Origin of the sequence: Halorhodospira halochloris, from assembly GCF_002356555.2 — a bacterium.
Lineage (GTDB): Bacteria > Pseudomonadota > Gammaproteobacteria > Nitrococcales > Halorhodospiraceae > Halorhodospira > Halorhodospira halochloris.
On the sequence record NZ_AP017372.2, the window covers coordinates 1,438,848 to 1,496,518 of the forward strand.

Genomic DNA, 57,671 nt, shown 5'->3' on the forward strand with positions numbered 1-57,671 from the left:
CCGGCTCGCCGGTTCTCAAATCCTGCTCAATCCGCGCTGCCAGATCAGCGAGCTCCACCGCAGCGATATTCCCGGCACTGCCCTTTAGGGTATGAGCTGTGCGGCGTACCGCCTCCCAATCGGCATCACCGCTGCGCAGCGGCTCAATAAGCGTGGTTTGATACTCCGAAAGTTGCTCCTTAAATAGCTTCAATAAACGAACATAAGTAGACCGATCGCCACCGATAATCTGCAATCCGCGCGCAATATCAAATCCCGGTAATTCGCTAGGCAGCTCCCCATTACCCTCACCATAATTTTCTCGACCGGCGGCCGGGGCACCCTCCTTAACAGCTGCCGATTGCACTGCCGTATCAGGCTTAATCTGGTCACCATTACCGGCTGATTGGCCTGCATCACTTGCCGGTGGACGCAGCTCAGCCGCCAAAACGGCGTAGAGCTCAGCCTGCTCTATCGGCTTTTTAACCAGCGTCTGCATCCCGGCTGCTGCAGCCCGGCGCCGATCATCATCGAGCACCGCCGCCGATAAGGCGATGATCGGCCCGGAGTACCCCGAGTCTTGCAGCCGCTGCGCCGCCTCAAAGCCATCCATTACCGGCATCTGTAAATCCATCAAAACCAAGTCAGGTCGCTGCTCAGCTGCCGCAGCCAAGGCCTCGGATCCGTTCTCGGCCGTATGGACCCGCGCCCCTGTCTTCTCCAATAGCAGCGAGGCAACCTCCTGGTTGAGCGGATTATCCTCCACCAACAGGATCACCGCCCCGCTAAGATCGGGCACCCTCGCCTGCCCACCCGGGCTGACACGATCAGCTGTACCGCCCTGAGCCTCGAGTGAGGCATAGCCTGAGGCCTGCTGACCGCCATCGGTAATAACACCGCTCTGCTCATCGCCAAGCGGCAGCCGCAGCGTGAAGTAAAAGGTGCTACCTTCCCCAGGCCGCGAATCAACCTCCAGGTTTCCGCCCATCTTCTCCACTAAACGCCGGCAGATTACGAGCCCCAACCCGGTACCGCCGTATTGCCGGGTCGTTGATGCATCAGCTTGGGTGAAAGGCGCAAAGATGCGCTCAATATGCTGTTCACTTATCCCGATACCACTATCGCTAACCTGAAAACGGATGTCCGCGGCCTCATCGCCGTGACTGTCCCTAACAGCGTCCGTGCTGTTACTATCCCCAACAGCGAAGATACTCAGCTCAACTTTGCCGCCGCGTGGGGTGAACTTGATCGCATTACTGAGCAGATTTGTCAGCACCTGAGTGATGCGCAGCTGATCGCCCACCACTATGCGCGGCAGATCAGGCTGAATGGCATATCTCAACTCAAGCCCTTTCTCCTGAGCTGCATCCTCATGGAGCGTAGCAATCTGCTCAACCACATCATTAAGATCAAACCTTTGAGCCTCAAGCTCCAGCTGCCCGGACTCAATCTTGGAGAAATCCAGAATATCGTTAATGATGCCGAGCAGCATCCGCGATGAGCTATAAATCTTCTTTAGGTGATCTAATTGCCGCTCATTAAGATCGGTATCAAGCAGCAGCTGACACAGCCCGGTTACCGCATTCATCGGCGTGCGGATCTCGTGGCTCATGTTGGCCAGAAACTCACTCTTAGCGCGATTGGCCCGCTCCGCCTCCTCACGAGCCTGTTCAGCCTCCTCGCGTGCTTGCTCAGAATCCTTTTGCGCTCGCTTAAGCTCCCTCTGAGCCAACACCAGCCGCCTATTAGTAAACAGCAAGCCGAAGGTCAAAGTGGCAAAGACCAGCAATGCCGCGCTGATGGCAAGAATGGGAGCCCTATAGAGCTCCCAGAGCTCACCCCAACTCAGCTGCAGCGTAGTATCGTAGGGAGGCAGTTTCAGTGCGCGGGCAAGATTCTCCACCGGCTCGTAGTCCATCGGCACCGAAAAACCGGCTATCTCCGCGCTCCGGGCAGCAGGGTGATCGGCCTCAAGACGCAACAAGGCCGCTATAACCTGTCGCCCTATGCCGCTATGCTCGTGCTCGGCCTGATCCAGATAAACGAGGGGCCACTCAGGATAGAGCTGAGTTGATACGGCAAAGGGAAAACCTGCAAAATCCTGCTCGCCGATGATACGAACCTCATCGCGGCTTAGGTCACCATCTGCCCACAAGCGCTCCAGGACCCCTATCCTCACAAAACCCACATCAGCCGCGCCGCTTATCACCTCCTCAACGACCTGCTTATGCGGCATGCCGGTGAATTCTATTTCACCCTCAGCGGGGCTCGGCAGGTCCCTGGAGAGCATCTCCATGGCTTGCGCTTGGTAACCACCCAAAGAGTCCTCGTGAACAGCGGCTATCTTATGGCCGGGGATATCGCCCCAGTCTGCAAGCTGCTCATTGTCAGCTCGGGTAAAGGCAACACCACCAAAACTTCGCAGGTGCTCTCCCTGACGTTCTGTGATCAATGTCGCCAGCGCGCCGGAGAAGGCATAATCGCTGCGCAGACTGATATAGTGCAGAGGATTGGTGAGCAGGAAATCGAGCTCACCTGCAGCGAGCAGCCGCTCTATCTCAGCATAGCCGGCTATAGCCCCCTCGATGCGCACACCCTCAATCTCACCATCGAGGTATTCAATGAAAGGCTGCCACCGCTCCTCGGCCACCTCAGGGGACTCAAAGGCTAGGACACCCAAGGTCATAGTGCGCTCGGTATGGGCCGGAGCAACAAACAGGATGCCGGCAAGGACGACCATCAACCGCCCCAGCCCGACTATTTTGTGCGACATAGAGACCCAGGGTAGAATGCTGCAAAAACATTGAAACAGCTTGGATTATAGGTTGTAATTTGAATAGATATCAATACCTTCCCCTCCCCTGCCCAGCAGGCTTGTCGAATGCACAATAGAAATTACCCTGGATCAACGGAAAACGAAAGCCGCGAACTACAGCTTCAGCTGCTTAACGGCTTAGCAGAAGGGGTCGTTGGGATTGATCTGAGCGGCAATTTTTCATTTCTCAATCCGGCCGCCTGCCGAATGCTCGGTTTTGCCGATGAGCACGAGGCTATAGGGCTCCACGCCCACAGCACCACGCACTATAAAAGGGCTGATGGCTCACCCTTTCCCGAGCAGGAGTGTCCTATCTATCAGGTCCAAAGGACCGGTGAGACGCTACAAGCCTGGGATGATCTGTTTTGGCGCCAGGATGGCAGCTGTTTTCCGGTTCGCGTCTTCGCCTCGCCACTATACGGCTCCGATAATCAGCTGCACGGTATAGTCGTCTCATTCCAGGATTTGACCGAGAAGATTGAGCAAGAGCGCCGCTATCAGATCGCACAACAGGCCGGCGGCGTAGGGATCTGGGAGTATTACCCCAAGCAGGATAAGATATTCTATGATGAAGGGACCTGGCAGCTGCTTGGCTACTCGCCGCACACCCAAAATAGCTATTTTTCCTTCGCAACTTGGCGAGACCTCATCCATCCAGACGATTTAGCCCAAGCTGAACCAGTCATTAGCTCAAGCATTGCGACAGGTCAGCAATTTAGCTTAGAGCTGCGCTATTGGCACGCCCAGCAGTACTGGCATTGGGTGCAAGCCCGCGGCCAGGCTGTCGAATTCTACGCCGACAACACCCCTAAACGGCTCATGGGGGCGCATGTAGATATCCACAGATTAAAAGAGACCGAGCAAGCCCTAAGGCAACGCGAGCAGCAATTCACCGAAGCCAAGCAAATCGCTCGTCTTGGCAATTGGGTATCAGATTTTGTCACAAAACGCATAGAGTGGTCAGATGAGATTTATGACATCTTTGGCATGAGCCAGGATGAGTGGGAGGCCACCCATGAGGCCTTTATGAGCGCGGTCCATCCAGAGGACCGGGATAAGGTCCAAGCTGCCCTCGATGCATCCATCCGCGATGGTGCCAAATACGATGTCGAGCACCGCGTCTTGCGCCCGGATGGCAGTATAGCCACCGTCCAGGAGATAGGCAGGACCATCCACGATGAGCACGGTAACCCCTTGCGCATGGTCGGCACGGTTCAGGATATAACCGAAATGCGCGCGCTGCGAGACGCCAACCGCGCCAAAACTCAGTTTCTCAACGCCGTTAGCCACGACCTGCGCACACCGCTAAATGCCGTTATCGGTTTTGCCGACATACTTGAGCAAACCGATCTTGATGAGCAGCAGCGTCAATACCTGCAGCTATGCCAGAGCGGAGCTCGCCGGCTTAATGAGCTCATTGATACACTTCTTGACTTAGCCCGCCTCGAGCGCGGCAACCTTGAGCTTAGCAAGGAGACCTTCTCTCTCCACCGCTGCGTAGAGGATCTCGAGAAGCTATTGCGCCTGCAGGCAGAAGAGAAAAATCTGGATCTGACCTGCACTATCGATCCACAAATCCCCGCTTGGGTCTACGGTGACCGGGTTCGGTTTACTCAGGTATTCCAAAACCTGGTCAGTAACGCCATTAAGTTCTGCCAGGCGGGTAGCGTACAAGCGGCGGTCAAACAAGCTGAGCGCGAGTCATACGTCACGGTTACAGTGACAGACAGTGGACCCGGCATAGCCGCAGAGGATCACAAAGCGATATTTGAGGCCTTCCGCCAAGCCGGCAACGAGACCTCAAGGAGTCAGGGCAGTGGGCTAGGCTTATCCATTTGCAAGGAGCTGGTGAGCCTGATGGGCGGAGAGATTGACCTGCACAGCGAGGTCGGCGTTGGCTCGACGTTCACCTTCACCGTCTATCTGCCGCAATCACAGTCACCAACTCATCAGGCAACACACAACAAACCGCCACGCAAGGACACGGGAACGGCTTCAGCGCACGTGCTAGTAGCCGATGACGAGCCCACCAACACCCTGCTCTTGCAAGCGATGTTGGAGAGGCGGGGGTTGCGCGTGAGTATAGCCCGCGATGGTCAGCAAGCGCTTGAGTTTTGGCAGGATTATGCCCCCGACCTGCTTATATTCGACCTGCAGATGCCGGCCATAGGTGGGTTTCAGCTGATAGCTAAAATCAGAGAACGCGAACAGGCGCTTGAGCTGCCAAGAACGCCGGCCGTATTGTGTACCGCCAACTCGGCGGAAAGCATATACCGCGAGAGTTTCAACTGTGGCTACGACGAGATCCTAACCAAGCCTATCAGCCATGACTCAATCACCGCTCTGTTGCACAGAGTGCTCAGTTTAAACCACACAAACGCCCGACAGTAAGCCTCCAGTCCGGCCTAGAAGGGCTGGCTCTAAAAACACCCCCGCTAATTGGTTGCCCTGCCCGGTGCATCAGAAGCGGTAAAATGCTCCCCCAGAAACCTCCATATGGAAATCGCCATCAATGCCGTCGAAGAAAAACCGTTCCACATACAACCAAGCCCGCTCACTTACCCTGTGCGTCAAACCAACACCGGCTGAGAAATTAGCTATGTCCACCTCATCATTTGGACCGTTACCGTTCTCCTCCTCTACAGTGAAATGGTGTGCAGAAATCCCGCCGAGTACATAGAGCTGGTTCCAGGTAGTCAGATCCAAGCTAAGCCGAAACACTGTACTCCAAACACCCTCAAGCTCGACTTCTTTATCGCCGCTAGAGTCACTGCCACCGTAAGTAAAGCGCTGCTCAACACTTAGAAAGGGATCAATCAGCTGGATGCCGGCAAAAACGGTTCCGCCCTGGCTCTCATAAGTCTGGTCGTTATTTTCATCAAGATCAAAACTCCACCGACCCGCCCCAGCTCCGAAGTAGATATCGAGCTGAGCTAGTAGAGGATCCCCGGCCGTGCCGCCGTTTTGCTGACCCCACTGGGCATGGGCATTATTGATGCCAGCGAGCATAAGAGTGGCAACAACCAATAAAAGCCATAGTGACTGCGTGTGCTTATTTGATGATCGAATTTCGCCATGCGATCTGGCGGCTACATTAATAAGTGACCAGCCCATAACCACCTCGCCTGCTGCGTTGATGCTGAGTGATGCTTAACGAAAGATTTACAAACAAAACCCGCGCAACCTGTATGCGCTTTAATTGATCTTACTAGTTTGCCTGCAGAACCGGGTGAGAGCAAGGTGACTTATAAGTTATTTTATTTGATGCTACTCGCAAGCTGCTGGTACTGCACATCGGCCCATTGAACAGCATCTAGATAGAAGCCATTTAGCTGTTCTGCAGGAATGTCGAGCTGTTGTAAGCGATCCCAATTACCTTGTTCTTGAGCAAGTGCAGCCTCCAGCACCCGCCCGTATGGCCCTGAATGGTTGATCAGTGCTTGTCTAGTCTCGTCGCTGAGCGGTAACTGCTCGCAGATACTCTCCATTGTGCAATCAAATACGGCATCGAGCCCTGAAAACAGGCCCACTGTAAACGCGGTACCGCGATCCGAGCCGCCATAGCGATGTTTGGTCAATTGCTCACAGACTCGCGCCCTAATCAGCAAGGAGCGGACTCTCTCGGCAGGCTGATTATCTTCTGATACCAAAGCGAGTATCATTGCCCAGCGTGCCAGCTCTTGCCTGCCTAGATACAGAATGGCTGAGCGTATACTCTCCACTCCGCCACGTATGCCGAACAGCGGGGAGGAGATGTAGCGGAGCAGCTTGTAAGTTAGCGATAAATCCTGACTGATAATACTCTCGAGCTTACGCAGATCTATCTCAGGATCATGCAGGGCGGCGATTAAGCGCAACAACGGTACCCGCTGAGTCGTCATTGACTGGGTCGAGAACGTCGAGGGGCGAGAGAGAAAAAAGCCCTGAAAGTAGGAAAACCCTGCCTTCCTGCATAAATCCATCATCTGCTTATTCTCAACCTTCTCGGCGAGGAGCTTGGGGCCATCGGGGCGGATCAGCTTTCGTGCGTGCCGAGCGACCTCCTGATAGGACATGTTCAGCACATCAACCTTAATAATATTTACATAAGGGTAAAGCCGATGACGCTCATCAGTATCAAGAATATAGTCATCTAGGGCGATGCTATAGCCGCGTTCACAAAGATATTGGAGAGAAGTGATCAGCTCCTCGTCAGGCTCTATATCTTCAAGCAGCTCGAGTACGACCTGGTGCTTTTGAAATGGAATAAAATCCTGTACAAAGAAGTTCCGCGTGAGGTTGATATATGCTGTCTTGCCGCCGGTTATGCTCTCAAGACCAAATGACATTATGTAGTTTTCGATGACGCTAGCTGTCGCACTATCCCCATTGGCAACATTAGAAGTGCCCGACTGGCCATGACGATAGAGCAACTCGTAGCCGCACACATCTAGGTCGCGGTTATAAATTGGCTGCCTGGCAAGGTATACTGCTTCCATTTTTATCGTTCACCGGCCGAATTTGATATTTATAGGCAGGCGGCTAAATAAATTATTCAGCCGGCACAGCAATAGCCGCTACCCGCACAATGTACTCTCTTATTTCACCTAGCAACTCAGGTTAACCCACACTAACTCGGTAAGATCACATGCCCTGACGAACCAAAGCATCGAGTTTGATTATCAAAGAGTCTCTCCTCCCCCTTTGAACAGTCATCCTATCCTTCAACACGCCTCGTCAATATATCAGAACATCGCACAGAGTAGTAACAAGTCTGGCCATACAATAGCTACACCTCAGAGTCAAGGGTTCCAGATCCACAACATGACAAGGGGCGCACAAAAGTCATAGGGCCTGGGTGGCTCACTAACAGGCGCCTATATAAACTGCCCCGGAGCCTAACTGTCCCGGTGTGGAGGTCTTGGCGCCATCGATGGCGCCATGAAACCTCCAAGGATGGATTTACGGCGTCCTCCACACCGGGACAGTTAGGCTCCGGAGGGAGGGGGCTTGAGCAGGTTAGAGGCACCCTGAAGTTTGCTTTAGCCAGGCAAATCAATGTTAGACTTCCCCTGGCGAGACAGCGCATCCTCCCCCTATTGCGCCACCAAAAAATATTCCCATAATCGTATGATTTGGAACTGACAGGCGCCTTCTATGCAGCTAGATCCCCGCTCAACCAGTTTTGGTCGCCACGAGACCTTTCCGCTACGTTACGGATGGTTGCCTAAAGGCTTTGAGGCAATTGAGGAAGATCCGCAAACGCTCCACAAACCTGAGATAGCGATGATCAAGCTCGGGGTTGGCCGCAACATGGTCAACGCCATTCAATACTGGCTTCAAACCACCGGCATCATCACAATCGACGGGGGTGGCGCTCACGCTACCGAACTTGGCAAGATGATCTTCGCAGCCGATTACAACGGCGGCGACCCCTATCTCGAAGACGATGCCACGCTATGGATAGTCCACTGGCTGATCGCCTCTAATGCTACCCAGGCTACCGGCTTTTTCTGGTTCTTTAACCGCTATGCCGCCCCCCGCTTCAGCGATAAAGAGCTGCTTGAGGGATTGACCGATTTCGTCAACAATACTTTGAATCAAAAAAAGCGCTCCCAGAACACCCTAAAATCAGACATCTCTGCTATCACGCGCATGTATGCCGCAGTGCCCGGACGCACCGATGAGCACTTGGACTCTCCCCTCACCGATCTAGGCCTGATTGAAGCAGATCCTCACAGTGGCTATCGCAGCCTACGCACGAACCGACCATTTCTCCCAGTCACCGCACTGCACTTCGCCTTATCTCAGCGCTTTGCTGCCGAACCTGAGCAACCCGCGTTGCCGGTGCGTAGCTTACTTTACGGTGATGACGGCAAGGCCTCGCCGGGGGCCATATTCCGGCTAAGCGAGAGTGGCTTCATGGAGAAACTCGAACAGCTCATGGGCACCTATCCTAGCTGTTATGAGCTGCGCGATACCGCCGGCGTCAATCAACTCTATCGCGGCAGCGAACTTCCCGATCCACTAAGCATCCTGGAACATTATTACCGCAGCAGCCTATAGACTCAAAGCAAGGAGAGCGCCCCAGTGAGCACCCCGGGAAACCATATTTGGCTAAACACCGCCTATACGCGATCAATCAATTTAGCCCGCGATCGTGAGGCAGAAGAACTAGTCCGCTCCTACTTGCCAACCACCCGCGCCCTGCAATCACTCCAGCACATCGCCGCCGGACTAAACCAAGACAATATCGAAAACCGGGCGCTTGCCTTAATCGGCCCGTACGGTGCTGGCAAATCGGCATTTGGCCTATTCGTGAATGCGCTTCTCGCCGGACCCGAGCAAGAACTCCACGGCATAGCCAAGGATATCCTGCAGGAGAGCGACCCGCAGCTTGGGCAGCAGTTCGCAGCGGCCTTAAACGACGGACGCGGCTATTTAAGGGTTACCGTTAATGGCGTGCCCGATTCACTAGTCAGGCAACTGCTGCGGGCGACTAGCAGTGCCGCCGAACAAGCCGGTCTACCGTCTAGCCTATGCGGTGAACTCGCAGAGAGTGCCCAACCTGGTACGCCTATGAATGACGTCATCGGGCTTATTGAAAAGACCCAGAGTCAATGGGCTGAAAAAGGCGGTACCGGGGTCCTAATCGAGATCGATGAGTTAGGCAAATTCCTCGAATACGACTCCTACCACCCCCACAACCGCGAAATCCACCTCCTACAACTGCTCGCTGAGCATGCCCAGCAGCCGGGGCCGGCCCCGCTCCAAGTGCTAGTCATGCTCCATCAAGCATTTGAGCAATACAGTCAGCGCCTCGATAAGCAGCTGCGCGAAGAGTGGCAGAAGGTTCAAGGCCGCTTCGAAGCCATCGCCTTCCTCGAGCCAGCCGAACAATCCTTACAGGTAGTCGCTAGAGCATTTGAGCGCGACTGCACACTGCCAGCGGAGATTGACGAACAAATAGGCTCTCTCACTGAGCGCATCAATGCTGTAGATGCCCTACCAATGGGCTTAAACAGCTCCAGGGCAAAGGAGATATTCGAGCGCTGTTACCCGCTACACCCGTTGACCCTACTAATCCTGCCCATTCTCTGCCAAAAGGCAGCCCAAAATGAGCGCACCCTCTTCTCTTATCTCGGTAGCCACGAACCCCACGGATTTAGTGAACGTATTGACCAACTGCACTGGGGCGACTGGATCATGCCCTGGGAACTGTTCGACTACTTTATCCTTAACCAAGGCGGCGCCGGCACCGACCCGCTTACTCAGCAGCGTTGGGTTGAGGTAATCACCGCCCTGGAGCGCCTAGATGCCAAAGCCCAGGAGCCGCATGTTCACTTACTTAAAACCATTGGCCTACTTAACATAATAGGTGCCCAGCGTGGTTTGAAGGCCAGCCGCGGGCTGCTTGAGTTGATTTTTGGCAGCCGCGTTAAGGCTCTTATCAAACAGCTTGAGCAAGGCTCATATATCCAATACCGGCGCTTCAACCACGAATACCGAGTCTGGCAAGGTAGTGATTTTGATTTACAAAGCGCCCTCGAAGAGGCTGTTGTCGAACAAGAGCAGCGCCCCCTTGCCGAGCTTCTCAATAAGCTCGCCCCGCTTGAACCTATTATTGCTCGCCGCGTCACCATCCAATCTGGAACCCTGCGCCGTTACGTGCCGCGCTTTACCTCAGCCGAAGACTGGCCACCCAAGCCGACTAATGAGGGAGACCTGGAGCTGTGGCTATACCTTGCCCAAAACATGCAAGATAAACCGCAAATACCAGCCGAGCTTAATCAGAGCGTGGTAGCAATTTGTCAGTCCGCCGACAGGTTACGCCAAGCAGTAGCTGAGTGGACGGCTCTGCAAGAACTCCCCAAACGCCATGCTGAACTGCAGCAAGATCCGGTCGCTCTGCGCGAACACAGCAACTGGTTAAGTCAGGCTGAGATAGAGACGACGCGCCAAATCCGCTCACTACTCGAAGAGCCGCAATATTTGGATTGGTATTTCGGGTTTGAAAGCGGCAGTAATTGCAAGAATGAGCGGCAAATTCTAAGTCGGCGCGATCTGCAAAATGAATTATCGTCTTGGATGGAACAGCACTACGATAAGGCACCGCTGCTGCGCAATGAACTGATCAACCGTGATCGCCCCTCGCCGAGTGCCAACCTCGGTCGCAAGCGTTTAATCACTGCCATGCTCCAGGCCGCAGATAAAGAAGATCTAGGCATCGAGAAAACGCCGGCAGAGAAGAGCATCTACCTCTCGTTACTCAACCAATCGAATCTCCACCGCCGTGACGGCAATGGCAATTTAGGAATATTCGCACCGCAGCCGGATAATGACCCCTGCAATTTGCTCCCAACCTGGAACGCCATTACCGAGCTTTTAAGCAGCAGAGAAGGCGAACAAGTCCCTCTGCCAGATCTCTACCAGCATCTAAGCGCCGCGCCCTACGGCATAAAAGCCGGCTTATTGCCGGTAATCGTAACCGCCTACATGTTTACTCACAGCCGGCAACTGGCCCTCTACCAAGAGGGTGTCTTTTATGAAGCGCTCTCTCCTGATCAAGCTGAACTGCTATGCCGGCGCCCCGAGCTCTTTGCGCTTGAGCGCTTCGATCTGGAGGGCCTGCACGGTGAATTATTCGAGCGCTACATGCACTCAATTGTCGGCAATCTCCCGGATGATGCCACCCTGCTCGACATTATCCGCCCTCTAGTGCGCTTCATATCAAACCTGCCGGAATACACGAAAAATTCACCGGATTTATCCAAACACGCGCGCGCTGTTCGCGATTCCTGTCAGCGGGCCCGCAGCCCTGGAGCTTTACTTTTCAAGGATCTGCCACAGGCCTGCGATATGCCCTTCGAAACGCTCGAAGGAGAAGATACAGCTCAGGCTGAAGAGTTTATCTCGCGGATTATAAAAGCACTACGCGAGCTCAAGCAGGCCTATCCGCAGCTTCTGGAACGCTGGCAGAGCGAATTGGCCAATGCCCTGCTCGCTGAACAGCCAAGTGATCTGACCACATTACGCCGAACCTTAGCTGAGCGTTACCGCGGACTAGATCACTACACCCCCGATCGTATGGGGCTAGGAGCCTTTATCCGCCGGCTCACCGACCCCGCCTACGAATCAGATCAAGACTGGTTAGAAGCTGTAGCCACCCTAATCGGTAGAGCACCGCCTAACAAATGGCGAGCAGAAACTGAGCGCGAAGCCATACTCAGGCTCTATGATCTAGCTAAGCAGCTACGAGAGCTCGAAGAGCTTTATAAGTTGCAGACTGAGGCCGAGAGTGAAAACAGCGCACTGTTTAAGGCAATAAGTCAGCGCCTCAACGAAAAAAGCGCTGAGATGAACATCAGTGCCAAACAGCTTGAGCAGGCTCAAAGCGAGGCGGATAAGATAACCAAAAACCTTGAGAAGCTTGACAGAAAAGAGAGGTATGCGCTTATCATGAAACTTATGGATAAAATGACCGAGAGCGGGGAGCACGGGGGAAGTTAGATGAATAACGACGAAACATCGTCAGGCAAGCCTGTTCGTCATCTTCTAGGCCTTTCGGGCGGAAAAGATAGTTCAGCTCTAGCTATTTACCTGCGGGACCGCGTCCCCGAGATGGAGTATTTTTTTGCTGATACAGGGGCCGAGCTCCCCGAGACCCTTGAGTATATCGATATGCTTGAGGATTACTTGGGGAAGCGGATTGTTAGGTTGAACCCCAACCGAAGCTTCGAGTATTACCTGAAACTCAATGGCAATTTTTTGCCAACTGTAAAAACGCGCTGGTGCACCGCTGAACTAAAGATCAGACCTTTCGAGGAGTACGTAGGCGAAGATACCGCAATAACGTATGTGGGAATACGCGCAGATGAACCAAGAAGAATGGGCTACCTTTCCACAAAAAGCAATATCTCCGCTAGATATCCATTTATAGAAGACGGCATTGGCAAACAAGATGTTATCGATATACTCGAGTCAGCAGGATTGGGATTACCTCAATACTACGAATGGCGTAACAGGTCAGGGTGCTATTTTTGCTTCTTTCAACAAAAAGAGGAGTGGCTGGGGCTAGCCGAACGCCACCCTGACCTTTTTGAAAAAGCAAAGAGTTATGAACAGTTTCACAAAGACGCTGGACGCAGCCAAACATGGTCTCAAGGTGAGTACCTTGAAGACCTGGTAGCACGTGCGGATGAGATTAGAGAAAAAGCAAAAGAAAGAAAAGAAAACAAGAAAAAAGCAGCAAACAAAAAACTTATAGATAAGTTTTCTCAAGAAAACAACGACGAAGAAGATGATGGCTGCCTGATCTGCACATTATGAACACTAATGACCTCATACAGAAGTTGACATCAGTGCGAAGAGGACATAGCGCTCAGGGTAAAAGTATTGCTAAACCCACGCTGATGCTTGCTGCATTGGAGCTATTCATTGTACGCTCCACCAGATTAAACACATTGTCAGACTATGAGGCAGTTGTTAACAAATGGGACCATCCATTTAAAGACGCAACACTGCTATACCCTTTTGCTAGACTCAAAGAGGATGGCATCTGGGAAGTAGAATATGAGGATAAATTAACAAAAACCTCCAAGAATGATCTTTTAAGATCTGAAGTGATAAACAAAAACATCAGAGCAGGATTCACTAAAGATATTTACAAAGCGCTACAAGACAACAAGCAAGGCATAAAAGAAATAGTCTCTGCAGTCCTGTGTGAATTCTTTGACGAAGAGCAAAGATCTCTCCTCACCGAGAGCGCCTCAGCTTTCGTAGACGAAAGCAAAGAACATAAGTTAGCTCGAGAGCCTCAAATGAACAACTTTATTGCCTACTTAAACTCGCTACACAACGTCACATCTTCAGGAGCTAACGCGCTAGCTGAATCTCAAGCTCTAAACAAATATTTTCATGAAATATATGAACCGTTTCCGGTTATCAACGATATCAAAGCCTCTCTGAACAGCGAAGATGATTGTGTTGTTATAGTTACAGGCCACGCTGGTGACGGCAAATCAACGGTTGCTCTCGACATTTACAAACAGCTTCTGGAAATACCTCCTCAGGATCCATTAAATGAGCCCTTGCCAGAGAGCGTTCAATTCTATAATAACACTGCAGAAAAACTAATATCGATAATAAAGGATATGAGCGAGTTAAGCTCTGATGACAGACTAGACAGAGTCAGCAGAGCTTACCGTGAAGAAGGCTCGTGGTTGATTATCAGTAATACAGGACCATTATTAAATACTCTACGTGAGCTTGCAAGCAGCTACAGTGCCAACGAAAGAGAAATTGAAAGCAACGTGCTTGAAAATCTGCAAAAGTCATACAGCAGGGGTCACTTAGAGCGCCACTCTTTATCTCACCTACCTAAAAAAACCGTAATAATAAATCTCACCCGCATAGATAACGTATGTCTTGGCTCTAAAATTTTCTCTAAAATCGTGGGTCACAGCGGATGGGCAGCTTGCCAAGAGTGCAAGTCATACAACATTTGCCCCATAGTGAAAAATAGAGAATCCTTACTGCAAAATTTAGAACAAACTGAAGAGAGAATTCGCTGGCTTTACCGAAAAATCACGGAATATGAAGAAAAGCTAACCCTTAGACAAATGGTTGCCCATATGGCATACAGCATCACCGGAGGGCTTACATGCAAGTGTATACACAACCATGCTGACAATCTCAACGACACAGCCCAACTAAAAGAAAATTACTTGTTTAGTGACTTATTTTTCGGATACGGCAGCATTTCTCAAAACAATACTTATCAAAGCCTGCGTGCTGTTGAGCTGCTAAATCGTCATAAGTTTTCAATTTACACTTCGGCATTCTATGAAAAGCTACTTACAAGTTCTGCAGAAAGCCTTTGGGTAAGTTTGCCTGACACCTTAACACCGATAGTGAACAACTTAATTGATTACGCAAAACAACCCAGCTCTTCGTTTTCACGCTATACTTTACGGAGAATTATTTACTTTTTTGGCACCCCATCAGAGCAAAACAAAGAAGAGCATCATAACTTTTTGTGTGAATTCTTGCTCTCCCCAAACATAGTAAACTACGAAAGCTGGAGGCATGCCGCAGATATAACCTCTTCAAAAAAACAACAGAACGAATTGAAAAGCATGTGTCTGAAAGTACTTCTCGAAATGTTTTCAGGATTTAGCTCTGGACAATTCTCTTCAAGCCATGACCGCCTCTATATAACACTAAGACACCCCAAAACTTCAAGTGTACAGCCTGCACAAATTATATCAGGCTCGTTTTACTTTGATGATTTCAAAATTTTATATGATCCAGAAGTTGACTGCCCAGTTTTAGTTTACCAAGACAAAGTTTCATTACCATTAACCTTACCGTTGCTTGATTTCATAACCCAGAGACATTTCGGCTATTTAGGTGGCGACTTAGAGCAAATTCACAGAACTAAGATAGAGTGGTTCAGAGCAGAGCTACTCAAAACTCAAGAAGATGACAACGATCCAAATGAAATCAGGGTGTTACGATCTAATATTGATGGTCAAGTCAAGGAAAAGAAGTTCATACTTGAAGATACTCACAAGCGCCTGGAGGTACTACAATGAACTTCTTAGAAAGATACCCTAGCAGTGCAGAAGGATTTGACTTCAGAGCAGAGAGAAACCCAGCCATACTTTTGTACGGCAGAAGGTTTTACAAAGATCAAACACCTTTGGAGTATCTTGTTGAATTTTTGATGGCCTTTTCATCGCCAAAAGATCTATCAGGCAATGCGGAACTGCAATTTAAAATTATTCCTAATGAAAATGAAAGATACGGCTACTACCCTAAAGAACACATAATATTAAAACTGTTTTCATTTTTTGCAGACTCTAAGCTTGACACTAGGCATCACATACACCGTCAAACATATTTATATGCTATGCACAGGTGCAAGGAATCTATCGATGCCCCCGAAGAAGAACGTGATGAAACATTAAAACTGCTCCAAAACTTAATGAGTGGCTTTGCTGGAATCTCTAAAGATAGAACCTGGGTAACTTTTACATTTTACCCTGCAGCTAAGTCCCTAATATCCAAAGAGGTAACCTGGCAGCACCCCAAGGCTCTTAAAGAAAGCAAAGGTGAAATACATGACTGGCATTCTAGCTTAAGGTACTTTGACTATAATACCAGAAACTTCATGGGCAGGGGTGGCGAGTTACTTTTTTTGCAGCTCGCCAATCTATTTGAGCACAAAGATGATTCTGATATTGGTTCACTCATAAACAAGAATCATTATGAGCACTTACAGCGCAACTCTTTGGCAGAACTGCAAGATAAACTTGAGAATAATTTATCAGGGATTTTGAATAACTCAGTTACGCAACTTGAGAATATAGCCTCTTTTCTTGAAAACTCTCTACACGAACTAGTTCCTGAAGACGAAGGCAAAAGCTTTTCCGCATTCGCCTGGGTTCCTCGCGCAACCAAGAAAGAAGCCTTGCTCTTTGCAACTGAAATGAACAACATATGCTCATCTTCCATGGGGCCATTAGAAAAAATCGACTTTATAAATAAGCTAGCAACCATACATGTAATGCGCAGCCTATGCTTTCAAGCACAAAGAGCTAACGAAGACCAAAATCACACCGCCGGCTTTGAAGGAAATTACGTTTGGATTGCTTCTGATCATAAAGCACCAGCTAACAATCCGGCTAGGCGTCTATCTGTTGAGTCGTACAACAAAATAGAAACCTTACTTTATAGAGCTCTAAGATCACCATATATTACTCCTAATGGGACCCAGTTCAGTAAAAAAGAATACGAAAATGCTGACGACAATTGCTTTAGACATTTTAGGAAATTTGGCAAAGAGTTGGGCATTGTTATACCTAAAACAGGACCAAGCCAAAGATTCGCTCTTAATCCGGAACTAATAAGATTTTTAATTACAGCTCTCTTAACGCCAGGTGAATACTTGCGTCTCACAGATTTCTACAACCGTGTTTTCGCCCACTACGGCATTGCGCTTGGAGGAGAGCCGCTAGCCACTGCCCTCTCCTGGCTTGGTGGCGGTATCAGCGACAAGACCTACGGCGTAGACATCAACACAGATTGGGTCGAAGAGGCACTTCAGCAAGGCGGTTATCTAATCGAACTCTCAGATGCTGTTTCTATTGTTCACAACCCGGGCAGGGAGGCGTAATAGATGAATCCGTTCGTCGATTCGCTAGCCAACTACATTCAAAAAGAGTGGGATCGAGTCCTTAGCTTAAGTCAAAGGCCCAGAGAAGCCAGGTTCATCATCCAAAGCCTAGGTCCACGTAGCACTTTTGAGTTGTTCCATAAGCTAGAGCAGCATAAAGCTAAGTGGCAAAAAGAGGCTCAAATTGAGTGCCACTTCCGTGTTGCAACAGCGCTTTGGCGAGATTGGCGTAACGAACCGAATCAGGGTGCAGATTACCTCGATAATCGCATGCGCGTGCTTGGCGGGATGGCTCAGGACGGTCAACGCAACTGGATCGACGAAGAGGATCGGCTGACGTGGTATCGCAATCGCACCTGCCCTGAAGACCACGACGGTTTGATTGTTGCCCTAGTGGGCTTAAACCACGCCACAGACCAAGGCGGTTTGTCCGCCTTCCACCGGGTTGATGAGAGCCGTATCTGGCAACAGCAAATGGAGCGTAGCTTCATGTGCTGGTTGCAACAGTTGAACGACGATTTAGGCCTCGACAATGCGCAGAACGACATGGAGCGCTTAGATCGAATCCTTGACACCCTGTTCACCGAAAGGCCTTTACAGCTAGAGCGGCTAGGCGAATTCTTGGCAGATACAATCGTCAGTGATGGCCACGGTTTATACAAGATCAAGGACATTGAATCGCGCCTTTTTGCAAATCTGCCATTTTGGGATTTACCACCACTCTTCAATCAGCCAAAAAATGTCAAGGATGCCGAGCGGCGCATCAAGGATGCAGCTAACTTTATCAGCCACCGCCGCTTTCGTAATAGTAGCGATCAAAACCGCGCTTGGGATAAATTACAAAAAGCCTTCAACGATGGCAACATTAGTGAACCTCAAGTAGCTGCAGATGGAACTGAATATAACGATATTAGTGAGTATAAGGACACCCTATACAAGTTTATTTTTAACGGAGATGCTCAGGCAAGACAGCGCTTACTAAAGACTGATATCGGAGAAGTCCTCGATATACTAAAGCAGAAAACGACCTCTCCTTCCAGCTCAAAACAGAAGGTCCACAGGCTAAACCGCTTAATCAGCATGCAGGCATTCTTGAGGGCCATCTGGAAGACGCTGGAGCTTAAGGACGACACCCCACTCTTCTCTTCGGCTTACGAGCTGAGCAGAATCGAGATCGAACTCGATAAGTTCAGCCATGATCTGACCAGCGATGACAGCAACAACCAAACCAACCATCAGCTAGCACAAGAGTTACTCCAAAGCTGTCTTGGCGGGATTGATAAGGAGCTAGAGAATATCGATTTCCGCTTACCCGAAGATGGTGATCAAGCACAGCAGCATCCCGATAATTGGGAAAAGCATGTCCCCATAGCTCTTGATCTTGATCTCGATAATCTAACCTACGGCACCGGCCGCCAACGCCCAAACCTGCAATTCAAAGTCAAAGCGTTTATCGAGAAAAGGGATGGCGAGGGAGAAACCGAGCACGAGAAGAAGCTGACCTTTCAGTGGAGCTTCGAGCCGACACATCCAGAAAGGATACGCAGCGAAGCCGCTAGGGCTGTGCTGACAGATTGGGAACAACATCCCGAACCCCGGCGAATGCTACCGGCTTGGCAAATCCCCCCAGATGCCATGACGGCCATGTACTATGCCGCCGACGAGGAAGAGGCCAATCGCCTAGTCAGCAACTCTCTAACCGAGTTAAAGACCGTCAATCTACTTGAGGGGTTTAATCCCGGTGAAAACATCGATACAGAACTGTGGCAGCAGTCTTTAGAGTTGTCCCAGGCATACCGCGACTGGCTGCACAGTGCAGCCTCAAAGGGATATTACTATGCGATCAGCAACTGCTTCGATCCAATTATAAAAGCGTATGAAAGGCTCACTGCTACAGCGCTTGATACCCAAAAGTTGGGCGGCTCGGAGCTGTTACGACGGCTCTATAAGGCATTCTTGCTGTTTGATACAAACGTCAACATAAATGATCATTACCTGCGCTCGGCGATGGTCCTCGGCATCAGCCCGCCGGTACTTGACCTGATGCGGTACCGTCTCAGATTTTTGTGTGACGGTTTCCCCGAGGTCGCCGCTAAGCTTGCCCTCGAAGGCAGCGGTCAGAAGCAGTTTGAAAGATTGCTCCAGCTATCGGAAATCCATAGACCTCTCGCGGGATTGGTTGTTGATGCCGATAGACGCCTGTCGGCGGAGATTAAGTCGTTCGGCCTGATCCATCACTTAGGCGCGCAACCCGACGACTCGGCGAAGAGTTTAGCGGTTCAGACACTGCTGCGCGACGACGAGATAGACGATGATGAAGAGGATATATCAGATATAGTCGCACCGAATGAAACGCGCGACTTAGTCCATAGAGTTCTCCAGGACTATCAGCAGCTCTACCCCTTTGCCACAGACGGGCTGCGTATTCTCGCCTTACACGTCGATGAGCTAGGCACCATTTTGTCGGGCGTCGATAGCTTCTTGCGCAAGTATTTAAAGGGCAACACTTCACAAAATTGGCCTGCCTTCCACTGCGAGGTGATGGTATATACCACCTCTTCCTCACCTATGGCTATGGAGAGCCGGCTGAATGCCTGGCGGCAGAAGGTATCCTATGACCATCGAGAAAGCGGCCGGGAACTGGTATTGAATGTAGCCCACCGCTACGCTCCTAATCGCGAAAAGATGCAGCAGATGCTGCGCCAGGAGATTAAACTTTACGATATAGCTTTTCTCTTCCACTTCCTGCAGGGCGAACTCACTGCTGATGTCGAACCCGCTCAGCCTTTTGAGTACAACTTTAATGCCACCAACATAAGTCCGTTTCCGATTTGCGAATACCCGCGCCCGATCAAGAATGATGATGCCTTAACCCGCAAGAGCCTGTTTAGCAACCGACGTTTACGCATCCAAACCCGCCACGCCGATCTCTCAGCTCGGCTCTGCCATCCCCACGATAGCAGTGATGAACACCTGATCTACGGACGCATCCACTACAATCGGTGGAGCGAGGTTGTTGAGCAGCTCCATCAACATGCTCAGTGGGTAGCCTGCATCGACCCGTTCATCGATAAACGCCTCATTCGCTCCACCGAGCAAGGTGCCGATGCAGCGACTGCGCATAACCGCAAGATAGTCGGTTTCACCTCTGGTCTCGGCGACTACGGTGAGTTGAATCTGGCCATTTCAACCGAACAAGATACTCTGCAATCACTTAACGATTTGGTTTATGGCCAACTGATTGATCTGTTGCCCTTTCTCAGCGGCGAGGATCTGAAAGAGATCGCTACCAACGTAGTCGATGAGGCGGAGGAGATAATCGGGCTTGCCTCACTGCATGCAGTAGTCGGTGAAACGGAGCGTATCCGTGAGGTGGTCGGCTTTTCCATGATCCGCAGGGCCCTAGCAACCCCAGAGGCCGATATAGTTCAGCTGCTGCCTATAGACTCGTTACAGCACTGGTTTGAAGATAATGAAGAATCGGGTACTAGGCCCGACTTATTGCAACTCGCTCTCATCCCCCGCGAGGATGATGTGCCCCTGCTTAAGGCCACCTTGATTGAGTGTAAGTTAGGCCAAAGCAACCAAGCTCATATTGATAAGGCTTATGATCAGATCAGAGACGGTCTATCCCACCTTGCTCGTCTCCTGGCCCCTGATCGCGAGGATATCCACGGCCTGACCTTTGATCGCCGTTACTGGTGGGCGCAGCTGCAGCGAGCGGTCACTTCACGGGCGGTTGTCAACATGCCCGATAGTCAGTGGAAAGTTCTTGATCAAGCCCTAGAGAGCCTAGCAGAAGGTATTTTCGAGATTGAGTGGCAAGCGGCAATATTCGCCTGTTGGACCGATGATCAGAACGAATCGCCGGTTATTGAGAAGATTCCGTTAGCGCCTGGTGCGGTCAATGCCCCGGCCGAACACCCCGATAACTTTGCCATTCATTGCATCTCTATTGGCTATCCTGCGTTGCATCGGCTATTTACTGCGGACAGCGACTCCGCTGATGAACTACGGGGTGGTATCAGTCTTGAAGGTCAGGCCATCAGGCTCCGCCCATACCTACAGGGCTTCACCCAATCTATCGCCAACGCTGAAAGAGGGCGCAGCACTAGCGCTGTCGAGCCACCTAGAGCAACTGAACAGCCTACTTTTGAGGACAATGTAGTAGACCTGTATGAACGCCGTTGGCAGCAGAGACAACAGGAGTCTCACCAAAGCCAGGATCAGGAACGCACCACAGCCGCGGCTAGCCAATCCGGATCTAATTCGGGTCAAGTAACACCAACTGGCTCACAAACCTACCGCGGGTGCAGCACAGCTGACAGACACGACCATGAGTGGCCTCAAGTCGCAGATAATGAGCAAACTTCCCACGGTAATCCACAGACAGTCGACTCAGGCACCAAACCCTCGCAACCCACCATACCTGATAAACTGCTCATCGGCACTCGCGGCAATCAACAGCAGCCCGTTTATTGGCACTACGGCCATCCAAAACTAAACAACCGCCACTTACTGATCCTAGGCACTTCCGGCTCAGGCAAGACTTACGCGATTCAGTGCCTGCTTGCGGAGATGGCAGCACAGCAGCTGCACTCGCTGATTATTGATTACACCGACGGCTTTTTGCCCGTTCACATGGAGCCGCCATTTGAGCAAATCGCTAAACCGGAAACCCATTTCGTAAGGCAACATAAACTGCCGCTCTCGCCCTTTCATCCGCAGCGATTTCAGGTAGACCCATCTCTGCCTGAATCTGAAGAGACTCCTTACGATATTGCTGGGCGTATTGCCAGTATCTTCACCGCAATCTACACCACTATGGGTGAACAGCAAAAAGCGACTTTAATGCGCGTTATCGAGGAGGGAGTTGCCACATCTACTGGATTCAATTTCCATGAGCTTCATCAGCGCCTCCGTGACGAGGGACAACACGGTGAAACTCTAGCCAATAAGATCGAACCGTTAATCAAGGCTGACCCCTTCCGCGAGGGCGAGGACGCGGCCTGGGATGAGATGTTAAGTTCTAGTGAGCACCGGGTGCAGATCCTGCAGCTCGCCACAATGAATCGTGAGGTGCAGCGTTTGATTACCGAGATGGTACTCTGGGATCTTTATGATTATGCAAACAGTTATGGCAGTAAGTACCGACCCATACCTGTAGTTCTCGATGAAATACAAAACCTCGACCACAGCACCGATTCACCAATCGATAAGATGCTGCGTGAAGGGCGTAAGTTTGGTCTGTCCATGATTTTGGCAACTCAAACCATGAGCAATTTTAGCCGGGAAGAAAGAGACCGCCTTTTTCAGTCGGCACATAAGCTGATTTTTCGCCCTGCTGATACCGAGATCGACGCCTTCGCTAAATTGCTCAGCGACATCAGCTCTCACTCTAGAAGAGAGTGGAAGGCGCGCTTGTCTGATCTGCATAAAGGGAAATGTTGGTCCATCGGCCCCGCTATGACCTCGGCCGGCAACCTTAGCCAAGAAGAGATCCTGGTATCTGTTACGCCGTTCGAAGAACGTGAAATATTGCGAGGGTAGTGATGGATCAAGCCCAATCTCAACACGCCCCTTTGACATCCTATTTCCCGCAGGATTTTATGCCCGAGCGCGGTCTGCTCGGTGCGCTATTGCGTTTTGCAGCTGCGGGCGGCCACGGCGATAAAGAGGAGATCAGCGCTGCGACCGGCATCCCTACCGGCACTTCGACTGGCAAGGTCGAACCGATGATCCGTTACGCCTGGGCAATGGGGTTAATCAATGCGCTTCGAGATCAGTCCGAATGGCAGCTCTCATTAACGCAGCTCGGCGATGCTGTATATCGAGAAGACCTATTTCTCAATGAACCGGTTACCTTATGGCTCCTGCACTTGATGATCTCGCGCCGCTTTGATGCCAGCCACCCCCCTACCGGTTGCGCTGATGCCTGGTTCGCGCTCTTCGCCGAGGGCGATACCCTTCTCGGGCGCAACTTCCATGAAGATGATTTGCATCGCACTTTTATCCAGCGCTACGGCGACAAAGGTTATCTGCGCCGCTTGACTACTCTGATACCGCGCATGTACTGCGAAACTGGCAGCTTCGGCGAGGCTCGGATCCTTACTCGGAACAGTCACGAGACGCAGACCATTACCCGCCTCTCAGCGCCTACTGATTCAGCCTTTTATCCGGCTTATGCGTATTTTCTATACACTACTTGGGATGAGCTCTTTGGCCCTGAGTACACCCAAATCGATTTTGACGAGTTGGCTCGTACTTCGCGCTTACTCTCACTGCTCGGGTGGGAAAAAGAGCAGGCCAATAACTGGATGGAATGGATGGCAAGCCGAGGCTGGGTTCAGGTTGATCGTCGCACCGGATCAGCGATGCTGCTGCGGCTGACTAAGAGCGAAAAAATCCTCGCCGAACTCTACGCCGAACTAGTTTAGCAATTTGATCTTTGGGGGGTATTAAATTGCGTGTAGGAGAACTGGTTAGCTTTAATGATGAGGACTTCTTTGAAGGCGCAGTTCAGCTAAGTTGGGTATATAAGAACCCGGCTAAAGCACGTGAGGCCGCTAGTGCATTCGTCTTCCATGGTCCGCGCTACCACGGCGCTGATGATGCTGCTCAAGAGGGGCTTGAGGAGCAGCACCGGCTAAAAGACTCGGCTAGCGTAGTCAATGATCTTGTAGAGTCTATTCTCGCCGGTCGGCGCGGAGAAGAACGTAACCCTTTTTGGCTCGCCGTCGCCGGTTATGGATCTGGCAAATCGCATTTAGCTTCAGCAATAGCCACACTGCTAGAAGATCCGCGCGCTAGTTCTGCTCAGCAAGTAGTCGCAAATGTTGCGCGCGCCGATGAGCAGATCGGCTCTGCACTCTCTACTGGTGTTGAACAATTAAATAAACCTGCACTGGTAATATGCCTAGATGGCATGGCTGGTTTCCATCTCGGCGATGCCCTAACGCAGGCTGTCTACACCCGCTTGGATCAGCACGGTGTTGATGCTGGCGCGATCCGCGATTTATCCCCCCGCTTTCAAATAGCCGAGCAGTTTGTCGAACGCAACTACGCCATCCGTCAGGAGGCATTTGCGCAGCGTTTGCCCGGTATGGATGCGACAGCGATATGCGAGCGACTACGCAGGAACGATGAACAGACCTATGCTGAGGTAGATGCCTTATATACCGAAGCAAATGGCAGCCCCATCCCAGTAACCGGGCAAGAGTCGGTTCAGGACCTGCTGCAGGCACTCTGCGATATATATTGCGACTCAGATGGTCCATTCTCAAGCGTAGTAATACTATTCGATGAGCTTGGTCGTTACCTTGAGTACGCCGCCGAAAAGCCTCACCTAGCCGGCGACGCGGCCTTACAGCAGCTCTTTCAGGGGGTGCAGGATAACCCCGATAAGCTCCGCTTTGTCGGATTTATCCAATACGAACTAAAGGCCTATTTGCGCCGCTTTAGCAGCAATAACATGCAACAGTTATTGCGCTATATAACTCGCTTCGATAGCGCTGAAAAGATCTACCTGTCGACCAATCTAGAGACTATCTTTGCCCATATAATCGGTAAGAATGAAGATGCCCTGAGCGATGTTTGGCAACGCAGTCGCGCTGATGAGCTGAGCAAAGCAAGTTGGCAGCGCCTCGATTCTACCCTGCCTAACATCTCCCGGTATCCGGTTTGGCACCAGGAAGAGCGTTTTAATCAGGTCATCGCTCGCGGCTGCTGGCCGCTACACCCTCTTGCGACGTGGTTTCTGACACGCCAAAGCGATGTAGTGCAATCGCGCTCGGCGATGACCTTTATCAAGGAGACTCTTGAGGAGATAAGCTCTGAACAGGCGCTACAAGATGGGCGCCTACGTCAGGTCAGTGCCGCGGAGTTACTCCTTAACCGGTTACTGCCGGAAGTTCTAGCCGCCGAGCAGCATACCGGCTCTAACGTGGCAGAGAATTTACAGCTGTTACTAGAGAAACTGCGCGGACACTTAAACATAGAGGAAAAGCTGACTCTCGCCGGTGTCGCCATCCTAGAGAAGATACGCCTCGGTAAGCAGAGCCTAGAGACGGTAGATCAGCTACTCTGTGAGGCGACCGCTTTGCCGCGCACCCAACTAAAATCGGCGCTACAGCGCCTGAGCTCTGAACTGGGCGCTCTGGAGTGGAATGAAGACCTAGGCCAATACGAGCTTATATCCGATGCGACCACCCGCGGGCAGTTTCAACAGTGGCTTCGTCAGCGCTTGAGCGATGCCTCATGCGATGCAATTGCCAATCTATTCCAAGCCCGTGGCCTAGCTGAGTGCGGACTAGGTGACATAGAGACAGATTTCGCAGCTAAAAATGACATCAACACTCCCGACTGGAGGTTTCAGGCTACACCGGCAACAGCTGGCTCATTGTCAACATCTTTGGATAATGCATTTAAAGCTTGGCAGAGTGCTGAGTCACCTAGGGATGCAAAAGGTCAGGTTATCTATCTCTACATCCACCCTGACGATGATTTACCTGCTATAGATCAGCAAATTAATGATCTTTTTGATGCTCATCTTAATAAAGCAAATTGCGCTGCTGCACCTATTTGGGTCATTGGTATATTCGATTCAAGCGGCAATATCGCCGAGCATCTGTGGCGTATTCATGTGTTCGACGAGCGCCTTAGCAGTGAGGAGCGAGAGCGCTTTCGCCGGTTTATACCTGAGGAGCGAGAGCGTAGTACCCAATCCCTAACCGAAAGGGTCAAAGAGACCATTAAGGAACGCCGGTACTGGATAGCCGGCATGGCTGATGTTCCGCAGTCCCGTCTTAAGGCTGTCGGTGAAGCAATTTTCAAGCATGTATATCCTGAGGTTTTACCCTTCCCGTTCGACGGCTTCGCCAGTAGCAGTGGTGGTGGAGCTGCTGATGCCATGCAACTGACGCGCAACCTGATTACTCGTCAGGTAGATGGCGCATGGCTACAGGCACAGCCGAAGCGCCTGCAAAATAGAGTCAAAGCGCTCTTGGTCAATAACTGGCAAGCGTTAAAAAGCAGTGGCGAACTCTCCGAGCCGCAAGAGCCTCAAATCAAGAAGGTATTTGAGGAGCTAAAGCAGGCGCACAGCGACGATCCACAGCGGAGTCTGTGGCAGTCTTATCAGCTGCTGATCGGCCCGCCTTATGGTATGAATGCATCCTCCGCTGCAGTACTGCTCGGTTTGCTAATCGCTGGCAGTCACCCTCCTCGGCGCATTGAGCAAAATGGTAAGCCGGTCACTGCAGGCGACTGGGTAAATGCTGCAAGCCCAAAACAGCAAAGCAAACACTTTTTACAGCAAGAGATCTTGAAGCAATCCTCTCTCCGCTTTCTAGCTGAGGATGCAGAAAGCCGCTGGCGTTCTTTGTTGAGTAACTGGGAAAATGAGCAGAATTTGCAAAAATTGGTGGAATACCAAAAACATGCTGCTCAGATGCAGCAGGAAGAACCAATCCCTGAGGCCATGGAGGGCTTATACGGTTATTTACGTGACCGCTCTCAAGCAGCATTAGAAAAGCTAAACACTCGGCAAAGAGAGTTAGATGAGTGGGAAGAGGGCTTGGAGAGAGCAACTCGACAAAACAATGTTGCTGAAATGCTGCGCATCGGCTCAAAACTCCTGCGCAGTAAGCGGAACATGGAAGATAGTCCGGAGTGGGATAACCATCCTTTTATATCAACCTGTGAGAACCTGCTCGCTTATGCGCGGAGCATTATCGGTGAACATATCGGCGACTGGATTTTTAAGCAGAGTTGCCACAATGCCGCCGAAGTAAGCAATTTTCGTCACAAGATGGAGAAGGCAGTAAAGAGTCTCAAAGAGCTTGGCTTTCAACATGAGGCAGAGACTCTTGAAAAGCAGGTTCAGCATATTACCTATCGCATTGAGCAGCGCCAGGCATTTCAGTTGACGCTAGATGAGAGCGACGATTACCCCAGACAACCAGATCCTAACCCATCAACCCCTGTAAAAGAGCTGCGCGATCAGATTCGTCGTGGTGATGACCTCATTAACGCAGTCAAACAGGCTAGCAATGCCCTTCAGAAACAAGAGATCGACTCACGGGTCAATGCTATATGGCAGCGTCAAGACAAATTAAGGCGTGCTCTAGAAGAGCAAGAACAGCAGCTTGCTGAGCTTTTCAGTTTACAGATAGATTGCGAGGCGGATCTGCGTGAGGCTCTCTCTAAGGCTGAGAGTTTGCGTGATTTGTTTGCCCAGACTAAAGACTATGATGATATCCAAGAGGCGGTTCTGCAGCTGTCACGGATAGTCGAAGATCTAGCGACGTGGGAGCACGGTGACATTTCACCAGAGCGACTCGAAGAGTTGCTCAATCAGCAAATCCCAGCTCAGGCAAAGCAACTAACTGATGAATTACAAGATAAGGAGATTGATCCGGTTTGGGATTTGCACTCGATCTATCAAACACTGGCACAAGAAAGGGTTAACGCTGCGTATCGGCGTTCATACGAGTGGGTCAATCCACGTTTGGACTTAATAGATTCTATTGAGCAAAGAGATTATCAAGCATGCCACTCCCTGGAACAGGAATTGCTAGCCGCCCCCTCCTATTTGGCCAGAGAGGACCGAACCCATGTAGCCAATCTGCTTGTGGCGGTCCGCAAGCGCCGCGCAGAGTTGGCAGAACAACAACGCGCTCAGCATGTTGCTGAGTGGCTGTCCCAGCTACCGCAGGAAAATGAGATCAAGAGTTTTGACCTCCGTCAAGCCGAAGAGCTGTTGCGTCAATTAGAATCTCCACCGGAGCAGCTTAATAACCAGGAATACAACCAGCTGAAGCCGCTAAAAGAGGCAGCAACCGCTCGCTACGATGAACTGAGCATAGAAGATATTATTCGGCGCATCATGCGGTTGTCCGAGGAACGACGTAAAGAGTTGCTAGCTCGGTTGAGTCATTGATGGGTATCGTGCCTATTGGAAACATCTAAAGGCAAATCTAAAACTTTTCAAGCCTAGCTGCCCTTGGCGCAAACCGCACCAAGGGCAGCTCAGGCCACGGCCCAAAATCTCTTCTATTACTTTATGATTCTGAAAATAAACGGATATCTGTACCACTCTCCGTTGTTAGCCTTGACCGTCCCCATAATCATTAGGATAAGCCATGCTAAGCCAACCAGGGGCATGAGAATTACGCCAATGGCTATGACTACCAAAAACATAGAGATGATATAAGCTATAGCTATATTTATTTGGAAGTTCAGCGCCTCTTTGCCCTGATCGTTGACAAAGGGCATCTCCTCACGTTTGATTAGCCATACTATCAAAGGCCCCAAAAAACTGGCCAAGCCTGAAATATGGGCAATCAATCCCCAGGTTCTTTCCTCTCTGGAGGGGGTGTCAGTGGATTTTTTTGTAGAATCTGGGCTTCCCGTGGAACCGCTCTCGGGTGCTTGATTTGTATCTACCATGCTACAACTCCTTTTCAGACAAATTCTCGACTCGAGATTAATAGCACAAATCGTAACGGCCTGTCAAACTGTAAACATAAACTGAAAACATAACTAGTAGCCTATTGGGAGTTCCCTGTCCAAAAATCAACCAAAGTAAATGTATTACGCTGCACTTGCTATGCTCTGAATAACAGGGGAAAGGGAACTCCCCCTATCTATCGAAGAGCTCACTATACACCTTGCGCGGCCCACTAGCCTCTGAGAAATCACCAAAGCATCCACTACAGCGGCGTGCCTCCAAAGCCATGTCCCCGAGTCAATTTAGTTGCTGCCCCGGTGCATAAGCTGTCCTGTGATACCCTACTCAGATAACAGCTACATTACGGAACACGTTAAAGATTAACCTTACTAAATGTATACAAAAAGTTACCAGCCGCCTCAATTGCCGATTTATTTCGACACGGCAGCTACCACGCAAGTAGACCCGCTGGTTAGCGAAGCCATGAGTGCTGTACTCAACGATGCCACTCACTTCGCTAACCCCTCTTCCACTGAGCATAACTTGGGTAGACAGGCCGAGGAGTATATAGAGGATTCTCGCGCGCTCATCGCCAACGAATTTAACTGCGAACCAGACGAAGTAGTATTTACCTGCGGGGCAACCGAGAGCATAAATCTAGCCCTGCGCGGCGTCATGGACGCGCTCGCACTACACGCCCCTGAGCAAAAACGCCATATCATTACATCAACAATTGAGCACAGTGCTACAGCCGCCTGCTGCTCCGCGCTCGAGCAAACTGGTACCGAAGTTACTTACCTTGATCCGGCAGCCGACGGGCGCATCAATCCCCAGTCTCTTCGCCAGGCGATAAAGCCGGAAACCGTCCTGATCTCACTGATTCATACCAGCAATGAGGTCGGCACCATCCAACCGATCGAAGAGATAGCCGCCATTGCGGCCGAGCATGGGGTGATACTTCATGTAGATGCTGCACAGGCCGCAGGTAAGATGCCTATCGATATGGCGAAGAGCGGCATAGATATGCTCTCGCTATCGGCCCATAAATTCCACGGCCCCAAAGGCAGCGGTTGTTTAATCATCCGCGATCGCCAACGTCTGCCAATCCGCCCGCTGTGCTTTGGCGGTGGGCAGGAATTTGGCTTGCGTCCCGGCACCCTGGCCACCCATCAGATCGTCGGCCTAAGTAAGGCGTTAGAGTTAGCTGCGCAACGCCGAGCAGAGGATCTTAAGCACGTTAGCGGGTTGCGTCAGCGTTTCCTCGGGTGCCTGCAGGATGCCGGCATAGATATGTATATCCACACCCCGCTCGAATACAGCTCCCCTTATATAATTAACTTTGCTATTGCAGGTATACCTAGCAGCGTACTGATTAATCAGACCCGCGAGCAGATCGCCATAGCTTCTGGATCAGCTTGCTCTTCAGGATCTCTTGACCCCTCGCCGATATTGCGTGCCATGGGGGTGGAGGGGGATCCCCTATACGGCGCAGTCAGAGTGAGCTTTTCGCGTCAGCATACCGAGGCTGAGATAGACTACGCTGCTGCAGCTATCAGTAATGCAGCGCAACGGGTCAAGCAAATGAGATAAGGGCGCCTCGAAAAACTTTCCCGGAGCCATTAGTTGTGCCGGTATGGAGGTCTTAGCGGCAGGGATGGCGCCGTGGAGCCTCCAGGGATGGATTAACGGCGTCCTCCACACCGGGACAACTAATGGCCCCGGAGAGGTTTTTCGAGACGCCCATCCGATTAACCCTACCGCACCACCTTCGGCACCCGCTTACCTGACGGCCCCTCGCGCATCCAGACAATTTGCCGGTTGTGCTCAGGGCCATAACTGACATGGATCGGTCGCTCGGAGTTATAGAAATAAAGTCGATCAAATGGGGTATTGGCCGCTATCCACTCAGCAACCTCCCACATATCTTCATCTTCCACAATAAAATCAACCGCCGCCCCTAGCCGCGGACAGATCAAATTACCCCGCCGGTTGATTTCATGCGCGGCGTGTTGATCGCGCTTTGGGTCTATGCGCCCCGGGATATGCTTGGTCAGCTGCGCTGAGGCAAAACCGTAGGTCAGGTGGATCATGCCGAACCAGTCGATCACCGGATCAAGCACCTGTTCGGCAAGATCAAGCAGCGCATTCCAGCTCTCCGGTTGCTGTGGGCGGTTATCGATGCCCTGCTCCGCCGCTAGCCTATGCCACGTCTCACCACACTCGATAAACTGCCTAAAGGTCAAAAAACTGCCACACGGGTCGTCTAGCTGCGGCGGTGTAAGCGAGCGGCGCAGCTCCATGCCGTCGATCTCCCAGCGATGCCGGGCAAGCGTATCGCGCAGCACATGCGGCGGCGGTCCATAGCCGGACATGTCAAAGAGACCGAGATCATCAAGGGCCTGATCAAAGGCAGCCTGCTCGGGATAGTAGGGGTGCTCCTCGTGGATGTAGAGGGACTTCCAATATAGATACGGCGGCTCATACTCCTCGCCGTAGCTGAAGTAGTCAAAGTCCTGCTCGCGCAGCTTAATCTTGACCCGCTCTAACATGCGCGGCAGTGGCTGCCCGTCAAAGTCGTCAAAGCGCATTAGCGAGAGCTTGCCAGAACCGATATGGATCTTGACCAGATCACTATTGCGCCAGTCGCCGTAAAGCAGCGCAGCGGCCCCGACATATATCCGCAGCAGTGCCGGTAGCCGCTCCACAAGATTGCTGTGTAGCTGCAGTGAGCCGTGCAGCTCTTGCTCCCAGTGCAGGCGCCCTAAACCATTCTCTGCCGCTTCCTGGCAGGCCTGAGCAATCGCCTCGCTATCAGCAATCTGCAATAGGCGCTCGCGGCCGGCTGCCAGAGCAGCCCGGTAATCGCCGAAAAAACTGCGCACGTCGCGGCGCAGGTCAGGGTCGAGCTGCCGATACGACTGACGCCGCTCGAACTGCAGCAGGGCGAAATAGACCTCTAAATCAGCTACACGCCGATCCTCAGCCTCGACAAGCATCTGCTCAAAGAGCTCATCGCCAAGTTCCCTGCGCCGGTATTCCTCGATAAAACGCAGGGCGCGGTTAACAGAACCGAAACCTTCGGTTAGCTCGACCGAGTTCTCTGCTTCATTTTTATCCGGTTTCCGACCAAGAGTAAGCCACTGCTCCCAGAGACGTTCTAGCGAGTCGCGATAGGCCTCATAGCGCTGCGCAGCGCGCTGCTGTGCTCGCTCGCGGCGGCGCTGCTCGGTCGGCACCTGTGCTGCTGATGGGCGCAGCCCCGGAGAACGCAGCGGCCGCCCTCGGCTGCGATAACGATCGAGAAGAAAGCGCTGCTCCAGCTCCTTATCACGAAAGACGTAGAAGACCCCTGGGGCTACCGGGATCGGCTCTTCATCGAGGGCGCGCTCCAGGAAAGATTTAATCTCGCCTTGTGTGTAGTACTTCTGAAAAGTGCCCCGCCGGGTTATGACGCCATCACGAAAGCTCTCGCCGCACCGATCATTATCATTAGCCAGCATCACCGCCACAACCAGCAGCTTCCTAGTCAGCGACCAGGCGCCGAGCAAGGCCTCCAGCCGCTCGTCGAAGTCTTCGATGACGTTGATCACGAAACCGAGGTTGACCAGGTCGGCCTCCTCAAGCGACTCCTCGGGCGCGTAGTAAGGATCCCAGCCACTCGCTGTCACGTCATTTTCGTGCAGGCCGCGGATGTCATCGCCGCGCCCGCAGCCGTAGTCAAATAGGCTATAGGTGCCATCGAGAAAACCGTGCCTAGCCAGGGCCTGTACCGGAGTCGAGAAACCGTAGCGAACGAGCGCTGTGCGCTGCCGCTCTGCCTGCCAATCGACGCCTTGATCACAGCTCTCGCGCTCCTCGGGGCCGATAGGTACTAGGGCATGGCCGTCGATACGGTAGCCGGCTTCGCGCAACAACCCCAACCACTGCCGGCGGTAACCTATGCGGGTAGTATTATCGAACAGGCCGATTGCTTCGGCAGCCTCGGTCAAGGCCGCATAGTTAGCATATTCGGGGTGATCAGGGCTAAGCAGCAGCTCCTTACGGTGCAAGATTGGCGGGTTTAACGAGTCGCGATAGCTGCGATGACCTAACGTCCCGTTTGCCGGGACATAGCGCCAACTCTCGGCCAGGGCGGGAAAGGGATCGGCAAAAAACTCCGGGTAGTGAAGCAGCCCTATCTCGCTGACAGCAGCAAGAGTATCCGCCTTTTCTTCCTCTGCCGACTCGATGCTGGAAACAGCGCCACCTTCGTACTGAGGCACGAACTCAAGGCGGACGACGTTAAAGTGCTCACCGCTTTGCACCCCTACTGCGGCAGAAGCCTGCTCAATGGCATGCTCCCAAATTGCGCGCTGCTCTTCATCGAGTGCGGGAATGGTCTCGATATGCAGATAGACGCGCCGCCCGATACGTTTGCCCAGGCTGCTTGATCTAGGCACAGTTAATTTGCTCGCAATCTTGGATTGTATCCTACCAGTTTAATAATATGAATTATCGCATACCTGAATCCGTGAAATCCGCCCCGGCGCTATAGTTCTTCCTGCATGCCACGGCCTGAGGACTCCGTCACAGGTCCAAGACTCGATACGGGTGGGTGGCAAACCCTTACCCGACGGGGACTTTCACCCCGCAAGATACGCCGAGCTTTGCTCGGCGCGATAACGTCAGCCATCAGCCGCGCGAGGAACGAGCGTCGGCTGCATGGCCTTGTTCGGCAGTCAGCGACGCCCCTTCCAGTACCCAGGGGCCCGGTGCAAGTTCATCACGGCAATCACAAGAAGAGTTCCCTCTTCTTCGGAGTAAAGCACCCCATATGGGAATCTTCGCACCAACGCCCTCCGGACTTCTCCATCAAACACCGGCCATGCCTGTGGATAGGCGACAGCGCGTTGAATTGCTGAATAGATCTCAACGGAGAGGTCATATCCGAGGCCTGGCTCGATCCCTTCGTAATATTCGACAGCCTCTTCAAGCTCGCGCTCGGCTTCAGGATGGAGATGAAAGCTCATTCAGCCCGGTCCCTCCAGATCCTTGCAAACACCTCTTCACCAGGAACGCTCTCCACCGCTCCGGAGCGAACCTCTTTCAAACGCTTAGCTGTCACCGCCGCCCACTTCTCATCAATCTTCGATTCCGGCGGATTTAGGCTGCGAAGGAGCGAATCAACTACGAGCGCCCTCTCCTCCACCGGAAGAGCCTCTGCATCCTGAATCAGATCTTTGATATTCATCCAAAACCTCTCATCGAAAGTCTCTTACTGCCGAACGGCAATGCTCAACGGCGCGCGTCAGCGCGTCCGTTGAAGCGCCTTGTTGGGATCGCATTTTTGATGTATTGGTGATGCGTGCGTCTCCACGCCCAAAGCACGAATTACTTTCAGAACTGTATCGTAACGTGGCTTAGCTCCTGGGGTAAGCGCCTTGTACAGGCTTTCTCGTCCAAGCCCCGCTTCTCGCGCAAGTTGGGCCATTCCTCGTGCCTTTGCTACATCTCCCACTGCCGCCAAGAATACATTCGGATCTTCATCTTCAAGAGCAGCAGTGGATTATACAGACGCCGCTTTTCGCTACACTATCCCGCCGCAATCTAACACCCACGGATTCCTCCTGCGCCCGCATCCCGACTGAATCATCTCCATGCTTTACTGCCGCTGCCTTACGCCATTCAACACGCGACGATGAACGCACACACTGATCCCGGTCAAGTGCCCAAGCGTATGCCGAGTTCACCCTCTGAACCGTGGGAGTCTGATGAACTACTCCCGCCAAGCTTACGCTATGGCGTGAGTTTCGCGCTTCGACGGGAGTGCCGATTCATCCAAAGGATGACCCGGTCTGACCTCCCTCCACGCATCGGCCGGTTCCCGACCGGATAAACTCCGCTCCAGCCAAGCCAACAGCACCCGAGCGGCGTTCTCGTCCCGTGAACAGGACGCGCCGCAAGGGCAGCTGTGCCAGCGCTGGCCGAGCGGTTTCTTCTCCTGCTGCCCGCAGGCGTGACAGGTCTGTGAGGGCTTGATCTGCCGCGTCGGGGCCTCCACCGCCCAAGCACCAGCTTCTTCCGCTTTGAGCTTGAGCAATTGATGGAAGGCCCCGCCAGCGGCATCAAGAATACTGCGATTCAAGCCCCGTTTATATTGACCGCCGTTAGCGGTCATGTTTCGAATGCTCAGCGCCTCTAGGCCCAAAGCACTAAACTCGTTGATCAGTCGGGCAGAGACCTGATGGAGAAAGTCGTGGCGCTGATTGGCCACCTTACGGTGCAGCCGGCGCAACTCATCGTACGCCTTGCGCAACCGGTTGGAGATGGGGAAGCCCCGACTCCTACCCGACGCCTTCTTGGCCGCCTCCTCCTTGCGGGAGATCTCGCGCTGTACGCCACGGATGGCATCCAAGGTGCCGGCAAGGTGGCGGGGGTTATCGATGGTCTCGGCACCTTGCGCGGTCGCCACAGTGGCGAAGGTCTCCAAGCCCCAGTCGAGCCCGACCATCTGCACCTGCTCTTGGAGTTGACGCCGCGCACCGCCCCCTCCGCCTTCGTCAACAATCTAAAGACGGTGACCTCCCGGCTCATCCGCAAGGAGTTCGGGGAGCATCTTCAACAGTATTACTGGCGCAAACCGGTATTCTGGAGTCGCAGCTACTGCATCATTACCGTCGGTGGTGCGCCGCTGTCGGTCTTGAAGCAGTACATCGAACAACAGAAAGCCCCAGAGTAATGGCGCTGCGCGCCATGCGCCGCTTCACCACCCCCTAAGCCGCTGCGCGGCTATAGGCGGAGCACTGCGGCGCGTTTTGGTAGCCAGAAATAGCTTGTGCGGATGTAGTGTTCAAACTACACTTGTGCCATGTTTGACGTTAAACAGACAGAGACCTACCGAAAGTGGGAACGCAAGCTCCGTGATCAACATGCAAAGGCATTGATCGCGGCCCGTGTCTTCCGGCTGGCCAATGGCTTGCCGGGCGACGTCTGGCAGCCCATTGGGAGGCGTCATGAGTGACAAGATTTACGACTACGACCCGGCGGCGGCCCTGGAGAGTGATGAGGCCATTGCGGTGTTTCTTGCCGATGCCCTGGAAACCGGGGATGCCGCTCACATTGCGAAGGCGATCGGCGTCGTGGCTCGTGCCAGGGGCATGACGGAATTGGCCCGTGAAACCGGCCTTTCCCGCGAGCAGCTTTACCGCTCATTCAGTGAACAAGGCAACCCGACTCTGAAAAACATGCTTGCAGTGATGCGTGCTTTGGGCGTGGACTTGACAGCACGGCCCCACGACGAAAAGCCCACTGTCTAACGGGTTTTCCGGTTTCGGCTCCGCTTGTGCGCGAGAACGAGAACCGGGGTCAAGAAGTGGATTTTATATGGTCTAATATGGCGTTATGAATTACCTATCCTCACTCAGTGATAAATGCCGAGCAGTGCGCGTTGCCCTATTCAGCGCCCTGCTCGTCTTCGCCCCACTAAGCCAAGCCGAGAGGGATAGTGGCACGATTTATCTGCCCCTCGCCTTCTACTCCCCGGATACAGGGGCCGGCATTAGCTACACCATGCTCTATTTCTCTTCCCGTGAACTGCAAACGGGGGTTTCGGGCACCGATACTATACGGGTTACCGCTCTTTATACTCAGGAAGATCAGCACATGGCCTCTATTGGTGCATCCTGGTTTATCGGTCGCGGCCTGTGGAAGGTTAGTAATAACGCCACAACCCAAAACTTCCCGCGCGATTTCTACGGTATAGGCGCTACCACGCCCGAGGAAGACGAGGAAGAGTATACCTATGAACGGCATAGCAATCTGCTGGCGCTGCAGCGCTGGATGGGCAATGAGTGGTACGTCGGCGGCGTGTTTGAAGCCAATCGTTCTAAAATCACCGAGTTTCAGGATGATGATCAGGGGCTGATAAGAGAGTATTATTCAGATAACAACCTTGAGATGAGCGACACCTTCCACGGGGTCGGTATCCAGATCAATCGAGATAGCACTGATGCCCCTTTCTTTCCCCGTCATGGCTCCAAGACCAGTCTCAGAGCCCTAGCCTACCCGGAAGATCTCGGCGCTAACCAAGCATTTGAGCGCTACGACCTTTCGCAGCGACTATACCTGCCCCTGGGCCGGGAAGGGGCCTTGGCTTTGGAGATACAAGGTGAGTACGCCTCTGATGGCGCCCCTATTCCTTTCTTGCCTAGTCTTGGCTCTGGGTCCACATTACGAGGTTACGCTGGCGGCAGGTACATGGATCAACTCTACCTCTCTGGGCAGGCCGAGGTGCGCTTCCCTATCCAGGGCCGCTGGCAAGGCACGGTATTTACCGCCGCCGGGGATGTCTTTCCCGACTTTGATGATATATCGGACGACAACCTCAAATACGGCGTAGGCGGCGGCATCAGATACGCCTTACAGCAGGATATGCGCATCAACTTACGCTTGGATATAGCCTACGGGTTTGCTACAGGCGATGCCGAGGACGGCGAGAGCCCCGGGGTCTACTTTAATTTCACCGAAGCTTTTTAGCCTATTTCTAATTTGCTATGATCCGCTGATGTTACAAGCCCCCCTACCCAATGATGAAGAGCGTCGCCTGTCGGCGCTGTATGAATACCGCATACTCGACACCCCGGCTGAAGAGGCCTTTGACAGGGTTATAAGGCTTGTATGTCGGCTCTTTTCAGTCCCGATGGCGACCATTACCTTGGTCGATCGCGACCGGCAGTGGTTCAAATCCTCGTGCGGAGTGGATGCTTGTGAAACCGAGCGGGGCATCTCGTTCTGCGGTCATGTCGTCTTCCAGGGCGCCCCGCTGATAGTCCCCGACACCCACGAAGACCCCCGCTTTGCCGATAATCCTTTAGTCACCGGCCCTCCTCATGTTCGCTTTTACGCCGGCGTCCCCCTGACGACATACGACGGCCTGCATATCGGCGTGCTCTGCGTGCAGGACAAACAGCCCCGGCCACAGGGTATCAGCGCTGACGAGCTCGCTAACCTGACTGAACTCGCCGCGATGACCCTGGACGAACTGGAATTGCGCAAGGCAAAGAGCCAAGTCGATGCCGAGCAGGAGATTGCCCGCCGAGTCATAAATTGCGCGACCCAAAACGAGGTGCTGGGCAACCCCGGGGTGAGGCACTACTACCGGCCCGCCGAGCGCCTCAGTGGCGATCTGCTTCTGGCTGGCAGGCGTTCCTCTGACGGTGCCCTACTTTTTTTGCTCGGTGATTTCACCGGCCACGGCATCGGCGCAGCAGTTGGAGTTCCCGCCCTAGCCGGCAAATTCTACGACCAGATCGAGTTAGGGGTAGGATCGGAGCAGATCCTGGGTAGGCTCAACGATCACCTGCACAAGCACCTGCCCCCCGATATGTTTCTAACCGCAGCTTTAATCGAGGTCAGCCTGCGTGATGACGGTATCCATCTGGCCATATGGAACGCCGGCTTGCCGAGCATATTGCTGATCTCTGCACAGGGCCAAGCTACCCACTTCGCCTCCGAGGGGCTACCGCTGGGAATCGTATCATCGACTAGCATCCAAGCAGCCGGATTAGAGTACCATTTACCGCCGGCCAAATCGCGCCTCTACGCATGCTCGGATGGAGTTGTTGAGTCGCGCACGGCAGATGGCAGTATGCTGGCTATAGAGGGCCTGGAGAATACTCTATGCGATAGCCCTAGCGAGGCGCGTTTCGATGCGGTAGTAAAGCTCATGGAGGATGCGCGCGAGCACAACAGCCGCGACATTGATGACATAACCTTCCTTGAGCTTGATTTTGATAATCTATCGGCGATGCTAAGTCAGCAGTAGGACGCCTCTATCTGTTATTCCTGAACCATTTGGTTAACTGGTGTGGGGATCTTGGCACCAGGGATGGCGCCATGATGAGCTAGCTTTGGTAATCCTTGAGCAATCTGCCAACCACCTCGATATCATCAGCTGTATCCACCCCCGGCCCCGGCCTCTGCCGGGTGACGGCCACCTGTATTGAGTATCCGTGCCACAGGGCACGCAACTGCTCTAACTGCTCTAAGCGCTCGGCTGGGGCTGGCTCTAGATTCGGATAGCAGCGCAGGAAGCCAGCCCGATAAGCATAGAGACCCAAATGACGCAGCCAGTTACCGGCATTGACCTGAGCATCGCTGATCTGCAGCATCGCCTCGCGTTCCCAGGGGATAGGTGCACGACTAAAGTAGAGAGCGCGGCCCCGGTTATCGCATACAACCTTCACCGCTGATGGATCTTTTAGCTCGGCGGCAGTTTCAATAGGCACCGCGAGGGTAGAAATATCCGCATCGCTATCTTGAGCCAATCGTGATGCCGCTAAGGCAGGCAAATCGGGCGGCATGAGCGGTTCGTCGCCTTGTAGGTTAACTACAATGCTCTCATCAGGAATACCGAGCCTATCGACCACCTCGGCAATGCGCTCGGTGCCACTGCTATGATCTGGACTGGTTGTTAAAACTTGGGCGCCAAACCCGTGACAAGTCTTCTCTATGCGCTCATCATCTGTGGCAACCACCACCTGTTGGGCACCGCTCGCCGTGGCGCGCCGGTAGACATGCTCAATAATCGGTAAACCACCAACCTCAAGCAAAGGTTTACCTGGTAGGCGGCTAGCTGCATAGCGGGCTGGAATAACAACTATAAAGGCGACGCTTGCCGTAGACATATTATTTTATTCAATAACTTGTAGATTGTTTATGAAGTTGCGCATCAACTTTCTCTGCCAATTCACTACTCGGTTCGACCACAACCGGCAGATACCAGCACCTATCGCTTTGCGGCAGGTTAGCACACTTCACCGCGTCCTTTTCGGTCATGATGATTGGCTTGCTATCACCGTTATCGGCAAATGCTAGGTCATTTGCGCCAAACTTATGGTGGTCGGCAAAGGGATGCTCCTCGGCCTCAATTCCCAGCTGTGCCAAGGTACGGAAAAAGCGCTGCGGATTACCGATAGCAGCTACTGCGTGGGCTGGGCCACCAGGCCAGCAAGCTCCCCCTTTGATGACCGGCTGCGGCCGCCCGGGTGTTAGGCTGAATGAAACCTCCTCCTCACTGGGTTCGGCGGTGTTGACCACAACCAGATCGACCTCATCAAGGCGCTGAGCCCTTTCGCGCAGGGGGCCGGCGGGCAGCAGGCGGCCGTTACCAAGCCTACGCTCACCATCAATAACCGCTATCTCCATGCTGCGCTGCATCCTGTAGTGCTGCAGGCCATCGTCACTTACGACTATATCGCACCCTGCCTGCGTAGCTGCAGCAGCTACCGCCGCCGGTCGATCAGCGCCAACATAGACCGGGGCGGCGGTGCGTCGTGCGAGCAGCAACGGCTCGTCACCTACCTCATCAGCGCTAGAAGCAGGTTTAACCCGCACGGGGCCTTTACCAGCGCTCGAGCCGTAACCCCGCGAGACTATGCCCGGTCGCCAGCCCTGCTCACGCAAACGCTCAACCAGCCACGCCACCAAGGGGGTCTTACCAGTGCCACCGACTGTTATATTGCCCACTACGATAACCGGCACCTGCGCCGGCAGGCTCTCCAGCCATCCTCGCCGATAGGCCTTACGCCGCAGAGAAGTTATTGCACCATACAATCCGGCAGCAGGGATAAGCGCCCGAGATGTAAAACTATCGGTATACCAAAAGGCGGGCACGACTAACCCTCAAACTGCATGCGGTAAAAGCTGGCATAGCGGCCAGATTTAGCCAAGAGCTGGCTATGGGTGCCCTGCTCCCTTATCTGCCCATCTTCGAGAAAGATTATCTTATCGGCATTCTCGATAGTCGACAGACGGTGAGCAATGACAAAAGTCGTCCGCCCTGTCATCAACTGATCAAGCGCCTGCTGGATGTAGGCCTCCGATTCGGTATCCAGCGCTGACGTTGCCTCATCGAGGATAAGTATGGGCGCATCTTTAAGCAGGGCCCGGGCAATGGCCAGACGCTGACGCTGACCACCCGAGAGCAACACTCCGTCCTCGCCGATATGGGTATCAAACCCCTGCGGCAAGCGCTCTATAAACTCCAAGGCATTTGCCGCTTGAGCCGCCTGCCTGATTTGCTCCTGAGATACGTTATCGCTAGCACCAAAGGCAATATTTTCGGCTACACTGGCGTTGAATAGGGTTACGTTCTGACCGACCATGGAGATCTGACGACGCAGATCAGCCAAGCGATAGTCGTGCAACACCACCCCATCTAGACAGATCTGCCCACCGGTAGGCTCATAAAATCGCGGTATCAGCGCAACAAATGTCGACTTACCGCTTCCTGAAGGACCCACCAGGGCGACTCTCTGCCCAGGCTCGGCATGCATATCGATCCCGCGCAGCACTTCGTGCTCACCATCATAAGAGAAGCGTAAGCTGCTCACCTCAACACGGCCCTGAGCTCTCTCTATGCTGATGCTACCGTTATCTTGCTCAGCCGGTGTGTCAACAACCTGGAAGACGCTCTTAGCCGCAGTCAAACCCTTTTGGATTCGCGCATTAACCGTGATCAAGCTCTTAATGGGTGGATTAAGAAGCATCAGCGCACCGGCAAATGAGGCGAACGTCCCGACAGTAATGGTCTCCACTAAGGCGTCTATAGTAGCTAGATAGATCACACCGGCGAGTGCTATACCAGCAAGGAACCGGGTCACCGGCACTGCTGCGTGCTTGGTTGCGAGGAACTTCATGTATTGACGGCGGTTCTCTTCATTGGCCTTTTCGAACCGGCGCAATTCCCGCTCTTGCTGACCAAATGCCTTTATGACCTGATGGCCGTGCACGCTCTCTTCAGCGATGCTACCCACCCCGCCAACAGCGCTATGGACCTTTTTGGTTATCTTGCGAAACCGCTTATTTACATAAGCCATGATGCCCGCCAAAAGGGGGAAAATGGTGGCAACTACCAAGGTCAACAGAGGGGCCAGATAGATCATGTAACCAACCAAGAAAACCACCCGGGCGCCATCTTGAATCAAGTTCAGTACGGCCTTGGTTACAGAATCTGCGACCTGCTCGGCTTCGTAGGTAAGCTTGGAGATTAACCGCCCCGAGGAGAACTTATCGAAGACGCTCGCCGGCATTACTAGCAAGCGGTCATGGAGATTGCCTCTTAGCTGCTTAATCAGATTACGCGCGATCCAGGTCTTTAGGTAGTGGCTAACAAAGAACATCACCCCCTGAAAGACGACGAAGGCGATCAGCAGAAAGGCATAGAATCGAATCGTTGCGGCGTCTTTTTCGACAAAACCGTCGTCAAGCAGCGGCCTTACCAACGCTACGACTCCAGTCTGAGTAGCGGCTACGGCGAGCATAGCGACAATGGCTATAATGCCTAACTTCCAATGCGGCAGCACATAGCCGATGAAAAGACGTTTAAAGGTTGGCCATGTCCCGCGCGCGGCCACCGGGGCGACTGAGTCAGGGAGTGGAGGCGTTACTTCACTATCCGCTTTTGCGCTCATAATCCAGCGATTCCAGTAAGCTCAGTGGTGAGCTTTTAGAGGTTCCGTTTGGCAGAAAGTTACTGCTCAGGCTCTATGGTAGCGATAGAGACTCGGCTTATACCCAACTGCCCGACACCATCCATAGCTCGGACTAACGCCCTGTGCGGAGCATCAGCGTCAGCACGGATAACCACACCGCTCACCTCTTGGTCTTCCAAGGCTTCACGGATGGCGCGCATCAATGTATCCAGCTCGCGGTTAACTAAGGCCTCTCCTGCGACATAGTACTCACCACCCTCATCGATGCTTATCTCCAACAAGTCGGGAGGTGTATCAGTCCTTTCTGTGTCGGCTTCCGGGAGGGTTATATCCAAGCCTGTTTGATGGACGAAGGTTGTGGTCACCATGAAGAATATAAGCAGCAGGAAGACGACATCGATAAGTGGCGTTAGATTGATGTCGGGCTCGTCATTGCGGCTACGCCGACGCAGATTCAACTCCAACCTCCATGCACATCAATCGCCCGAGGCACATCAATCACCCGAGACACTGGAACCGGCCTCAATGAGCAGCATCGCCTCTTGCTCCATCTCAACCACCCGCGCGTCGACTAGACCACGCAGGTAGCGATAAGCGATAAGTGCCGGTATAGCTACCGTAATCCCCGAGGCGGTGGTGATAAGGGCTTCTGCTATCCCTCCGGATAAGGCCGGCATGTCGCCCATGCCCTCAGCACTAATAGCACCAAAGACCTTGATCATGCCGATCACGGTGCCAAGCAGGCCTAACAAGGGGCTTATAGCAGCTATTGTGCCGAGGGTATTTAGATATCGCTCAAGACGGTGAGCCTCGTGTCTTCCTGCATCCTCGACCGCTTCGGCCATAGCCGAGCGGCCATGAGGCAAGGCATATAGGCCGGCCGCAAGGATCCTGCCCAGGGGCGAACTCTCTTTCAGCGCTTCGAGGTAACGCTCCTCTAGCTGCTTCTCGTAGGCAAGCCGCCAGGCACGACCGCGCAGGGCCTCGGGCAGGATGCGGTTCTGGCGCAAAGTCCAAAATCTTTCAACTATTATCGCCAAGGCGACCACGGAGCAAGCCAGGATTGGCAACATTAACCAACCGCCAGCCTGAATCAGCTCAAGCATCTATCCCTCAAAAGTGGTATGAAATCAGGGCAAAGATTCGCTCGGTAGTTTAATGCGGCACCATCCCTGATGTCCACTAACTACGGCGCCATCCTTGGCACCCAGGCCTCCACGGCGATCTAACAGAGTGACTGATAGAGACAGCCTTTAGCTGCTTGATTATATCCGCAGGTCTTCCAGATCGCCGCCGGCATCAAGCCAGTTCTGTACCCAATGTGGGCGCCTGCCACGACCAGTCCAGGTCTTATCAGGATCTTCAGGGTGGCAGTATTTCGGCGGCACTTTACCTTTGCTGCCACCGCTAGATTTTGTCTGTCCGGCTACTATCTCATGTAAACTAACGCCGTATTTCTCGGCCACCGCCTTCATCTCAGCCTGAGCCTGCTTGCGCGCCTCTTTCTCGCGCTGTTTATGCTCGCGCTCAATGACGCGTTTGGCCGTATCTAGCTCATTAAGATCTAGGTGTTGAACCGCGTGTTCGATTTTTTCAAGTGCTTCTGCGCTCATTCCAAAAAATCTCCTGTGTACATTTGCATCTTTTATAGGTTAAGAACCGCATAACTACTTGGTAGTTATAATTGAGCGCAGTCTAACAAGAGGCAAAAGGATTTGCCATAGTTTTTAGTACCGTTTGGTTTAAACAATGCGCCTATTCGTCTAAACACAAACGCTCATAGACATCTGACTCCCGCACAGATGAGTTATATGAAGCGGCCCAATCGTAGGCAGTTTTACCATAGCTATCCCGGTGAGCAGGATCGGCGCCGGCATTTAAAAGCATTTCAACGATATACGGCTCATTTAGCTTGGCGGCGATCATCAATGCGGTCATGCCATTTTCTTGCTCGGCTTTCACATCGGCACCAGCATCTATTAACGCCCTGGTCATCTGCTCATCATAGCTATACTCGGCAGCGATCATCAGCGCATCAAGCCCTGATTCGCTACGGGCATTAACGTCCGCGCCGTGTTCGAGTAAAAGCTTAACGACTTCGGTTTTTTTGCTGAATGCAGCTGCCATCAGGGCAGTCACCCCATCACTACGGGCAGCCTTGACGTCCGCCCCGGCGCGCAGCAGCTGTTCAACAACTTTCTCATTGTTATTGTAAGCTGCAATCATCAGCGGGATTACATTCTTTGCCTTTGCTGTATTGACCTCAGCACCAGCCTCAATAAGCTTTCGCGTCACCTCCGGATTTTGATTGAGCTGCGCTGCCACCATAAGGGGTGTGGTGCCGTTCTGTTTGGCCAGATTCACATCGGCCCCTGCCTCAATAAGCCTATCTATAATTGCTGTATCACTGCAGTGGGCAATGGCTACCATTAACGGCGTCGAGCCTAATTTTTTTTGCGTGTTTACCTCTTTGCCTGCAGCCAAAGCGGCATCCAGCCGGGCACAGTCGCATTTTCCCGCTGCCCTGTGGACCGGAAAGCGGTACATGTGAACACCGAACCAGCGCAAAAGCCGTTTAAATCTTCCCTCATTCGACATTTCTAGAGACTTCCTAAAATTTGATTGCTAGCTGTGGTTTTTATCTGTGATTAATGACCCGCCGCCACTCGCCCTCACGGCGCGGATCCGCTGCCCCGTGTAAACGGCCTTCGCCATCTATATAGATGGCGTGCAGGCCGCTATTTAACTCTTCAATCTCTACCTCATGGCCACGTTCTTCTAGCTCTGCAGCTAAAGCAACACGGGCTGTATCTTCCTCTAATTCAGTCGGCCCATTACGATTTACGATGTTCCCCGTTTGAATAGCCTCTTCTAATGAACTATCGTATTTGATGATATCTATTAACCGTTGCGAAACGTAGCCTATAATCCGCGTTCCTCCGGGAGAGCCGATCGCAAGGCGCGGTTCGCCAGCGCCATTATAGGCAATCACCGGCGTCATAGAGCTAAGCGGCCGTTTGCCCGGCTCAACCCGATTAGGGGCCTTGTTACCGTCAGCATCGCGGGGCTGAAAGTCGAAGTCGGTAAGCTGGTTATTTAGCATAAAGCCGCCGACCATGATCTGCGAGCCAAACGGCATCTCCACCGAGGCGGTCATTGAAACCACGTTGCCATATTTGTCTACTGCTACGAGGTGTGACGTGGAGTGGGTCCTGTCTGCACTGGAGCGAGCACTAGCATCATTCAACCCTGGGGCAGCCTCGCCCATGGAACTGTCCATAGCGATCTGTCGCGCCCTGTCAGATAGGTACTCCTCATCCAGCAGATCATCTAACGGCACCGTAACGAACTGCGGGTCACCCAGGTAGGTGTTGCGATCGGCGAAGGCTAACCGCGACGCTTCGGCGAGCAAGTGCGCCTTATCGGCTTCGCCCTGTGGCTCGTGCTTGGCCGCGGCGTGGGCGTAGATGCTCAGTATTTGCAACGTGGCGATGCCGCCGCTGCTCGGCGGCGGTATGCTGCAGACCTGGTTGCCGACGAAGTCGGTGCAAAGCGGCTCACCCTTTGCCGGCTGGTACTCGGCCATATCCGCGTGGCTGAGCTTACCGCCCTTCTCCTGCACCGTAGCGACTATCTCATCCGCTAGCTCACCGGTATAGAAGGGTTCAGCCCCCTGCTCAGCGATCTTTTCCAGGCTGGCGGCGAGCTCTTCATTGCGCAGCTTATACCCCTCGGGCAGCGGCTCGCCCTCGGCGGTGAAGAAGTACTCTGAGGCGGCATTAAAATCTGCCAAACGCCAGCCGTGATCGAGCATAGAGTGCAGCCGCGACGAGACCTTAAAGCCCTGCTCGGCGTGTTGGATGGCAGGCTTAAACAGCAGTTCCCAGTCCATTGAGCCGTGCTTATCATGGACCATCTCAAGCATACGCAGCAGGCCCGGCACCCCGACAGATTGACCGCCCGCCGCGGCGTCGAAAAAATCTAGCTCAGCGCCCTGCTCATCCAGGAACATATCGCTTGCCACCGCTGCCGGGGCCTCTTCACGCCCGTCGTAGGCAATCGGTTTACCGGTCTCGGCGTCGTGGTAGAGCATAAAGGCGCCGCCGCCGATACCGCTCGACTGCGGCTCGACTAGGGTCAGGACCATCTGCATAGCGATAGCGGCATCTACTGCGCTGCCGCCATTGGCAAGGATTTGCTCACCGGCATCGGCGGCTAGAGGGTGCGCAGCAGCCAACATAGCGCCGCCGTCTTGCATCTTCGCCGCAGCGGACTCTGGCTCTTCGGTAGAGACATCCGACGGCCCGCTACAACCGGCGATACCTACTAGCAACAGGATTACTAAGCCCGATATAGCGATACAGGGTCTTGGCATCTCAAATACTTCTTTAAATTTTAAATGTTTAATCTGCTTAAGGGTGCCTCGCAAAACTTCGCCGGCGCCACCATCCGCCCCGGTGTGGAGGTCTTGGCGCCAGGGATGGCGCCATGAAGCCTCCAGGGATGGATTCACGGCGTCCTCCACACCGGGGCGGATGGTGGCGCCGGCGAAGTTTTGCGAGGTTCCCTTAAAAGCTATATTGTAAATGGGCCCGGGCAAACCAGGCATCCTCGGCATCATCCGGGTAGTAATCTCCTACGGCTAGATGCTCAAGGCGTAAATGGGTTTCCAGGTCTTCAGTAAACTGCATGGCCAAATTTATTGTAGTAAGGCCACCACGTTCGTCGCCATCACCTTGACCGTCTTTTTCATCGGCAAGCAGCAGATGATAACGCAGTTCTAGGTTTGTTTTGCCACCCAATCCGATATCGGCACCGATAAACGGGGCGTGGAGATTACTCCAGCCGCCGACACCATGGTCCGTACCAACAAAAGAATATAGGTATAGTTCGCTCAATTGCGGCCAGCGCGAGAAGACCGGAAACCAGTCCTCGCGCTCATCCGAGTCAGCGTCGTTGCCGGAGAGGTAGTAGTAACCGCCACTAAGCGCCGGTTCTAAATTACCTGCAAGCTGAGGGCGATAAGTGAGTGAGGCATCGATCATCTCACTTGCAATATCTTGATCGCCCTTTTCTCCTTGCTGTATCGCCAATTCCAGATTAAGCGACCACTCACCGAAAGTGGGGAAGACCCGCCCGCCGATAGTTTGAAAATCTGCTGAATCCGAGTCACGGTCTTCGTGTTTATAAATCCAGTGGTACTCAAAAGGCCACTGCTCAGGCACCTGGCTCTGCCCATAAAAGCCAACCGCCATCTCATCATGCTCAATAAGATCAAGGCTGGATTGGCTATTTATAGTCAGCGAATCCTCATCCTCATTATAGATTGCAAAGAGATCTACTTGATGATCAGGGTACAGATCTAAGCTGAGTTTGGCCGCGTTGACGAACAGGGTGCGAGAACCGTCCCTTGGGGTGCCGTTGAGCATAATGCGACCGTTGCCGTAGATCATCTCCTGACGACCGAGGCGCAGGTGCATATTGCCATCCGCAAGGTTATCTACATCAACGTAGAGCAGATCGGGGAGGACCTCGCTCAACGGTTCGCGATCTTCCTGAATATCGCCGTAATCACGGCCACGGTCGCCCCAGAAGAACTCATTCATCAAGCGCGCATGGAATCTGACATCTGGAGTGATTTCATATTCAGTCCAGATGCGGGTGCGGTTACGGTTAAACAGTTGGTTGTGTTCAGCGTGCTCAGAGGTCTCTGGATGTACGTAAGGAACCTCATCTAATAGGGTAACCCGAGAACGAAAGTCCCCGCCCCACTCCCAACCCGAACCGCCCTGCTCCGCCGCTGCGGCATCAGTGCTAACCAGAACTATCGCCAACGCCCCGCCCATCGCCACTGTGACTGTACGCATAATAGATCTCTCCCGGCCTCAATTAGGTAGCTGTAATTTTTATGCCGCCTCGCGCAGGACTGCAGTTTATTCCAGGCTAGCCCCATGACCAAGTGGCCACGATAAAGTGAATACCTCAAAGTCCCTCAAAGGGCCAGGCACTTTGAGGTGAGGGACTCTTCTTAAAGTGCCTGGCCCTTTGAGTATTTGAGTAGCCCTGGTGGAGTGCCTGGCCCTTTGAGACTTTAAGAGCGGACGGACACCTCTAAGGCCTGCCCCGGAGCCATTATTTGCCCCGTGTGGAGGTCTTGGCGCCAGGGATGGCGCCATGAAGCCTCCAGGGACGGATTCACGGCGTCCTCCACACCGGGGCAATAATGGCTCCGGGATAGGTTTGCAAGCCCCCTCTTGGCTCACAGCCCTGATTGTGGTTTGATTAGCGCGTTTTGTGGCTGCTAGCTTGCCTGATCAATGGCTCTAGTCCCATAACTACTACCCCGCTGGCCGCTAAAGAGGGTAAGCCCATGCGAAAACTAACCGCCATTGCCGTCTTGCTTACTGGCACTTTTATTGGAGTAGGTTGCGATCAGGGGTCTGAAGATCCGATCCGCATCGGTGCCTTTGTCTCCGCGACTGGACCGGCTTCGCTGCTCGGCGATCCGGAGCTGAAAACGCTGGAGATGTATGTTGAGAAAATAAACGCCGAGGGCGGAGTCCTTGGCCGTGAGTTAGAGCTCATCCATTACGATGATGGCGGCAGGGCTTCCGAGGCACGCCGCTACGCAAATCGTCTGCTGCGCTCCGATAACGTCGATTTTCTAATTGGCGGCACGACTACCGGCACCACCATGGCCGCGGTTCCGCTTGCTGAGCGCTCCGAGATTCCTTTCATCTCTATGGCCGGGGCAATAGAGATCACCGAGCCGGTGCGAGACTGGGTATTTAAGACGCCGCAGACCGACCGCATGGCCGCGGAGCGGATACTCCAAGACATGCAAAACGAAGGCATAGAGCGCATCGGTTTGATTTCCGGTACCGACAGCTTCGGGCGTTCAGGGCGGGAGCAAACCAAAGAGATAGCTGCCGACTACGGCATTGAGATCGTCGCCGATCGCACCTACGGTCCCGACGATACCGACATGACCTCGCAACTTACCCGCATTAATAATAACGACGAGGTAGAGGCCATCTTCAACTTCGGTTTCGGTCAAGGGCCGGCGATTGTCACCCGTAATTATGAGCACCTAGGCATAGATCTGCCACTCTATCAGTCGCACGGGGTCGCCTCTGATCGTTTTCTGGAGCTAGTCGGCAGTGCCGGCGAAGGGGTTCGCTTGCCCGCCTCACCGCTGCTGGTGCCGGATGCCCTGCCCGATGACGATCCGCAAAAGGCAGTGGTTCAGGGCTACAAGCAGGAATATGAGCAGCGCTGGGAGGAGTCGGTCTCCACCTTTGGCGGCTACGCTTATGATGCACTAATGCTGGCGGTTGCAGCCATGGAGCGGGCGGGAAGCGCCGAGCCTGCTCAGGTGCGCGATGCCCTAGAGCAGACTGAAGACTTTGCCGGTGTAACCGGTATCTTCAACATCACCCCAGAGGATCACAACGGCCTGGAACCTGAATCGTTCCGCCTGCTAGAGGTGCGCGATGGACGCTGGGAGTTGATTGATTGAGCGGCTCCTGAAGCCGGCGCTTGCTCATCGCCTGACTTGCGATTAACCGAGGCCATAAATGTTCGCCGAATTTCTCCAGTACCTGCTTGCCGGGGTGACGATCGGGGCTACTTATGCCCTGATCGCCCTCGGCTTTACCATCATCTATAACGCCAGCCATGTGATTAATTTTGCCCAGGGCGAGATGCTGATGATCGGCGGCATGGCCACTGTGGCACTGTTCGCCACCGGTGTGCCGTTGGCCCTAGCAATCGCCCTAGCGGTGCTTCTTGCAGCGATTCTCGGCATGCTCCTGCACCGTCTAGCCATCGCCCCGGCGCGTCAGGCCGATGTGGTAACACTGATAATCATCACCATTGGGGCGGCTATCTTCCTGCGCGGTGTCGCGCAGATAATCTGGGGCCGCGATTACCACTCCCTGCCCTCATTCAGTCAGCCGTCATCAATCGAGGTCTTCGGCGCGGTCATGTACTCCCAAAGCCTATGGGTGCTCGGGGTGGCGAGCGTGGTAGTGGCGCTGTTGGCGGTCTTTTTCATGAAGACTGCGGTAGGACGAGCGACCTTGGCCGTCTGTATGAATAAGCAGGCCGCACGCCTTATGGGGGTGCGCGTTGAATGGGTGCTGACCCTCGCCTTCGTCCTCGCTGCCGCTCTCGGTGCCATTGCCGGGGCGGTTGCTACCCCGATCACCCTAACCAGTTACGATATCGGTGTTATGCTCGGCTTGAAGGGGTTTGTTGCGGCGGCCATTGGCGGGCTCGGCAGCGGTGTTGGAGCGATTGTCGGCGGCCTGCTGCTAGGTATAAGTGAGGCAATGACCGCCGGCTACCTCTCCTCCGATTATAAGGATGCCGTAGCCTTCCTGCTTATCCTAGTAATCCTGATGTTCATGCCGCGCGGTCTACTTGGTGCTCGTGAGGCGGAGCGGGTTTGATGAGTGGCGCAAACCAGGACCCAAATCAGCAGTCGGGACAGGCACCGAAACGGCAATCAGCACGGCACCCAGACCAGCCGCCGGATCCGCACCGAAGCAAGAGCTCCGGCAGGGGCTCAAAGTTAGCCGGGATGGCCCGCAAGATTAACGGGTTACCGGCGCTGATTATAGTTGCCCTGACCTTCCCGTTACTGACTAGTAACGAGTTTCACCTTGATATCGCCACCCAGATGGCGCTGATCGCGGCCACAGTTGTCGGTCTGAACCTGCTCGTCGGCTACGCCGGGCAGATCAGCCTCGGCCACGCCGCCTTCTTCGCCATCGGCGCCTATGCCAGCGCCATCCTCACCGGTGATTACGGCTGGGGCGCGCTCCCTGCCCTAGTCTGCGCAGCGCTGCTCGCTGCCGCCATCGCCTGGCTGGTCGGGCGGCCGCTACTGCGCCTTAAAGGGCACTACCTATCGATGGCTACCCTTGGCTTCGGCATCATAGTCGCCATAATCATTAATAATGAGGGCTGGCTAACCGGTGGCCCTGACGGCACCTCTGTCGAGCCTTTTGCAGTCCTCGGTTTCGAGCTTAACGCCTTCTCAGATTATAGTATCCTCGGCATGACGGTCTCCGGGACGCTGCTCTGGTACCTGTTCGCGGTCTTGCTATTGGTGGTGGCAGTATGGATCGCCTTAAATATCATCGACTCCCCGATCGGACGGGCACTCCGTGCAGTGCACGGCTCGGAGGTAGCAGCGCGGGTGGTCGGGGTCGATACCGCTCACTATAAGCTGCTTATTTTCGTAATAGCGGCCATCTATGCGAGTGTTATGGGCAGCTTCTATGCCCACTACACCGGTTATATAACCCCGGAGCTGGCAACCTTTGAGCACTCCATAGAGCTGATCACCATGATCGTGCTCGGCGGCATGGGCTCGACCTTCGGGGTGATTATCGGCGCTGTCCTGCTAACCTTACTGCCGCAGCTGCTTGCCGACTTCCAGCAATACGAGATGATGCTCTTCGGTCTGGTGCTGATGCTGACCATGATCTTCATGCCCAAGGGTCTGCTACCGACCTTGAGCGCAGGCAGCTCTAGGCTCTGGCACAGCTATCGGCAGCGTAAGTCACAGCTAGGCGGCACGGGTGCATCGTCATCGGAGGGTGGCCCATGATGGATAGTAGTGTTCGCCTACAAGTTAAAGAGGTAAGCAAGGCCTTCGGCGGGGTTCAGGCGGTTGATGAGCTCAGCTTCAGCGTCGGGCGCGGTGAGATCTACGCCGTGATTGGTCCGAACGGTGCCGGCAAAACAACCCTGTTCAATCTTATCACCGGCATCTACCCCCTCGATAGCGGCGAGTTATTGGTCGACGGTGAGCCGGCGCACGGACTCTACCCTGAACAACTCGCCCAGCGCGGCATCTCGCGCACCTTCCAGAATATGCAGATCTGCATGAACATGAGTGCGCTGGAAAACGTCATGCTCGGCCGTCACCGCCACCTAAGCCGGGGTTTTGTAGCCACAATGCTGCATCTGCCTAAGCTGCGGCGCAGCGAGCGCGACTGCCACAAAGAGTCGCTACGCCTGCTCGAGTTCGTCGGCTGTGCCGCCTACGCCGAGGCGAGTGCCGCCGCCCTGCCCTACGGTGCCCTTAAGCGCCTAGAGATAGCCCGCGCCCTGGCCACCGAGCCGTCTATCCTCTTTCTTGATGAGCCCGCAGCCGGCCTTAACACCACCGAGACTGCCGAGATTGAGCGGCTTATCGGTGCTATCGCCGCTCAGGGGGTCAGCATAGTGCTGGTCGAGCACGATATGAAGCTGGTGATGTCGATCGCCGAGCGCATCCTCGTGCTTGATTACGGTCGCCGCTTAGCCGAGGGCACACCGCAACAAGTACGCCAGAATCCGGATGTAATCGCCGCCTATCTGGGCAGTTAAGACGACGGGGCAAAGATGAGCGCACAGCACGAGCATGATCCCGCTGAGATAGCCACGCGCACCATATATCAGGAGCATATCAACCTCTGGCGCATCATCCTGCTGCTCGACCGCTTGCAGCGGGATATTGACGAGCGGGATGAAGAGCCCGATGAGGTGCTGATCAGCAGCATCCTAGACTACTTTGAGCAGTTCTCCGAGCGGGTGCAAAGCGGCCCTAACGAGATCCTGCTATTCGAGCGGTTGCGTCAGCGCAATGCCGGCAGCTTTGCCGAGCTCGATGAGCTCGAACGGGACTACTTAACCGCCCACCAAGCCCTGCAGGGGCTGCGCCAACAGCTGCACGATTGTGTCACCAACTGGCCACAGGGGCGTGAGCAACTAAGCGCCGCCTTGGGCGATTTCACTACTCACCTGCGTGGCCACATTCAGCAGGAAGAGCAGCTGCTCATACCCCGCGCGCGCGAGCTTCTCACTCCAGCAGACTGGTCCGAGATCGCTGCAGCCAAAGATCAATACGACGATCCTCTCTTTGGTGAGCGGGTTCGCGAGGAGTTCCGCGAACTACGTCACCACATTATAAATATCGCCCCCGAGCATGTCGGCGGCCTCGGCATCCAGCATAAGACCCGCATCGAGCCGCAGACACACGAGCAGATCCTTACCGTAAGCTCATTGAGCACCTCGTATGGGCGCATCCAGGCCCTCTATGACGTCGATCTGTCTATCCGCAGCGGCGAGATAGTCGCGCTGGTAGGTGCTAACGGCGCCGGCAAGAGCACCCTGCTAATGACCCTCTCCGGTCTGCAGCCGGCGGATTCCGGGACTATAACTTATCGCCATCACGATTTGACCCGCATGCCGGCGCACCGGCGGGTTCACGAGGGAATCGTACAGATCCCCGAGGGCCGGCAGGTGTTTCGTGATCTGAGTGTCCACGATAACCTGCTCATGGGCGCTTATACCCGAGGGCGCGATGCGCAGGTGATGACGGATCTGGACAACATCTATAGCCGCTTCCCGGTACTGCGCCAAAAGCAGCATCAGCTTGCTGGCATGCTCTCCGGCGGACAACAGCAGATGCTCGCTATCGGCCGCGCCTTGATGGCCGCACCGCGCCTGCTTCTACTCGATGAGCCGAGCATGGGCCTAGCCCCGTTGGTTGTTGAAGAGATCTTTAACATCCTGCGCGATCTCAACCGCGAAGGCATAACGCTCTTTCTAGTCGAGCAGAACGCCTCGCAGGCGCTATCGATCGCCGATCGCGGCTACGTCCTCGAGGCCGGCAAGGTAGTGCTATCCGGTAGTGGTGAGCAGTTACTCGCAGATGATAAGGTGCGGGAGGCGTACTTAGGTCTTTGATATGATTCAGCTGCGCAATATAACCCTGCGCCGCGGCACCGAGGCGCTGTTAGAGCAGGTGAGCACGAGAATCTACCCGGGCCATAAAGTCGGTCTGATCGGTCCCAATGGCTCGGGCAAAAGTACCCTGCTGAGTATGCTGCGCGGCGAGCTGGCCCCCGATAGCGGGGAGTTCTACCTGCCCAGGGACTGGGAAATAGCCTCAATGGCCCAGGAAACTCCTGCTCTGCAGCGCTCAGCAGAGGATTTTATTCTCGATGGTGACCGCCGCCTGCGTGCCGCTGAGCAGGAGTTAACCGACGCACAGCAAAGCGGTGACGGTGAGCGTATAGCTCTCGCCCACAGCAACTACGAGGAGGTCGGCGGTTACAGCGCCCATGCCCGGGCCGGAGAGCTGTTGCATGGGCTCGGCTTCAATGCCGAGGATGGCCAGCGCAGTGTTGCCGAGTTTTCCGGCGGCTGGCGGGTGCGCTTGAGCTTGGCTCAGGCCCTGATGTCGCCATCAGATCTGTTGCTCCTCGACGAGCCGACCAATCACCTCGATCTGGAGACTGTGCTCTGGCTCGAACAGTGGCTGCGCCGCTATACGGGAACACTGATCATAATCTCCCACGACCGGGATCTGCTAGATAATGTCATCGACTCGGTGCTGCATATCGAGCACCGCGACCTTAATCTATACAGTGGCGGCTACACCGCCTTTGAACATCAGCGCGCCGAGCACCTCGCCCGGCAGCAGGCGATATACGAGAAACAACAGCGCGAAATTGCCCACATGCAGCGTTTTATCGATCGCTTTCGCGCTAAGGCGAGCAAGGCCCGCGCGGCGCAGAGCCGTATTAAAGCCTTAGAGCGCATGGAGAAGGTGGCACCGGCTTACGCCGACTCGCAGTTCCAGTTCCGTTTCCCGCCTGCCCCGCAAGCAGCCAATCCTTTGCTTACCCTGGAGGGAGCCAAACTAGGCTACTCTGGAGCAGTTATACTCAGCGAGGTAACCCGCAGTATCGCCTACGAAGATCGCATCGGCCTGCTAGGCCCCAACGGGGCAGGCAAATCTACCCTGGTACGTGCCCTCGCCGGAGAACAGCCGCTGCTCGCCGGAGAAACCTACCGGGCCAGCGGCCTGCAGGTTGGCTATTTCGCTCAGCATCAACTCGAGCAACTCGACTGCGAGGCTAGTCCATTGCTGCATTTGCAGCGCATTGCGCCACAGGCAACACCACAGCGGCTGCGCGATTTCCTCGGTAGCTTCGCCTTTCGGGGCGACATGGCGACTTCCCCGGTAGGTAACCTATCCGGCGGCGAGAAGGCGCGTCTTGTGCTGGCCTTAATCGCCTGGCAACAACCTAACCTGCTCTTGCTCGACGAACCGACCAACCATCTCGACCTGGAGATGCGCCACGCCCTTAGTCTAGCCCTGCAGGATTTTGCTGGTGCAGTTGTGGTTATATCCCATGATCGGCGTTTGCTCGCCGCTACGGTTGACCGCTACTGGCTGGTTGCTAACGGCACGGTTACTGATTTCACAGGTGATCTTGACGATTACCGCGACTGGCTCACCGAACGCCGACGCGAGGCTGCCCGTGAGAATACATCCACTACCCGAGAAAAGGCGGCGGGCGGCCAATCTCAGAGCAGCGGTGACGGCCGCAAGGCACAGCGGCGCCGTGAAGCCGAACAGCGGGCCGCTCTCAAGCCGCTGCGCGAGCGCGCTGCGCGGCTACTCAATGAGATCGAGCAATGTGACCAAGAGCTTAAAGAGATTGAACAGCGTTTGGCCGATCCGCAGCTATACGAGCAACAAGACGGCCAAGGCAGGCTCACTGCGCTTATGCAGCAGCAAGGGGCGCTTAAGCGCCAGCGCGAAGAACTGGAGATGGAGTGGATGGAGGCCGAAGAAGAGGTTGAACAGGCAGCTCGTAAGTTAGTCTAATTGCTCGCAAAGCCCCTTATGTACGGACAACAGAACAGGCACTGAGGGCGAGCGTAAACCAAGCAGCTTAGTCGTAAAGTTCTCTGATGGGCGCCGTCCATGGCACTATCTGGCAATTATTAGGGAACCTCTAAAAGCCTCCCCGGCGCCATTATCTGCCCCGGTGTGGAGGTCTTGGCGCCAGGGATGGCGCCATGAAGCCTCCAGGGATGGATTCACGGCGTCCTCCACACCGGGGCAGATAATGGCGCCGGGGAGGCTTTTAGAGGTTCCCATTAGCCTTGCCCTAGCACCGCTTAATGATCGTGATCAGACGTCTTCGCTCTTATCAGCGTGCTCTGTGCCCGGGGCGTGCTCGGGCGGGCAGTAGGTGGTGTATAGCTTCAGCATCCCTGAGCCGGTGTTGATGAAGTTATGATAGACGCCAGAGGGAACTATGCTGACATCCCCCTCTTGAACCTCGTAGGTCTCACTGCCAATCTCGGCCCTGCCACTGCCGGCTACGAAGTAGAGCAGCTGATCGTGCCCCTCGTGTGTTTCGGCACCTATATCCTCCCCTTCGGGGATGGCCATCACCACCAGCTGAGTCTTCTCGCCGGTCCACACTACCTTGCGGAATTTATCATTCTCCAGCGCCATTTGGGCGATGGGTAGAGTCAGTCGGGTCTCTTCGCTCATTTTTCTTCCTTATGTTGCTTATTCTGGCCAAGCTAACGATAAACGTGTTTATATTCTGACATCATAAACAACCCAAGTACAGTGGGACGCCTCTTAAAACTCCTCCCGCTGAGCTGGAGCTGCTTAGGTGTGGAGGACACCGTGGATCCATCCCTGGAGGCCTAATGGCACCATACCTGGCGCCTATACCTCCACACAGATGCAGCCAGACCTGGGGGCGGGTTTGGAGGTCTCTAGTGACGCATAAGGTTTACAACAATATGACAAGAGGCAGTTTTTCCCCAGCCTGGTGGTTGCCAGGTTGCCACAGCCAAACCATGTTCCCTGCCGTATTTAGGCGCGCACCGCAGGTAAAGCTGATCCCAGAAAAGCTGGAATTGCCGGATGGAGATTTTCTCGACTTGATGTGGGGACCGCCCGGCAAGGGGCTAGCATTAATCGGCCATGGGCTAGGCGGCAACGAGCGCTCCGGCTACGTACGCGGGCTTATAGCTGCGTTGGCCGAGCGCGGTATCGGCAGTGTAGTGATGATAGCACGGGGAGCCGGCGACACGCCCAATCGCTCGCAGCGCTCATACCACGCTGCTGCTTGGGATGATCTTGACGCGGTAATAGACACCTTGCACAGACGCTATCCGCAGCAGCCGCTGGCGGCCTGCGGCTTCTCGCTCAGTGGATCAATCCTGCTCAACTGGTTGGGCCAACGCCCCGACAAAAAGCTCAGCCAGGCAGTGGCAGTATCGGTGCCATTCGATCTCCAGATGTGCGCATACGCCCTCGAACAGGGCATTGGCGTTATATACCAGCAATATCTGTTGCGCAGGCTAAAGCCCCTAGCTGAGCGCAAGTTCAAGCATAGCCCTCAGGCCCCAGTAACTACCCAGCAAATTCGTAATATTCGGCGTCTGCGCGAGTTTGATGACCTAATCACAGCACCTATAAACGGTTTCGCCGACAGTACCGATTATTATCGCCGCGCCAGTTGCCGGCAACGGCTCAAGAGAATAGAACAGCCGACAGCGATTATCCATGCGCTTGATGACCCATTCGTACCCGAAAAGGCAGTCCCCACAGAGGATGAGCTAGGCCCCGGTATCAGTCTGGAACTGACGCAAAAGGGCGGTCATGTAGGCTTCGTTAAAGGTGCCATGCCTGGTTACCATAGCTATTGGTTGGATCAGCGCATCGCGGACTGGATTGAGTACCGTGTGTTACAGTGCGTATCCTCTAAAACCTCCCCTTAACCATAAGCTGCCTCGGGTGGCCTCTAAAATCTTCGCCGGCGCCGCCACCATCCGCCCCGGTGTGGAGGACGCCGTGAATCCATCCCTGGAGGCTTCATGGCGCCATCCCTGGCGCCAAGACCTCCACACCGGGGCGGATGGTGGCGGCGCCGGCGAAGATTTTAGAGGTTCCCCTCGGTGATGCCAGATTCGGTTGCA

The 57,671-nt window shown here is 53.8% G+C and carries 39 protein-coding genes and 1 pseudogene (1 of these 40 only partly in view); 21 read left to right on the forward strand and 19 right to left on the reverse strand.

Features of this window, described 5'->3' with window-relative positions:
* Positions 1-2,752 carry the 5' portion of a hybrid sensor histidine kinase/response regulator gene (locus HH1059_RS06635; protein WP_096409415.1) on the reverse strand. Its footprint begins 71 nt before the window's first position, so the window shows 2,752 of its 2,823 coding nt (coding positions 1-2,752); its start codon is at positions 2,750-2,752; the stop codon falls past the left edge of the window.
* A gap of 108 nt (positions 2,753-2,860) precedes the next feature.
* Between HH1059_RS06635 and HH1059_RS06640 the strand changes: the two genes are divergently transcribed.
* Positions 2,861-5,185, forward strand: a complete 2,325-nt coding sequence (locus HH1059_RS06640) for a PAS domain-containing hybrid sensor histidine kinase/response regulator (protein WP_096409417.1) — start codon at positions 2,861-2,863, stop codon at positions 5,183-5,185.
* 69 nt (positions 5,186-5,254) lie between these two features.
* Here HH1059_RS06640 and HH1059_RS06645 read toward each other — a convergent pair whose 3' ends face one another.
* Both HH1059_RS06645 and HH1059_RS06650 read right to left on the reverse strand, forming a co-directional pair.
* A complete protein-coding gene (locus HH1059_RS06645; protein WP_162549410.1) occupies positions 5,255-5,803 on the reverse strand; it encodes an outer membrane beta-barrel protein in 549 nt (182 codons plus the stop codon).
* A gap of 248 nt (positions 5,804-6,051) precedes the next feature.
* Positions 6,052-7,272 carry an EAL and HDOD domain-containing protein gene (locus tag HH1059_RS06650; protein ID WP_096409420.1) on the reverse strand — a complete coding sequence of 407 codons (1,221 nt, stop codon included), beginning with the start codon at positions 7,270-7,272 and terminating at the stop codon, positions 6,052-6,054.
* A 658-nt stretch (positions 7,273-7,930) separates the two neighbouring features.
* On the opposite strand from HH1059_RS06650, the gene HH1059_RS06655 reads away from it, so the two are divergent.
* The 8 genes from HH1059_RS06655 to HH1059_RS06690 are packed head-to-tail and all read left to right on the forward strand — an operon-like array spanning position 7,931 to position 27,891.
* Positions 7,931-8,839 (forward strand): DUF4007 family protein, encoded by a 909-nt coding sequence (locus tag HH1059_RS06655; protein WP_096409421.1) that lies wholly within the window; start codon positions 7,931-7,933, stop codon positions 8,837-8,839.
* A gap of 24 nt (positions 8,840-8,863) precedes the next feature.
* Positions 8,864-12,283, forward strand: coding sequence for a hypothetical protein (locus HH1059_RS06660; protein WP_096409423.1), 3,420 nt, complete (start codon positions 8,864-8,866; stop codon positions 12,281-12,283).
* Complete coding sequence (locus HH1059_RS06665) at positions 12,284-13,102, forward strand: phosphoadenosine phosphosulfate reductase family protein (RefSeq protein ID WP_096409424.1); 819 nt, start codon at positions 12,284-12,286, stop codon at positions 13,100-13,102.
* Complete coding sequence (locus HH1059_RS06670; protein WP_476702733.1) at positions 13,099-15,369, forward strand: phosphorothioated DNA-binding restriction endonuclease family protein; 2,271 nt, start codon at positions 13,099-13,101, stop codon at positions 15,367-15,369. Before HH1059_RS06665 ends, HH1059_RS06670 begins: the two co-directional genes overlap by 4 nt.
* Positions 15,366-16,952, forward strand: coding sequence for a hypothetical protein (locus HH1059_RS06675; RefSeq protein WP_096409427.1), 1,587 nt, complete (start codon positions 15,366-15,368; stop codon positions 16,950-16,952). The genes HH1059_RS06670 and HH1059_RS06675 overlap by 4 nt, the downstream gene beginning before the upstream one ends.
* Before the next feature lie 3 nt (positions 16,953-16,955).
* Positions 16,956-22,502, forward strand: coding sequence for an ATP-binding protein (locus HH1059_RS06680; RefSeq protein ID WP_096409429.1), 5,547 nt, complete (start codon positions 16,956-16,958; stop codon positions 22,500-22,502).
* A gap of 2 nt (positions 22,503-22,504) precedes the next feature.
* The gene (locus HH1059_RS06685) at positions 22,505-23,389 is read left to right on the forward strand and encodes a hypothetical protein (RefSeq protein ID WP_096409430.1); all 885 of its coding nucleotides are present in this window, start codon (positions 22,505-22,507) and stop codon (positions 23,387-23,389) included.
* 26 nt (positions 23,390-23,415) lie between these two features.
* A complete protein-coding gene (locus HH1059_RS06690; protein ID WP_096410362.1) occupies positions 23,416-27,891 on the forward strand; it encodes a hypothetical protein in 4,476 nt (1,491 codons plus the stop codon).
* A 116-nt stretch (positions 27,892-28,007) separates the two neighbouring features.
* Here HH1059_RS06690 and HH1059_RS06695 read toward each other — a convergent pair whose 3' ends face one another.
* Positions 28,008-28,400, reverse strand: coding sequence for a DUF4870 domain-containing protein (locus tag HH1059_RS06695; protein ID WP_096409432.1), 393 nt, complete (start codon positions 28,398-28,400; stop codon positions 28,008-28,010).
* A 394-nt stretch (positions 28,401-28,794) separates the two neighbouring features.
* On the opposite strand from HH1059_RS06695, the gene HH1059_RS06700 reads away from it, so the two are divergent.
* A complete protein-coding gene (locus HH1059_RS06700) occupies positions 28,795-29,991 on the forward strand; it encodes a cysteine desulfurase family protein (protein ID WP_096409434.1) in 1,197 nt (398 codons plus the stop codon).
* Positions 29,992-30,155: 164 nt separating this feature from the next.
* Here the strand turns inward: HH1059_RS06700 and HH1059_RS06705 are convergent, their stop codons facing one another.
* The 5 genes and pseudogenes from HH1059_RS06705 to HH1059_RS06725 form a co-directional block, all read right to left on the reverse strand.
* Positions 30,156-32,840, reverse strand: coding sequence for a DNA phosphorothioation-associated putative methyltransferase (locus HH1059_RS06705; RefSeq protein ID WP_170112999.1), 2,685 nt, complete (start codon positions 32,838-32,840; stop codon positions 30,156-30,158).
* 279 nt (positions 32,841-33,119) lie between these two features.
* A complete protein-coding gene (locus HH1059_RS06710; RefSeq protein WP_096409435.1) occupies positions 33,120-33,410 on the reverse strand; it encodes a plasmid stabilization protein in 291 nt (96 codons plus the stop codon).
* Positions 33,407-33,631, reverse strand: coding sequence for an addiction module protein (locus HH1059_RS06715; RefSeq protein WP_096409437.1), 225 nt, complete (start codon positions 33,629-33,631; stop codon positions 33,407-33,409). The genes HH1059_RS06710 and HH1059_RS06715 overlap by 4 nt, the downstream gene beginning before the upstream one ends.
* 57 nt (positions 33,632-33,688) lie before the next feature.
* Positions 33,689-33,928 (reverse strand): annotated as a pseudogene (locus HH1059_RS06720) (addiction module antidote protein); the annotation flags it as partial.
* A gap of 243 nt (positions 33,929-34,171) precedes the next feature.
* On the reverse strand, positions 34,172-34,852 hold the full coding sequence (locus tag HH1059_RS06725; RefSeq protein ID WP_162549412.1) for an RNA-guided endonuclease InsQ/TnpB family protein: 681 nt from the start codon (positions 34,850-34,852) through the stop codon (positions 34,172-34,174).
* On the opposite strand from HH1059_RS06725, the gene tnpA reads away from it, so the two are divergent.
* The 4 genes from tnpA to HH1059_RS06745 all read left to right on the forward strand — a co-directional run bounded on the left by tnpA (position 34,808) and on the right by HH1059_RS06745 (position 38,203).
* Complete coding sequence (tnpA, locus tag HH1059_RS13290) at positions 34,808-35,119, forward strand: IS200/IS605 family transposase (RefSeq protein WP_162549413.1); 312 nt, start codon at positions 34,808-34,810, stop codon at positions 35,117-35,119. The genes HH1059_RS06725 and tnpA overlap by 45 nt on opposite strands.
* A 274-nt stretch (positions 35,120-35,393) precedes the next feature.
* Entirely contained in the window at positions 35,394-35,696 is a 303-nt protein-coding gene (locus HH1059_RS06735; RefSeq protein WP_096409441.1) for an addiction module antidote protein, read from the forward strand.
* Positions 35,697-35,781: 85 nt separating this feature from the next.
* The gene (locus HH1059_RS06740) at positions 35,782-36,915 is read left to right on the forward strand and encodes a BamA/TamA family outer membrane protein (RefSeq protein WP_096409443.1); all 1,134 of its coding nucleotides are present in this window, start codon (positions 35,782-35,784) and stop codon (positions 36,913-36,915) included.
* A gap of 28 nt (positions 36,916-36,943) precedes the next feature.
* The gene (locus HH1059_RS06745) at positions 36,944-38,203 is read left to right on the forward strand and encodes a PP2C family protein-serine/threonine phosphatase (protein ID WP_096409445.1); all 1,260 of its coding nucleotides are present in this window, start codon (positions 36,944-36,946) and stop codon (positions 38,201-38,203) included.
* Between the two features lie 79 nt (positions 38,204-38,282).
* Here the strand turns inward: HH1059_RS06745 and kdsB are convergent, their stop codons facing one another.
* From kdsB to HH1059_RS06790, 9 genes are all read right to left on the reverse strand, one after another.
* Positions 38,283-39,065: a 3-deoxy-manno-octulosonate cytidylyltransferase gene (gene kdsB / locus HH1059_RS06750; RefSeq protein WP_096409446.1), complete on the reverse strand. Its 783-nt coding sequence runs from the start codon at positions 39,063-39,065 to the stop codon at positions 38,283-38,285.
* Between the two features lie 10 nt (positions 39,066-39,075).
* Positions 39,076-40,053, reverse strand: coding sequence for a tetraacyldisaccharide 4'-kinase (gene lpxK / locus HH1059_RS06755; protein WP_096409448.1), 978 nt, complete (start codon positions 40,051-40,053; stop codon positions 39,076-39,078).
* 2 nt (positions 40,054-40,055) lie between these two features.
* Entirely contained in the window at positions 40,056-41,852 is a 1,797-nt protein-coding gene (gene msbA / locus HH1059_RS06760; RefSeq protein ID WP_096409449.1) for a lipid A export permease/ATP-binding protein MsbA, read from the reverse strand.
* A 59-nt stretch (positions 41,853-41,911) separates the two neighbouring features.
* Positions 41,912-42,331: an ExbD/TolR family protein gene (locus HH1059_RS06765; protein WP_096409451.1), complete on the reverse strand. Its 420-nt coding sequence runs from the start codon at positions 42,329-42,331 to the stop codon at positions 41,912-41,914.
* A 36-nt stretch (positions 42,332-42,367) separates the two neighbouring features.
* Positions 42,368-42,979 (reverse strand): MotA/TolQ/ExbB proton channel family protein, encoded by a 612-nt coding sequence (locus HH1059_RS06770; RefSeq protein WP_096409453.1) that lies wholly within the window; start codon positions 42,977-42,979, stop codon positions 42,368-42,370.
* Positions 42,980-43,138: 159 nt separating this feature from the next.
* The gene (locus tag HH1059_RS06775) at positions 43,139-43,486 is read right to left on the reverse strand and encodes an H-NS histone family protein (protein ID WP_096409454.1); all 348 of its coding nucleotides are present in this window, start codon (positions 43,484-43,486) and stop codon (positions 43,139-43,141) included.
* 142 nt (positions 43,487-43,628) lie between these two features.
* On the reverse strand, positions 43,629-44,471 hold the full coding sequence (locus tag HH1059_RS06780) for an ankyrin repeat domain-containing protein (protein ID WP_096409456.1): 843 nt from the start codon (positions 44,469-44,471) through the stop codon (positions 43,629-43,631).
* A 40-nt stretch (positions 44,472-44,511) separates the two neighbouring features.
* On the reverse strand, positions 44,512-46,386 hold the full coding sequence (ggt, locus tag HH1059_RS06785; RefSeq protein WP_162549414.1) for a gamma-glutamyltransferase: 1,875 nt from the start codon (positions 46,384-46,386) through the stop codon (positions 44,512-44,514).
* Between the two features lie 55 nt (positions 46,387-46,441).
* Positions 46,442-47,740, reverse strand: a complete 1,299-nt coding sequence (locus HH1059_RS06790) for an alginate export family protein (RefSeq protein ID WP_096409459.1) — start codon at positions 47,738-47,740, stop codon at positions 46,442-46,444.
* 503 nt (positions 47,741-48,243) lie between these two features.
* Between HH1059_RS06790 and HH1059_RS06795 the strand changes: the two genes are divergently transcribed.
* Genes HH1059_RS06795 through HH1059_RS06820 form a run of 6 tightly spaced genes read left to right on the forward strand, consistent with a single transcriptional unit; the run spans position 48,244 to position 55,551 of the window.
* Positions 48,244-49,392 (forward strand): ABC transporter substrate-binding protein, encoded by a 1,149-nt coding sequence (locus HH1059_RS06795; protein ID WP_096409460.1) that lies wholly within the window; start codon positions 48,244-48,246, stop codon positions 49,390-49,392.
* A gap of 58 nt (positions 49,393-49,450) precedes the next feature.
* A complete protein-coding gene (locus HH1059_RS06800; protein WP_096409462.1) occupies positions 49,451-50,326 on the forward strand; it encodes a branched-chain amino acid ABC transporter permease in 876 nt (291 codons plus the stop codon).
* Positions 50,326-51,492 (forward strand): branched-chain amino acid ABC transporter permease, encoded by a 1,167-nt coding sequence (locus HH1059_RS06805; RefSeq protein ID WP_231901893.1) that lies wholly within the window; start codon positions 50,326-50,328, stop codon positions 51,490-51,492. The genes HH1059_RS06800 and HH1059_RS06805 overlap by 1 nt, the downstream gene beginning before the upstream one ends.
* The gene (locus tag HH1059_RS06810) at positions 51,489-52,256 is read left to right on the forward strand and encodes an ABC transporter ATP-binding protein (protein WP_231901894.1); all 768 of its coding nucleotides are present in this window, start codon (positions 51,489-51,491) and stop codon (positions 52,254-52,256) included. The genes HH1059_RS06805 and HH1059_RS06810 overlap by 4 nt, the downstream gene beginning before the upstream one ends.
* Positions 52,257-52,271: 15 nt before the next feature.
* A complete protein-coding gene (locus tag HH1059_RS14140) occupies positions 52,272-53,618 on the forward strand; it encodes an ATP-binding cassette domain-containing protein (protein WP_096409464.1) in 1,347 nt (448 codons plus the stop codon).
* A gap of 1 nt (position 53,619) precedes the next feature.
* Positions 53,620-55,551, forward strand: coding sequence for an ABC-F family ATP-binding cassette domain-containing protein (locus HH1059_RS06820; protein ID WP_096409466.1), 1,932 nt, complete (start codon positions 53,620-53,622; stop codon positions 55,549-55,551).
* A gap of 309 nt (positions 55,552-55,860) precedes the next feature.
* Here HH1059_RS06820 and HH1059_RS06825 read toward each other — a convergent pair whose 3' ends face one another.
* Complete coding sequence (locus tag HH1059_RS06825) at positions 55,861-56,229, reverse strand: cupin domain-containing protein (RefSeq protein ID WP_096409467.1); 369 nt, start codon at positions 56,227-56,229, stop codon at positions 55,861-55,863.
* Between the two features lie 236 nt (positions 56,230-56,465).
* On the opposite strand from HH1059_RS06825, the gene HH1059_RS06830 reads away from it, so the two are divergent.
* Entirely contained in the window at positions 56,466-57,473 is a 1,008-nt protein-coding gene (locus tag HH1059_RS06830; RefSeq protein ID WP_231901895.1) for a hydrolase, read from the forward strand.
* Positions 57,474-57,671: the final 198 nt, after the last annotated feature.

Excerpts from the sequence above, each read along its gene's own strand:
- HH1059_RS06640 (WP_096409417.1), top strand. The coding sequence starts at position 2,861 with ATGCACAATAGAAATTACCCTGGATCAACGGAAAACGAAAGCCGCGAA.
- HH1059_RS06645 (WP_162549410.1), bottom strand. The coding sequence starts at position 5,803 with ATGCTCGCTGGCATCAATAATGCCCATGCCCAGTGGGGTCAGCAAAAC.
- HH1059_RS06650 (WP_096409420.1), bottom strand. The coding sequence starts at position 7,272 with ATGGAAGCAGTATACCTTGCCAGGCAGCCAATTTATAACCGCGACCTA.
- HH1059_RS06655 (WP_096409421.1), top strand. The coding sequence starts at position 7,931 with ATGCAGCTAGATCCCCGCTCAACCAGTTTTGGTCGCCACGAGACCTTT.
- HH1059_RS06665 (WP_096409424.1), top strand. The coding sequence starts at position 12,284 with ATGAATAACGACGAAACATCGTCAGGCAAGCCTGTTCGTCATCTTCTA.
- HH1059_RS06670 (WP_476702733.1), top strand. The coding sequence starts at position 13,099 with ATGAACACTAATGACCTCATACAGAAGTTGACATCAGTGCGAAGAGGA.
- HH1059_RS06675 (WP_096409427.1), top strand. The coding sequence starts at position 15,366 with ATGAACTTCTTAGAAAGATACCCTAGCAGTGCAGAAGGATTTGACTTC.
- HH1059_RS06680 (WP_096409429.1), top strand. The coding sequence starts at position 16,956 with ATGAATCCGTTCGTCGATTCGCTAGCCAACTACATTCAAAAAGAGTGG.
- HH1059_RS06685 (WP_096409430.1), top strand. The coding sequence starts at position 22,505 with ATGGATCAAGCCCAATCTCAACACGCCCCTTTGACATCCTATTTCCCG.
- HH1059_RS06695 (WP_096409432.1), bottom strand. The coding sequence starts at position 28,400 with ATGGTAGATACAAATCAAGCACCCGAGAGCGGTTCCACGGGAAGCCCA.
- HH1059_RS06700 (WP_096409434.1), top strand. The coding sequence starts at position 28,795 with ATGTATACAAAAAGTTACCAGCCGCCTCAATTGCCGATTTATTTCGAC.
- HH1059_RS06710 (WP_096409435.1), bottom strand. The coding sequence starts at position 33,410 with ATGAGCTTTCATCTCCATCCTGAAGCCGAGCGCGAGCTTGAAGAGGCT.
- HH1059_RS06715 (WP_096409437.1), bottom strand. The coding sequence starts at position 33,631 with ATGAATATCAAAGATCTGATTCAGGATGCAGAGGCTCTTCCGGTGGAG.
- HH1059_RS06735 (WP_096409441.1), top strand. The coding sequence starts at position 35,394 with ATGAGTGACAAGATTTACGACTACGACCCGGCGGCGGCCCTGGAGAGT.
- HH1059_RS06740 (WP_096409443.1), top strand. The coding sequence starts at position 35,782 with ATGAATTACCTATCCTCACTCAGTGATAAATGCCGAGCAGTGCGCGTT.
- HH1059_RS06745 (WP_096409445.1), top strand. The coding sequence starts at position 36,944 with ATGTTACAAGCCCCCCTACCCAATGATGAAGAGCGTCGCCTGTCGGCG.
- kdsB (WP_096409446.1), bottom strand. The coding sequence starts at position 39,065 with ATGTCTACGGCAAGCGTCGCCTTTATAGTTGTTATTCCAGCCCGCTAT.
- msbA (WP_096409449.1), bottom strand. The coding sequence starts at position 41,852 with ATGAGCGCAAAAGCGGATAGTGAAGTAACGCCTCCACTCCCTGACTCA.
- HH1059_RS06770 (WP_096409453.1), bottom strand. The coding sequence starts at position 42,979 with ATGCTTGAGCTGATTCAGGCTGGCGGTTGGTTAATGTTGCCAATCCTG.
- HH1059_RS06775 (WP_096409454.1), bottom strand. The coding sequence starts at position 43,486 with ATGAGCGCAGAAGCACTTGAAAAAATCGAACACGCGGTTCAACACCTA.
- HH1059_RS06780 (WP_096409456.1), bottom strand. The coding sequence starts at position 44,471 with ATGTCGAATGAGGGAAGATTTAAACGGCTTTTGCGCTGGTTCGGTGTT.
- HH1059_RS06790 (WP_096409459.1), bottom strand. The coding sequence starts at position 47,740 with ATGCGTACAGTCACAGTGGCGATGGGCGGGGCGTTGGCGATAGTTCTG.
- HH1059_RS06795 (WP_096409460.1), top strand. The coding sequence starts at position 48,244 with ATGCGAAAACTAACCGCCATTGCCGTCTTGCTTACTGGCACTTTTATT.
- HH1059_RS06800 (WP_096409462.1), top strand. The coding sequence starts at position 49,451 with ATGTTCGCCGAATTTCTCCAGTACCTGCTTGCCGGGGTGACGATCGGG.
- HH1059_RS06805 (WP_231901893.1), top strand. The coding sequence starts at position 50,326 with ATGAGTGGCGCAAACCAGGACCCAAATCAGCAGTCGGGACAGGCACCG.
- HH1059_RS06810 (WP_231901894.1), top strand. The coding sequence starts at position 51,489 with ATGATGGATAGTAGTGTTCGCCTACAAGTTAAAGAGGTAAGCAAGGCC.
- HH1059_RS14140 (WP_096409464.1), top strand. The coding sequence starts at position 52,272 with ATGAGCGCACAGCACGAGCATGATCCCGCTGAGATAGCCACGCGCACC.
- HH1059_RS06820 (WP_096409466.1), top strand. The coding sequence starts at position 53,620 with ATGATTCAGCTGCGCAATATAACCCTGCGCCGCGGCACCGAGGCGCTG.
- HH1059_RS06825 (WP_096409467.1), bottom strand. The coding sequence starts at position 56,229 with ATGAGCGAAGAGACCCGACTGACTCTACCCATCGCCCAAATGGCGCTG.